Origin of the sequence: Sphingobium indicum BiD32 (genome assembly GCF_000382885.1) — a bacterium.
Lineage (GTDB): Bacteria > Pseudomonadota > Alphaproteobacteria > Sphingomonadales > Sphingomonadaceae > Sphingobium > Sphingobium japonicum_C.
Genome location: NZ_CAVK010000123.1, coordinates 1 through 57,671 on the forward strand (window position 1 = coordinate 1; position 57,671 = coordinate 57,671).

At 63.3% G+C, this 57,671-nt stretch carries 50 protein-coding genes (1 of these 50 running past the window's edge); 32 read left to right on the plus strand and 18 right to left on the minus strand.

Features of this window, described 5'->3' with window-relative positions:
* From EBBID32_RS12095 to EBBID32_RS12120, 6 genes are all read left to right on the plus strand, one after another.
* Nucleotides 1–407, plus strand: a 407-nt coding sequence (locus EBBID32_RS12095; protein ID WP_196805646.1) for a fumarate hydratase C-terminal domain-containing protein, incomplete at its 5' end; no start/stop codon positions are given.
* 122 nt (nt 408–529) lie between these two features.
* The gene (locus tag EBBID32_RS12100) at nt 530–763 is read left to right on the plus strand and encodes a hypothetical protein (RefSeq protein ID WP_006957651.1); all 234 of its coding nucleotides are present in this window, start codon (nt 530–532) and stop codon (nt 761–763) included.
* 51 nt (nt 764–814) lie between these two features.
* Nucleotides 815–1,870, plus strand: a complete 1,056-nt coding sequence (locus EBBID32_RS12105; protein ID WP_006957652.1) for a DUF3667 domain-containing protein — start codon at nt 815–817, stop codon at nt 1,868–1,870.
* 30 nt (nt 1,871–1,900) lie between these two features.
* Nucleotides 1,901–2,818, plus strand: coding sequence for a DMT family transporter (locus tag EBBID32_RS12110; protein ID WP_006957653.1), 918 nt, complete (start codon nt 1,901–1,903; stop codon nt 2,816–2,818).
* 88 nt (nt 2,819–2,906) lie between these two features.
* Nucleotides 2,907–4,268, plus strand: a complete 1,362-nt coding sequence (locus EBBID32_RS12115) for a methyl-accepting chemotaxis protein (protein WP_006957655.1) — start codon at nt 2,907–2,909, stop codon at nt 4,266–4,268.
* 212 nt (nt 4,269–4,480) lie between these two features.
* Nucleotides 4,481–5,047: a glycine zipper 2TM domain-containing protein gene (locus tag EBBID32_RS12120; protein WP_006957656.1), complete on the plus strand. Its 567-nt coding sequence runs from the start codon at nt 4,481–4,483 to the stop codon at nt 5,045–5,047.
* A gap of 37 nt (nt 5,048–5,084) precedes the next feature.
* Here the strand turns inward: EBBID32_RS12120 and EBBID32_RS12125 are convergent, their stop codons facing one another.
* The gene (locus EBBID32_RS12125; protein ID WP_006957658.1) at nt 5,085–5,627 is read right to left on the minus strand and encodes a thermonuclease family protein; all 543 of its coding nucleotides are present in this window, start codon (nt 5,625–5,627) and stop codon (nt 5,085–5,087) included.
* Between the two features lie 130 nt (nt 5,628–5,757).
* Between EBBID32_RS12125 and EBBID32_RS12130 the strand changes: the two genes are divergently transcribed.
* A complete protein-coding gene (locus EBBID32_RS12130; RefSeq protein ID WP_006957660.1) occupies nt 5,758–6,171 on the plus strand; it encodes a globin domain-containing protein in 414 nt (137 codons plus the stop codon).
* 9 nt (nt 6,172–6,180) lie between these two features.
* Here the strand turns inward: EBBID32_RS12130 and EBBID32_RS12135 are convergent, their stop codons facing one another.
* The gene (locus EBBID32_RS12135) at nt 6,181–6,468 is read right to left on the minus strand and encodes a hypothetical protein (RefSeq protein WP_006957663.1); all 288 of its coding nucleotides are present in this window, start codon (nt 6,466–6,468) and stop codon (nt 6,181–6,183) included.
* Between the two features lie 146 nt (nt 6,469–6,614).
* On the opposite strand from EBBID32_RS12135, the gene EBBID32_RS12140 reads away from it, so the two are divergent.
* Genes EBBID32_RS12140 through EBBID32_RS12160 form a run of 5 tightly spaced genes read left to right on the plus strand, consistent with a single transcriptional unit; the run spans nt 6,615 to nt 9,591 of the window.
* Entirely contained in the window at nt 6,615–6,995 is a 381-nt protein-coding gene (locus tag EBBID32_RS12140) for a RidA family protein (protein ID WP_006957665.1), read from the plus strand.
* Between the two features lie 6 nt (nt 6,996–7,001).
* On the plus strand, nt 7,002–7,358 hold the full coding sequence (locus EBBID32_RS12145) for an ArsC family reductase (protein WP_037490448.1): 357 nt from the start codon (nt 7,002–7,004) through the stop codon (nt 7,356–7,358).
* A complete protein-coding gene (locus tag EBBID32_RS12150) occupies nt 7,355–8,398 on the plus strand; it encodes a glycerophosphodiester phosphodiesterase (protein WP_006957669.1) in 1,044 nt (347 codons plus the stop codon). Before EBBID32_RS12145 ends, EBBID32_RS12150 begins: the two co-directional genes overlap by 4 nt.
* Before the next feature lie 36 nt (nt 8,399–8,434).
* Nucleotides 8,435–8,863 (plus strand): RrF2 family transcriptional regulator, encoded by a 429-nt coding sequence (locus EBBID32_RS12155; protein WP_006957671.1) that lies wholly within the window; start codon nt 8,435–8,437, stop codon nt 8,861–8,863.
* A gap of 59 nt (nt 8,864–8,922) precedes the next feature.
* A complete protein-coding gene (locus EBBID32_RS12160; RefSeq protein WP_006957673.1) occupies nt 8,923–9,591 on the plus strand; it encodes an MBL fold metallo-hydrolase in 669 nt (222 codons plus the stop codon).
* A gap of 104 nt (nt 9,592–9,695) precedes the next feature.
* Here the strand turns inward: EBBID32_RS12160 and EBBID32_RS12165 are convergent, their stop codons facing one another.
* Entirely contained in the window at nt 9,696–10,127 is a 432-nt protein-coding gene (locus tag EBBID32_RS12165) for an MAPEG family protein (protein ID WP_006957675.1), read from the minus strand.
* Nucleotides 10,128–10,335: 208 nt separating this feature from the next.
* Here EBBID32_RS12165 and rpmF point away from each other — a divergent pair, with 208 nt between their 5' ends.
* The 6 genes from rpmF (at nt 10,336) to EBBID32_RS12195 (ending at nt 15,459) form a co-directional block, all read left to right on the plus strand.
* The gene (gene rpmF / locus EBBID32_RS12170) at nt 10,336–10,515 is read left to right on the plus strand and encodes a 50S ribosomal protein L32 (RefSeq protein ID WP_006957677.1); all 180 of its coding nucleotides are present in this window, start codon (nt 10,336–10,338) and stop codon (nt 10,513–10,515) included.
* Between the two features lie 67 nt (nt 10,516–10,582).
* Nucleotides 10,583–11,605: a phosphate acyltransferase PlsX gene (plsX, locus tag EBBID32_RS12175; protein WP_037490456.1), complete on the plus strand. Its 1,023-nt coding sequence runs from the start codon at nt 10,583–10,585 to the stop codon at nt 11,603–11,605.
* Nucleotides 11,602–12,585 carry a beta-ketoacyl-ACP synthase III gene (locus tag EBBID32_RS12180; protein ID WP_006957682.1) on the plus strand — a complete coding sequence of 328 codons (984 nt, stop codon included), beginning with the start codon at nt 11,602–11,604 and terminating at the stop codon, nt 12,583–12,585. Before plsX ends, EBBID32_RS12180 begins: the two co-directional genes overlap by 4 nt.
* Before the next feature lie 102 nt (nt 12,586–12,687).
* Complete coding sequence (gene ihfA / locus EBBID32_RS12185; protein ID WP_006957683.1) at nt 12,688–12,984, plus strand: integration host factor subunit alpha; 297 nt, start codon at nt 12,688–12,690, stop codon at nt 12,982–12,984.
* Between the two features lie 124 nt (nt 12,985–13,108).
* Complete coding sequence (locus EBBID32_RS12190; protein WP_156022548.1) at nt 13,109–14,398, plus strand: MFS transporter; 1,290 nt, start codon at nt 13,109–13,111, stop codon at nt 14,396–14,398.
* A gap of 47 nt (nt 14,399–14,445) precedes the next feature.
* Complete coding sequence (locus tag EBBID32_RS12195; RefSeq protein ID WP_006957688.1) at nt 14,446–15,459, plus strand: LacI family DNA-binding transcriptional regulator; 1,014 nt, start codon at nt 14,446–14,448, stop codon at nt 15,457–15,459.
* On the opposite strand, the gene EBBID32_RS12200 is transcribed toward EBBID32_RS12195, so the two are convergent.
* Together EBBID32_RS12200 and EBBID32_RS12205 are read right to left on the minus strand one after the other, a co-directional pair.
* Nucleotides 15,440–15,913: a low molecular weight protein-tyrosine-phosphatase gene (locus EBBID32_RS12200; RefSeq protein WP_006957690.1), complete on the minus strand. Its 474-nt coding sequence runs from the start codon at nt 15,911–15,913 to the stop codon at nt 15,440–15,442. The genes EBBID32_RS12195 and EBBID32_RS12200 overlap by 20 nt on opposite strands.
* The gene (locus EBBID32_RS12205; protein ID WP_006957692.1) at nt 15,913–17,364 is read right to left on the minus strand and encodes an ATP-binding protein; all 1,452 of its coding nucleotides are present in this window, start codon (nt 17,362–17,364) and stop codon (nt 15,913–15,915) included. Before EBBID32_RS12205 ends, EBBID32_RS12200 begins: the two co-directional genes overlap by 1 nt.
* A gap of 119 nt (nt 17,365–17,483) precedes the next feature.
* Here EBBID32_RS12205 and EBBID32_RS12210 point away from each other — a divergent pair, with 119 nt between their 5' ends.
* Both EBBID32_RS12210 and ppc read left to right on the plus strand, forming a co-directional pair.
* A complete protein-coding gene (locus EBBID32_RS12210) occupies nt 17,484–19,352 on the plus strand; it encodes a methyl-accepting chemotaxis protein (protein WP_006957694.1) in 1,869 nt (622 codons plus the stop codon).
* Between the two features lie 63 nt (nt 19,353–19,415).
* On the plus strand, nt 19,416–22,118 hold the full coding sequence (gene ppc / locus EBBID32_RS12215) for a phosphoenolpyruvate carboxylase (protein ID WP_006957697.1): 2,703 nt from the start codon (nt 19,416–19,418) through the stop codon (nt 22,116–22,118).
* Nucleotides 22,119–22,272: 154 nt separating this feature from the next.
* Here ppc and EBBID32_RS12220 read toward each other — a convergent pair whose 3' ends face one another.
* On the minus strand, nt 22,273–22,824 hold the full coding sequence (locus EBBID32_RS12220) for an outer membrane protein (protein WP_006957699.1): 552 nt from the start codon (nt 22,822–22,824) through the stop codon (nt 22,273–22,275).
* A 314-nt stretch (nt 22,825–23,138) separates the two neighbouring features.
* Here EBBID32_RS12220 and EBBID32_RS12225 point away from each other — a divergent pair, with 314 nt between their 5' ends.
* Together EBBID32_RS12225 and EBBID32_RS12230 are read left to right on the plus strand one after the other, a co-directional pair.
* Nucleotides 23,139–23,792: a hypothetical protein gene (locus tag EBBID32_RS12225; RefSeq protein ID WP_006957701.1), complete on the plus strand. Its 654-nt coding sequence runs from the start codon at nt 23,139–23,141 to the stop codon at nt 23,790–23,792.
* On the plus strand, nt 23,792–24,478 hold the full coding sequence (locus EBBID32_RS12230) for a hypothetical protein (RefSeq protein WP_006957702.1): 687 nt from the start codon (nt 23,792–23,794) through the stop codon (nt 24,476–24,478). The genes EBBID32_RS12225 and EBBID32_RS12230 overlap by 1 nt, the downstream gene beginning before the upstream one ends.
* A gap of 218 nt (nt 24,479–24,696) precedes the next feature.
* On the opposite strand, the gene EBBID32_RS12235 is transcribed toward EBBID32_RS12230, so the two are convergent.
* On the minus strand, nt 24,697–25,149 hold the full coding sequence (locus EBBID32_RS12235) for a peptidylprolyl isomerase (protein ID WP_006957704.1): 453 nt from the start codon (nt 25,147–25,149) through the stop codon (nt 24,697–24,699).
* 169 nt (nt 25,150–25,318) lie between these two features.
* Between EBBID32_RS12235 and mgtE the strand changes: the two genes are divergently transcribed.
* The gene (mgtE, locus tag EBBID32_RS12240) at nt 25,319–26,752 is read left to right on the plus strand and encodes a magnesium transporter (RefSeq protein ID WP_006957706.1); all 1,434 of its coding nucleotides are present in this window, start codon (nt 25,319–25,321) and stop codon (nt 26,750–26,752) included.
* A 31-nt stretch (nt 26,753–26,783) separates the two neighbouring features.
* Nucleotides 26,784–27,182, plus strand: coding sequence for a DUF1489 family protein (locus tag EBBID32_RS12245; RefSeq protein WP_006957708.1), 399 nt, complete (start codon nt 26,784–26,786; stop codon nt 27,180–27,182).
* A 185-nt stretch (nt 27,183–27,367) separates the two neighbouring features.
* On the opposite strand, the gene EBBID32_RS12250 is transcribed toward EBBID32_RS12245, so the two are convergent.
* The 3 genes from EBBID32_RS12250 to EBBID32_RS12260 are packed head-to-tail and all read right to left on the minus strand — an operon-like array spanning nt 27,368 to nt 30,315.
* Nucleotides 27,368–28,669 carry an MFS transporter gene (locus tag EBBID32_RS12250; protein WP_006957710.1) on the minus strand — a complete coding sequence of 434 codons (1,302 nt, stop codon included), beginning with the start codon at nt 28,667–28,669 and terminating at the stop codon, nt 27,368–27,370.
* A 46-nt stretch (nt 28,670–28,715) separates the two neighbouring features.
* The gene (locus tag EBBID32_RS12255; protein ID WP_051093338.1) at nt 28,716–29,735 is read right to left on the minus strand and encodes a FecR family protein; all 1,020 of its coding nucleotides are present in this window, start codon (nt 29,733–29,735) and stop codon (nt 28,716–28,718) included.
* Complete coding sequence (locus tag EBBID32_RS12260; protein ID WP_231382183.1) at nt 29,641–30,315, minus strand: RNA polymerase sigma factor; 675 nt, start codon at nt 30,313–30,315, stop codon at nt 29,641–29,643. The genes EBBID32_RS12255 and EBBID32_RS12260 overlap by 95 nt, the downstream gene beginning before the upstream one ends.
* A gap of 106 nt (nt 30,316–30,421) precedes the next feature.
* On the opposite strand from EBBID32_RS12260, the gene EBBID32_RS12265 reads away from it, so the two are divergent.
* The 4 genes from EBBID32_RS12265 (at nt 30,422) to EBBID32_RS12280 (ending at nt 38,204) form a co-directional block, all read left to right on the plus strand.
* The gene (locus EBBID32_RS12265) at nt 30,422–33,217 is read left to right on the plus strand and encodes a TonB-dependent receptor (protein ID WP_006957716.1); all 2,796 of its coding nucleotides are present in this window, start codon (nt 30,422–30,424) and stop codon (nt 33,215–33,217) included.
* 58 nt (nt 33,218–33,275) lie between these two features.
* A complete protein-coding gene (locus tag EBBID32_RS12270) occupies nt 33,276–35,399 on the plus strand; it encodes an acylase (RefSeq protein ID WP_006957717.1) in 2,124 nt (707 codons plus the stop codon).
* Nucleotides 35,374–36,648 (plus strand): dipeptidase, encoded by a 1,275-nt coding sequence (locus EBBID32_RS12275; RefSeq protein ID WP_231382184.1) that lies wholly within the window; start codon nt 35,374–35,376, stop codon nt 36,646–36,648. Before EBBID32_RS12270 ends, EBBID32_RS12275 begins: the two co-directional genes overlap by 26 nt.
* 74 nt (nt 36,649–36,722) lie before the next feature.
* On the plus strand, nt 36,723–38,204 hold the full coding sequence (locus tag EBBID32_RS12280) for a CRTAC1 family protein (RefSeq protein ID WP_156022547.1): 1,482 nt from the start codon (nt 36,723–36,725) through the stop codon (nt 38,202–38,204).
* A gap of 102 nt (nt 38,205–38,306) precedes the next feature.
* Here the strand turns inward: EBBID32_RS12280 and EBBID32_RS12285 are convergent, their stop codons facing one another.
* The gene (locus EBBID32_RS12285) at nt 38,307–39,713 is read right to left on the minus strand and encodes an amidohydrolase family protein (protein WP_006957723.1); all 1,407 of its coding nucleotides are present in this window, start codon (nt 39,711–39,713) and stop codon (nt 38,307–38,309) included.
* Nucleotides 39,714–40,032: 319 nt separating this feature from the next.
* On the opposite strand from EBBID32_RS12285, the gene EBBID32_RS12290 reads away from it, so the two are divergent.
* The 3 genes from EBBID32_RS12290 to EBBID32_RS12300 all read left to right on the plus strand — a co-directional run bounded on the left by EBBID32_RS12290 (nt 40,033) and on the right by EBBID32_RS12300 (nt 44,193).
* Nucleotides 40,033–42,498 carry a TonB-dependent receptor domain-containing protein gene (locus EBBID32_RS12290; protein ID WP_037490452.1) on the plus strand — a complete coding sequence of 822 codons (2,466 nt, stop codon included), beginning with the start codon at nt 40,033–40,035 and terminating at the stop codon, nt 42,496–42,498.
* An 81-nt stretch (nt 42,499–42,579) separates the two neighbouring features.
* Entirely contained in the window at nt 42,580–43,113 is a 534-nt protein-coding gene (locus tag EBBID32_RS12295; protein WP_006957727.1) for an RNA polymerase sigma factor, read from the plus strand.
* An 18-nt stretch (nt 43,114–43,131) separates the two neighbouring features.
* A complete protein-coding gene (locus EBBID32_RS12300) occupies nt 43,132–44,193 on the plus strand; it encodes a FecR family protein (RefSeq protein WP_006957729.1) in 1,062 nt (353 codons plus the stop codon).
* A gap of 59 nt (nt 44,194–44,252) precedes the next feature.
* Here the strand turns inward: EBBID32_RS12300 and EBBID32_RS12305 are convergent, their stop codons facing one another.
* From EBBID32_RS12305 to EBBID32_RS12335, 7 genes are all read right to left on the minus strand, one after another.
* Entirely contained in the window at nt 44,253–47,006 is a 2,754-nt protein-coding gene (locus EBBID32_RS12305) for a M14 family metallopeptidase (protein ID WP_006957731.1), read from the minus strand.
* Between the two features lie 58 nt (nt 47,007–47,064).
* Nucleotides 47,065–48,852 (minus strand): amidohydrolase family protein, encoded by a 1,788-nt coding sequence (locus tag EBBID32_RS12310; RefSeq protein WP_006957733.1) that lies wholly within the window; start codon nt 48,850–48,852, stop codon nt 47,065–47,067.
* A gap of 137 nt (nt 48,853–48,989) precedes the next feature.
* On the minus strand, nt 48,990–50,855 hold the full coding sequence (locus EBBID32_RS12315; RefSeq protein ID WP_006957735.1) for a gamma-glutamyltransferase family protein: 1,866 nt from the start codon (nt 50,853–50,855) through the stop codon (nt 48,990–48,992).
* A 102-nt stretch (nt 50,856–50,957) separates the two neighbouring features.
* The gene (locus EBBID32_RS12320) at nt 50,958–54,044 is read right to left on the minus strand and encodes a TonB-dependent receptor domain-containing protein (RefSeq protein WP_006957737.1); all 3,087 of its coding nucleotides are present in this window, start codon (nt 54,042–54,044) and stop codon (nt 50,958–50,960) included.
* A gap of 196 nt (nt 54,045–54,240) precedes the next feature.
* Nucleotides 54,241–55,992 (minus strand): gamma-glutamyltransferase, encoded by a 1,752-nt coding sequence (ggt, locus tag EBBID32_RS12325; RefSeq protein WP_231382185.1) that lies wholly within the window; start codon nt 55,990–55,992, stop codon nt 54,241–54,243.
* Nucleotides 55,993–56,363: 371 nt separating this feature from the next.
* Nucleotides 56,364–56,828 carry a hemerythrin domain-containing protein gene (locus EBBID32_RS12330; RefSeq protein WP_006957742.1) on the minus strand — a complete coding sequence of 155 codons (465 nt, stop codon included), beginning with the start codon at nt 56,826–56,828 and terminating at the stop codon, nt 56,364–56,366.
* Nucleotides 56,829–56,886: 58 nt separating this feature from the next.
* Nucleotides 56,887–57,234, minus strand: coding sequence for a hypothetical protein (locus EBBID32_RS12335; RefSeq protein ID WP_006957745.1), 348 nt, complete (start codon nt 57,232–57,234; stop codon nt 56,887–56,889).
* Between the two features lie 153 nt (nt 57,235–57,387).
* On the opposite strand from EBBID32_RS12335, the gene EBBID32_RS12340 reads away from it, so the two are divergent.
* Nucleotides 57,388–57,671 carry the 5' end (the start) of a hydantoinase B/oxoprolinase family protein gene (locus EBBID32_RS12340; protein ID WP_006957748.1) on the plus strand. The gene runs 3,304 nt beyond the window's last position, so only the first 284 of its 3,588 coding nucleotides appear in the window; its start codon is at nt 57,388–57,390; the stop codon falls past the right edge of the window.

Sequence of the window (57,671 nt, forward strand, 5' to 3'; positions counted from 1 at the left end):
TCTATTATGTCGGCCCGGTCGATCCGGTCGGCGACGAAGTGGTCGGCCCCGCCGGTCCCACCACCGCGACCCGCATGGACAGCTTCATGGACATGATGCTGGAACAGGGTCTGCTCGGCTGCGTCGGCAAGGCCGAACGCGGGGTCGCCGCGACGAAAGCCATCGCCAAGCATAAGAGCGCCTATTTGATGGCGGTCGGCGGCGCGGCCTATCTTGTCGCCCGTGCGATCAAGGGTGCCAAGGTCGTGGGCTTTGAGGATCTGGGCATGGAAGCGATCTACGAGTTCGATGTGCAGGACATGCCGGTGACCGTCGCGGTCGATAGCGAAGGCCAGAATGTCCACTACCTCGCCCCACTGGTCTGGCAGGAAAAGATCAAGCGCGAAGGACTGCTGGAGGGCGTGTGAGTTTCCGATCCTCCCCAGGCTTGCCTGGGGAGGATTTTGTAATCGCACCAACCTGCGTTAATCGCCCGGAACCCCGGCTCCTGCCCGGCATTGTCTCGGCACCTTTTGCCGGAGCATCGCCCATGTCATTTACCCAACTCGATCCACCCCTTCCCGTCCATATCGAGGGCAAGGGGAAGGGTTATGCTCTGGCCGTCATAGATTATGGGCAGGAACATAATCTGATCTGGGTGACGGGCCTGTCCGACAGTGGCGAAATCTGGTGCGCGCCCAATCCGCTGGTGCGGCTGGAGGCGAACTGGACGATGGGACGCGACTGGGCGCGCCATGGGCTGCCCGGTATCAAACCCAGCTAAGCGCAAACAACTGTCTGGCAAGCGTCATACACCGCTGTTATCCTGTTCCCCATGACGGGGGAAATCGACGCGGCGGGGGACGCTATCACCGGAGGCATGATCGCACGCGCGGTCGAACCGGGCCATGGCGAATCTCAGCATGAAGGCCACGGCACCTGCCTCAATTGCGGCGCACCGCTGGCGGGTGCCTATTGCGCGCAATGCGGGCAGGCGGCGCATGTCCATCGCAGTTTCGGTGCGATCGGCCACGATCTGGCCCATGGCGTGCTCCATTTTGAAGGCAAGATATTCAGGACATTGCCCGAACTTGCGTTGCGGCCGGGCAGGCTGACGCGACGCTATATCCATGGTGAGCGCGCGAAATTCGTGTCGCCCTTTGCCCTGTTCCTGTTCACCGCCTTCCTGATGTACGCCATCTTCTCGCTGACCAGCGGCCATGGTGCCAGTGCGGGCAAGATGGTGCAGATGGATGATGGCGCGATCGCCGAGCTGCGCGCCGAAGAGGCGAAGGCGGACGCGCAGATCGCTAAGATAGAGACGCAGTTGAACGCGCCCGGCCTGACTCCGGCGCAGCGCGCGACGCTGAACGAGGATCTGGGCGAGGCGCGCGAGGAGCGAAAGGGCATTTCGCTCGCCGCCAACATGACCGAGACTCTGCGCGGTGAGGGCATGAATGGCGGGGTCGCCGCCACGGTGGGCGAGGTCGTCAGCGCCGCAGCGAAAGACCCGGAACTGGCCTATTACAAGCTCAAGGCCAATGCCTATAAATTCTCCTGGGCGTTGATCCTGTTTTCGATGCCGTTCGTGTGGCTGCTCTTTCCGTTCAGCCGCCGCTTCAAAATGTACGATCATGCGATCTATGTGACCTATTCGATCGCCTTCATGTCCTTGCTCTTTTCGCTGTCGATGCTCCTGTCAGCGCTGCATGTCACCGCCGGGCTGGTGACGACTGTGCTGCTGCTCTATGCGGCCTGGCACATGTACCGGCAGATGAAGGATGCCTACAGCCTGTCGCGCTTTGGTGCGCTGTGGCGGCTGCCCTTGCTCTATATGTTCGCCTGCCTCGCGCTGGCGCTGTTCTTCACCATGCTGGTGATGATGGGGTGACGCACGGCGGCAAGCGGCTATAGCGGCGCGATGATTACATCCCCGATCTGGCTGCCCGCAACGCTGATGGCTGGCGGCGTGCAGGCGTGGCGCACCGCCGTCCAGCGGCGGGTAAGCCACAGCCTGTCGCTCAACGCCGCGGGACTGGTGCGCTATCTTTACGGGCTTCCCTTCGCGCTGCTGCTGCTGGGCGGATACCGGCTGGCCTTTCCCGCCGCCCTTCCCTCCGTCGGCCCGTTGTTCCTGCTCTTCTGCATTGGTGGCGGGCTGGCGCAGATCATCGCCACCAACCTGTTGATCCTGGCGTTCGGGCATCGCAATTTCGTCGTCGGCACGGCCTATTCCAAGACCGAAGCGGTGCAGGGCGCGCTCCTGTCCTTCCTCTTGATGGGGGAGCGATTGTCGCCGTTCGCCTGGGCCGGTATCGGCTGCGGCGTGGTTGGCGTGATGCTGCTGTCGACCGGGGGCAAGCGTATGGGCGTGATGGATTTTGTCCGCGCGCTGGGCCAGCCCGCCGCACTGTGCGGCATCGCGTCGGGCTTTTTCTTTGCGCTGACCGCGATCGGAATCCGTCGCGCGACGCAACAGGTGGAAACGGGCGATCCGATCCTGGCGGCGCTGATCGTGCTGGCGGTTACGGTCGCGCTCCAGACCGTGATGCAGGGCGGCTGGCTGCTGGCACGCGAACCGGGGGAGATGCGGCGCGTGTTCGCAACCTGGCGGGTATCGGGACAGGTCGGGATGCTATCGGCCCTTGGGTCGGCTTGCTGGTTCACCGGCTTTGCCACCGCGCCGGTAGCGCTAGTGCGGATCGTTGGCCAGATTGAGGTCGCCTTCACCATGGGTTTTGCGCATTTTTACCTCAAGGAACAGATACAAGGCAGTGAGGCGATCGGGCTGCTGCTGGTCGTGACCGGCGTGGTGCTGGCGCTGGCCGGATCGCTCTGAGGCGTCGCTAATCTTTCCTTTACCATGTTGGATTAGCCCTCGATCCGTGGGTAGCGAAGCAAAATCCGAGACCGTCGCACGAGCGGTGATGAAAGTGGCCAAATTGTCGGGCGACTTGGGCATTCGCACGCTCGATTTGCAGGCAGACATTAGCGAACTGGCCGACCGCGTGACGCAGCAGGCGCGCACGATCGAGGCGATCAGCGGCGCCGCGTCGCAACTGTCGCGCGATGGCGAAAGCGTGGCGAATGCCGGGCAGGACGCGCGTGCCAAGGCGATTGCCGCCCGCGCCATTATCGACGATTCGGGGCGGCAATTGTCCGCCGCCAACCATGTGTTCGTCGACCTGATCGATCAGGTCAGCCGCATCCATGATCGGCTGGACGGCTTTGGCGAGGCGCTCAGGACCGTCGCGCATGTCACCAACATGATCAGCGGCATTGCCCGCCAGACCAATTTGCTCGCGCTCAACGCCACGATCGAGGCGGCACGGGCGGGTGACGCCGGGCGCGGCTTTGCCGTGGTCGCGGCGGAAGTGAAGAAGCTGGCGCAGGAAACTGGCGCGGCAACGCACACGATCGAACAGTCGATCGCGGCGCTGACCGGCGAGGCGGGCGGGATGCTGGACAGCATCAACCGCGGCGCGCAGACGGCGCGCACCGCGCAATCGGACACGCGCAACATCGAAACGCTGGTCGAGCGGCTCGGCACGCTGATGCTGGACCTGTCGAGCAACAGCGAAGGCGTGGCGGAACGGATCGCGTCGATCGTAGGATCGGCAGGCGAAATTCGCACCGGGCTTGGCGCGCTGGCCAGTACGTCGGCAGACAATGCGGGCGGATTGCAGCGTCTGTCGGGCCGCGTATCGACCGCCAGCGAAGATACCAACATGCTGCTGCAATATCTGGCCGAAAGCGGGGTCGCCATCCCCGATTCGCCCTATATCAGTTTCAGCCTGGAATCGGCCGAGATCGTCAGCCGCGCGATCGAGGAAGCGATCGACCGGGGGCAGGTCAGCGAGGCCGCGATCTTCAGCGACCATCCGGTGCCGATCGCCGGCACCAATCCGCCACAATATCGCCATGCCGTACAGGATGTGATGCTGCCTGCCGCGCGTGCGCAGCAGGACAAGGCGCGCGCCTTTACGGGATTGTTCGGCATGACCTTTACCGACCGCAACGCCTTTGGCGCGATCGCCATGCCCGAACGCGCCCATCCGCAGCGGCCCGGCGACGACAAATGGAATGCGGAATATTCGCGCCAGGGGCTGATCTTCGATTTCCCCGACACACGCGAACAATGCCGCATCACCCAGCCCTTCTGCATCAAGGCCTATCGCCGCCTGACGGCCGCTGGTGACGTGATCCTGCTCAAACAGGTGATCGCGTCGATCCATGTTAAGGGTCGGCACTGGGGCATACTCCAGATGGCCTATCAGGATCAGGGCTGATGAGCCGACTATAGGGTCGTGCGCCCGATATGATCTGTTTCCAACAACAGCATCCTTTGACCGAAAAGCTCCGTTTTGTGGCGATCCCGCCGCCATGCGCCCCGTTTCATCCTGCTCCACGATGAACGGGCGGTTTTGTATCGTTCATGCAACATCCTTTATCGTCGGTGGTTCTGATATTTAAGATTGCACCCAAGCGAAGGATCCCGCCCATGACGTTCACTTTCAGACAGGCCATCGCCGCCCTGTCGCTCGGCGCGATGACGCTGACCGGGCTTGCGGCCACCCCCGCCTTTGCACAGCCGGGACGCGACAATCGCGAACGGCGCGATGATCGCCAGGATCGACGTGCAGACCGCCGCGATGATCGGCAGGAGCGTCGCGCCGACCGTCGGGATGATCGCCGCGACTGGCGCCAGGATCGCCGGGTCGACCGCCGCGTCACTTACCGCCAGCCCGGCCGCCCGGTGTACAGCTATGACTGGAACCGCCCCGATCCGCGCTATGGCCGCAGCTATCGGCCCGACCGCTATTATCGCAGCGGGTATCAGCCGATCCGCGTCGATCGCCGCACTCGCATCTATCGCGGTTATGACGACCGCTATTATTGCCGCCGTTCGGACGGCACCACTGGCCTGATCGTCGGCGCTGCGCTGGGCGGCCTGCTCGGAAGCCAGATCGACCGTGGCCAGTCCAATGTCGCGGGTATCTTGATCGGCGGCGGCGCAGGCGCGTTGCTGGGCCGTGAAATCGACCGCGGCAGCCTGAACTGCCGCTAGGATAAATGAAGGGGCGGGCGGTTAGCGTCCGCCCCTTTCAGCACCAACTCCGTCTGGCACCGTCCCATTCGCGCGCCAGCCCCTCGGCCACCAGCATCCCGCCGATCGATTCGCCCCCGCGTGTCACCACCCGCAGCGCCCGGCCATAGCGGTCGGTGTCACGGTCGCCGCTCTCCAGCGAAAAGGCGCCCTCATTCATCAATACCTGCAACCGCTCCGTCGCCCGCGCGCCCAGTGCGCCCTCGGCGGCGCAGCGCGGCCCGTGGGTTTCGGGCGTGTCGATATCGGCAATCCGGTATTTTTCGCCGCTGAACCAGAATGTATCGCCATCCACGACGCAATTGACCCCGCCGCCGCTATGGCAAAAACCAAATTGCGCCGATAGCGTATCGGCAGGCACGCTCTGCCGCGGCATCTCCATCGGCGGCCATGCCCCCCGCTCCATCCACACCGGCCCATACCAGCCGAGCAGCAGCCCCAGGCACAGCGCATAGATGAGCGCCGGGCCACCAAAGCCCGCACTGCGCCGTTGTGCTCGTCCATATCTCTGTCTCGCCATGCCGCCAGGATAGGCAGCCATTGGCAAACGGCGCGTTAAAGCCGGTCCATCGTCTCCCCGATCCGGCGCAGCTTCAATTTGACAGGTATCAATGACGCGCCCGGCCCATGTGCCATGCTGACCTTGCCCTCATCCGAAACGGAGCCAGTCGATGAACGCCGCTGCGCCGCCCAGTCCCTATGCCCGCATCGGCGGCGAACCGGTCGTCGCGGCGATCGTCAACCGCTTCTACGACCTGATCGAACAGGACAGCCTTTACGCTGATCTGCGCGCGCTCCATGCTGCCGATCTGGGACCGGTGCGCCATGGCCTGACGCTGTTCCTGACCGGCTGGCTCGGTGGCCCGCGCGACTGGTTCGGGCGTGGCCAGTGCGTCATGTCGCTCCACCGGGCCTTCCCGATCACGCCCGCACTGGCCGATAACTGGGCGCTGGCGATGGCCTGCGCGATAGCGGGCCAGCAGGATATGGACCCTGCGATCGGTGATGCGATGGCACAGGCGCTGGGGCATATGGCGCGCGGCATGATCAATTTCGCGCTGGACGGCAGCAGCGCGGCGGCCTGATCGACCGGATCAGTCCTCGGCGCGCTCCGCGCCGTCCTCATCATCCATCGACGGTTCCCCGACATAGGCGTCCATGTCGATCCGGCCGGACCGGTTCATGGCATGCATCGTGTCAACAAGGTCCGGCACGTCATCGGGGATGATCTGCGCCGGATTGCTGTGTCCGCCATGTTCGCTTTCCTCGCTCAGGTCCGTGCTGCGCGCCCGTGCAGAGTCCGCCACGTCCTGCGCCTGCGTTCCCGCCTCGTTCTGTTCGCTATTGTCGTCGATATCATCATCGGGGATGGGGTGGGCCATGGTCGTTCTCCTGTACAGCAGTGATCCCTCTCCAACGATCCGCATAGCCCGCTGTTCCTTGTCCTGCGCGCCGAAACCACTGGACAGCATCGGGCCAAGGGGGCAAGGGCGGGCACGATCCTTTCGCACTGCAGCAGGAATCCGTCATGCCCCGCCAGCTTATTTCTTCCGGCTCGCCCTTTGAGGCGCAGGTCGGCTATTCCCGTGCCGTCGTCCAGGGCGACTGGTGCTTCGTCGCTGGCACCACCGGCACCGATCCCGAAACCAAGACCATGCCCGACAGCGTTGCCGATCAGGCCACCAACGCACTCAAGGTGATTGGCGGGGCGCTGGACGAGGCGGGCTTTTCCTTCGCCGACGTTGTGCGTGTCACTTATTATATCACTGACCCCGCCTATTGGGACGAACTGGGTCAGGCGACCGCGCCGGTGTTCGGCACGATCCGCCCTGCCGCCAGTTGCGTCGTGGCAGGGCTGATCAAGCCGAACATGAAAATCGAAATCGAAGTCACCGCTTTCAAAGGGTAAGTCGCCATGATCACGATGTACGGCATTAAAAATTGCGACACGATCAAGAAGGCGCGCAATTTCCTCGATAATGAGCGCGTGTCCTACAGCTTCCACGACTATAAGGTGTCGGGCGTGGACAAGGCCAAGCTGGAGGAATGGGTGATGGAGCATGGCTGGGAAACCATCCTCAACCGTTCCGGCACCACCTTCAAGGCGCTCGACGCCGGGGACAAGGCGCATATCGACGCGGACAAGGCGATCCTGCTGATGATGACCAACCCGTCGATGATCAAGCGGCCGATTCTGGACACGGGCAAGCAGACCATCATAGGTTTCAAGGCAACGACCTATGAGAATGCGCTGGCAGGTGCCATAGCATGAGCGGGCGGCGCCTGATCCGCGCCTGCCTGACGCTTCTGTTCCTCCTTTTGCCGGTAGAGATCGCCATGGCCGAACCCTTGTTGATCGCCCATCGCGGGGCCAGCGGCGAGCGGCCCGAACATATACTGGCCTCCTACGAACGCGCGATCGACGCGGGCGCGGATTTTATCGAGCCGGATCTGGTCCTGACCAGGGACGGCGTGCTGGTCGCCCGGCACGAAAATGAAATCAGCGGCACGACCGACATTGCCGATCATCCCGAATTTGCCGATCGCAAGACGAGCAAGACGATCGACGGTCAGGCGGTGACCGGCTGGTTCACCGAAGATTTTACCCTGGCCGAACTGCGCACCCTGCGCGCGCGCGAACGGCTGCCCTTGCTGCGCCCCGCCAATACCCGCTTCAACAATCTCTACCTCATCCCGACATTCGAGGAGATATTGAAGCTGGTTCGCGCCAAGGAGGCCGAAGCCGGTCGCCGCATCGGCATCTATCCCGAAACCAAACATCCCGGCTATTTCGCCGGGATCGGGCTTCCGCATCAGGCACCGATGCTCGCTCTGCTGGAACAATATGGTTATCTGACGGAGGTCGACCCGGTCTATATCCAGTCGTTCGAGGTCGGTAATCTTCAGGCGTTGCGCGCCGCCACCCGGTTGCGGCTGATCCAGTTGATCGACAGCACCGGCGGACCCGCCGACCGGCCGGACCTGACCTATGACGCGATGATGAGCGTGGAGGGGCTGCGCGCGATCGCCGACTATGCCGACGGCATCGGTCCTTCGACCAGCCGGGTGCTGGCGGACGATGGTGCCACCGCGCTGGTGGGGCAGGCGCATGATGCCGGGCTACAGGTGCATATCTGGACGCTGCGAATGGAAAATTTCTTCCTGCCCGCCCAATATCAGCGCCCCGACGACGCGCAGGGCCGGGGCGACTTTGCGGGCTATGTCCGGGCGGTGGCCGCGACCGGGGTGGATGCGGTCTTTACCGATTTCCCTGCCCAGGCACGCACCGCGCTGGAGAAAGCCGCGCCTTGACTTGTCAAACGCATCACCTGAGCGAATAACGCTAATATGCTGTCCCAAAAGACCCGTTATGCCATCCGCGCGCTCCAGCATCTCGCCGACCGCTATCGTCAGGGACCGGTGCCACTGAACGAGATTGCCACGCGCCAGAATATTCCAGGCAAATTCCTGACGGTGATCCTGTCCGAACTGTCGCGCGAAGGGCTGGTGGCGACGCAGCGGGGAAGGGACGGGGGCTATTGGCTGGCGCTCGCCCCGGTCGACATCAGCTATGGCGACATTGTCCGCCTGACCCGCGGATCGCTCGCGCTCACCCCCTGCGCCAGCCGCTTCGCGCATGAAAGCTGTACCAACTGCCTGCCCGAATCGGAATGTCGCCTGCACCGGGTGATGCTGCGCGTGCGCGACGAAACGGCGCGGGTGCTGGACGGCATCAGCCTGGCGGAACCCTTCGCGGCGCTGGACGAGGCAAACTAACCAGGCAGGGAGGTTCGCTTCCCCTTGCGTCCGTCCCGCCGCTTCGCCACATCGGGCGCATGACGACATCCCCGCAAGACCGTCCGCTCAAAGCCACGCTGATCCCGGTCACTCCGCTCCAGCAGAACTGCACCCTCTTCTGGTGTACCGCCACCATGCGCGGGGCGTTCGTCGATCCGGGCGGTGACTTGCCGGTATTGAAAAAGGCAGCGGCGCAGCATGGCGTGACTATCGAAAAGCTGCTCGTCACCCACGGCCATATCGACCATTGCGGTCAGGCCGGCGTGCTGGCCCGCGACCTGGGCGTCCCCATCGAGGGGCCGCATGAGGATGACCGTTTCTGGATCGACAAGCTGGCGCAGGATGGCGCGCGCTGGGGCGTGCCGGGCGAGAGTTTCGAGCCGGATCGCTGGCTGGTCGATGGCGATCAGGTGCATGTGGGCAACCTCACCCTCGACGTTCTCCATTGCCCCGGCCATACGCCCGGCCATGTCGTTTTCCACCATGCGCCGAGCAAGCTCGCGATCGTCGGCGATGTGCTGTTCCAAGGATCGATCGGCCGCACCGACTTTCCGCGCGGCAATCACCAACAGCTGATCGACGCCATCACCGGCAAGCTGTGGCCATTGGGCGGCGATACCGCTTTCGTCCCCGGCCATGGCCAGATGAGCAATTTCGCCCACGAACGCCGCACCAACCCCTTCGTCGCCGATTCGGTGTTGGGTTAATCCTCGTCTGGCACCCCCTCCGTTCACCCTGAGCTTGTCGAAGGGTCGCTCTTCCTGAAGTAAAGGGCAGGGCTTCGACAGGCTCAGCCCGAACGGATATGGGGTTACACCTGCGCCGACAGCGCCGGTGGTGCGGGCACTTCGCGCGTGGCGGTATAGGCGATCGTCAGCGCCGTAATTGCCATGGCGATCATGACGATCCAGGTCAGCATCGCTCCGCCGCCGCGCAACAGGGTGGGCGCATCCGCATCCATGCCGAACGCATGGGCCACGCGCGCCGCGACATAGACGAGCGCACCGATCCACAGCCACAGCGAAGCGCCCACGGCCAGCTCGACGAGCAGGAACAGGATCAGCACGATTGGCGTATATTCGATATAATTGGCATGTGCCCGCATCCGCCGCGCCAGCAGCGCATTGCCGGCATCGCCATGCAGCACCTTGTCCGCGATCCGAATCCGCGCGCATCGCGTCGCGATCCACAGGTTGAGCAGTGCGCAGGCGGCAGCGAAGGTCAGTGTGATTGGCAATAGCATCGGTTTTCCCCTCATTTCTGTGGCCTGTACCCTAGCCGCCCCGACCGCGCGGGCAAGGAAGGACTTGCACCCCGATCAAAAAGCGCTATAGGCGCAGGGCTTCGCGATCACCCAGGGCCGCATGGGTCTGCGGCGCTTTTGGCGTCCGCTTTCATGTCGGATCTGGCCGTTCGCACAACCTGATAGATTTACGGAACAAGGTGCCGACATGGCTGTCCCCAAAAGGAAAACGTCCCCCTCCAAGCGCGGTATGCGCCGCAGCCACGATTCGCTGCGCGTCGAAGCATTCCAGGAATGCTCCAACTGCGGTGAACTCAAGCGCCCCCACAATCTGTGCGGCGCCTGTGGCCATTATAATGGCCGCGAAATCGTCGCCGTCGGGGCGTAACGACTTTTCGATCTCCGCAAAGGGGTGATCTAGGGTGTCCAGCCAACCGCGAATCGCCATAGACGCGATGGGCGGGGATGAAGGCGTGCGCGTGATGATGGCGGGTGTGGCGCTCGCCCGTCACCGCCACGACGGGCTGCGCTTCACCCTGTTCGGTGACGAAACCCGCATAAAGGCGGCGCTCGATAACCATCCCAATTTGCGCGCGGCGTCGGACGTCGTCCATGCCGATACCGTCGTCGATGGTGCCGACAAGCCCAGCGTTGCGATTCGCAAAAAAAGCAGCTCGATGAGCATGGCCATAGCGGCCGTGAAATCGGGCCAGGCCGGTGCCGCCGTGTCGGCGGGCAATACCGGCGCGCTGATGGCCATGGCCAAGCTGGCGCTGCGCACCATGCCCGGCATTGATCGGCCCGCTCTGGCCGCGCTGCTGCCGACGCTCGGTGACAATGACGTTGTCATGCTCGATCTGGGCGCAAACACCGAATGTGACGCCCGCAACCTCGTCCAGTTCGCGGTGATGGGGGCGGCCTATGCCCGCATCGCTTTCGACCTCGAACGGCCCCGCGTGCGCCTGCTCAACATCGGCACCGAGGATCTAAAGGGCACGGATGAAATCCGCGACGCTGCGGCCATCCTGCGCGCCGCGCATGCCCTGCCCATGAGCTTTGACGGTTTTATCGAAGGCGACAAGATCAGCCGGGGCGACACCGATGTCATCGTGTGCGACGGCTTTTCCGGCAATGTCGCGCTCAAGACGATCGAGGGTACGGCCCGCTTCGTCACCGACGTGCTGCGCAAAGCCTTTACCAGTTCGATCCGCTCGAAGATCGGCTTTCTGATCTCCAAGCCCGCGATGCACCTGCTCAAGCATCATCTTGATCCCAACAATCATAATGGCGCGGTGTTTCTGGGCCTCAACGGCGTGGTCGTCAAAAGCCATGGCAGCGCGGATGCCAAGGGTATCGCCAATGCGGTTCATGTCGCCGCCCGCCTGCTCGAAGAGGACATCACCCGCCGCATCGCCGCCGACATGGCCGCCGTGCAGGCGCTCACCGCCTCGTCAAAGCTGGAGCAGCCCGTCAAGTGATCCGTCGTGCGATTCTTCTTGGGACCGGATCGGCCTTGCCTGTTCGCGCGGTCAGCAACGCTGAACTGGCGCAGACCGTCGACACCAGCGACGAATGGATTGTCGAGCGTACCGGTATTCGCAATCGCTATATTGCGGGCGACGATGAAACCACCGCCTCGCTGGCCACGGACGCGGCCCGCGCCGCGCTCGACGCCGCCGGTATCGCCGCGCAGGACATCGACCTCATCATCCTGGCGACGGCGACCCCGGACCAGACCTTCCCGGCTTCCGCCACCAAGGTGCAGGCAGCACTCGGTATCAATGATTGCGTCGCGTTCGACGTGGCGGCCGTCTGTTCGGGCTTCCTCTACGCCATAACCGTGGCCGACAGCATGATCCGGTCAGGCGCGGCCCAGCGCGCGCTGGTGATCGGCGCTGAAACCTTCAGCCGCATTCTCGACTGGGAGGATCGCACCACCTGCGTCCTGTTCGGCGATGGCGCGGGTGCTGTTGTTCTGGGGGCAGAGGAAAGCGCAGACGGTGCGAGTCCCGAAACGGTCCGGGGCATTCTGGCCAGCAAACTCCATGCTGATGGCCGTCACAACGGCCTTCTCTATGTCGATGGCGGGCCGTCCACGACGCAGACCGTGGGCAAGTTGCGGATGAAGGGCCAGGAAGTATTCCGCCACGCCGTTGTCAACCTCGCCGCAGTCCTTAACGAAGTCATGGCGGCAGCGGGCCTGTCCAGCAGCGACATTGACTGGCTGGTGCCGCATCAGGCCAATGCCCGCATCCTTGATGCCACAGCGCGCAAGCTCAAACTTTCGCCCGACCGCGTCGTCGTGACTGTGGATCGCCATGCGAACACCTCTGCCGCGTCGGTTCCGCTGGCGCTCGATTGCGCCATTCGCGATGGCCGGATCAAGCCGGGCGACCTGATCGTGCTGGAAGCGATGGGCGGAGGCTTCACCTGGGGTGCCTGCGTCCTGCGGGTCTGATCCCGCAACATCACGCAACCTTGCCAAAGCCCTGCAAATCCCGCACATTCCTGTAGAGGCCATCCGACCGTGATGGTCCATGGGGTGGAAATGGGGAATCCAATGACGGGGACAGGCACATTAACGCGCGCAGACCTTGCTGAAAGCGTCAACCGTCATGTCGGCCTGTCGCGGGCCGAAGCGGCAGCGCTGATCGAATCGATCCTGGATCATATGTCCGATGCGCTTGGACGCGGCGAAAATGTGAAGATTTCCAGCTTTGGCACTTTCGTTCTGCGCGACAAGACCCAACGCATGGGCCGCAATCCCAAGACCGGGGTGGAAGTGCCGATCGAACCGCGCCGCGTCCTGACCTTCCGTGCAAGTCAAACGATGCGGGATCGCGTTGCTGGCGACTGAAAATTTGATTTAAGCAAACGTTTGCAATCATCGCTGCTTCTGCTATTCCATCCCCTGGCGCTCGTCGGATGACAGGGCGCGGGAGAGGACCGGATCGATGGCCAGTGCGTTGAGCAAACCACGGATGCGTCTGTCACGCATTGTCGAGATGAACCTGGGGTTCCTCGGCATCCAATTCTCCTTCGGCCTGCAACAGGCCAATATGGGACCGATCTACCGCTATCTGGGCGCTGACGAGGCGACTATGCCCTTGCTGTGGCTGGCGGGCCCGGTCACCGGCCTGCTGGTGCAACCGATCGTGGGCGCGCTCAGCGACCGTACCGTCAGCAAATGGGGCCGCCGCACTCCCTATTTCCTGATCGGCGCGATATTGTGCAGCCTCGGCCTGCTGTTGATGCCCTACAGCCCCACGCTCTGGTTCGCCGCCAGCCTGCTCTGGATGCTGGATGCAGCCAACAATATCACGATGGAACCCTACCGCGCCTATGTCAGCGACCGGCTCGACGAAAGCCAGCGCCCGGTCGGCTTCCTGACCCAGAGCGCCTTTACCGGCCTCGCCCAGACGCTCTCCTATCTTGCCCCCTCGCTGCTGGTCTGGTGGGGTTTTGACGGTGACCTGATCGACGCCAACGGCATACCACAGGTCACCCGCATCGCTTTCGTTGCAGGGGCGGTCATCTCCATCTCCACCATCCTCTGGTCCGTGCTGCGCGTGCGCGAATTGCCGCTGCCGCCCGAAGATGTGGCGCGAATGCAGGCGCAGCCCCTTTCCCCTGCCACTGCGCTGCGCGACTTTGTCGCTGCCATCCGCGCCATGCCTACCGCTATGCGCCAGCTGGCCCTGTCTATGCTGTTCCAGTGGTTCGCCATGTTCGCCTATTGGCAGTTCATCGCCTTCGCGCTGGCCCGATCGCTGTTCGACACCGCCGATCCCGCCAGCAGCGGCTTTCGCCAGGCAGTGTTGCTCACGGGCCAGGCGGGGGCGTTCTACAATGCTATCGCCTGCCTCGCCGCCTTCGCCATGGTGCCGCTCAGCCGTCGCATCGGTGCGCAATATCTCCACGCCATCGCCGTCACCCTGTCGGGCCTTGCCATGCTCGCCATTCCGCAGGTGCGCGATACAGGCCACTTGTTCCTGCTGATGATCGGTATCGGCATTGGCTGGGCCAGCATGATGGGCAATCCCTATGTCTTGCTCGCCAATGCCATCCCGCCCGAACGGACTGGCGTCTATATGGGCATTTTCAACATGTTCATCGTCATCCCCATGTTGCTGGAAACGCTGATCGTGCCGCTGATCTACCAGCCTTTGCTGGGGAGTGATCCGCGTAACCTGTTGTTGATGACCGGGGTGATGATGGTCATGGCGGGTGCAGCGACATTGCTGGTGCGCACGCCCGCGCGCGTGGCCTGAACCACAGGCCGTTGTCGGCGGCGCGACTTTGCCCTAGTCTCAACGCGATGGACGACACAAAGCCCGAACAGGTCAAAAGCATTGCCGATCTGGCGCGGATCGGTGGGGTATCGGTCTCTACCGTATCGCGGGCGCTTACCGGCAAGGGCGCGCTCAACAAGGGCACGCGGGAACGGATTCAGGCGCTGGCCGACCGGCATGGTTTCAAGCTGAATGTCGCCGCGCAGAATCTCCGCCTTGGTCGCACGGGTGCCATCGCCGTGTTGCTGCCGTTGGGGCATGAACGGGGCCAGCATCTGTCCGATCCCTTCTTCATGGCGATGCTCGGCTTCCTCGCCGATGCGCTGACCGATCGGGGCTATGACCTGCTGCTCTCGCGGGTATTGCCGCAGGGCGACGACTGGCTCGACACTTTCATTCGCACCGGCCGCACCGACGGCGTCATCATCATTGGCCAGTCGAACCAGAGTGCGGTGCTGGATCGCACCGCCGCCCATTATGCGCCGATGGTGATCTGGGGCGAACAATCGTCCCGCAACGCCCATGTCACCGTGGGTACGGATAATCAGGCGGGCGGCGCGCTGGCCGCGCAGCATCTGGTCGCGCGGGGCCGTCGTCGCCTCGCCTTTTTCGGCAATGTCGCGGTGCCCGAATTTGCCGCCCGCTATCAGGGCTTTGTCGCCGCGCTGCCCGCCGATCTGCGCGATACCGTCGAACTGGTCCACACCCATATCACCCCCGAAGCCAGTCTGGAGGTCGCCACCGCCTGGTTCGCCGCCGGCAACCGCCCCGACGGCCTGTTCGCCGCATCGGACGTGGTGGCGATGAGCCTGCTGTCAGCCGCGACCGACCATGGCCTGTCCGTGCCGGGCGACCTGTCGATCATCGGCTTTGACGACATCCCCATGGCGCGCCTGGCCAATCCGCCGCTGACCACCGTGGCGCAGGACATAGAGGGCGGCGCGCGCCAGCTGGTCGACCTGCTGTTCCGTCGCCTTGCAGGAGAAGATGCCGGGTCGATCAGCATCGCCCCGCGCCTCGTCATCCGCGAATCGAGCTAAGCTCGGCAATGATGGCCCGCGCCGCGCTGGTCACATCGTCCCACGTCTGTGCAAATCCGGCTTCATCGCCATAATAGGGATCGGTCACGCCGTTTCCCTCGCGCCCCGGCACCTTGTCCATCAACAGCGCCAACGTCGCTGTCCCGTCCGAAGGCCGGATGCGCCGCAGATTTTTGAGATTCTCGCCATCCAGCGCAAAGACATGGGTGAAGCGATGGAAATCGGCCGCGCTCACCTGCCGCCCGCGATAGCCCGAAATGTCGATGCCATGGCGCAGTGCCTGCCGCACCGCGCGCGGATCGGGCGGACAATCCACATGCCAGTCGCCCGTGCCCGCCGAATCGACCAATATGTCCAGTCCGACCCGCTCTGCCTCCGCCCGCAAAGCCGCTTCGGCCAGCGGCGACCGGCAGATATTGCCCAGGCACACGAACAGGACGGATATCGCAGGCATCACCCCTCCGCCACTGCCGTCGACAGACCCAGCCCCGGCACGCCGATGGAGCGCTTGCCCGAAAAATCGGTTCGCGCGACGATGACGCCCAGTTTCTCCATATAGTCGATCAGCCGCCGCACCCGTCCCGGTGAGCTGGTGCCATAGGCCCGCGCCAGCGCCGTGTCGTCGGGGCAGGGGTGCCCCTGCATCGCGGCGCGCGCGATCAACAGGAACGGAGCGAGCATATCCTCCGGCAGCGGATCGGCGGCGCGCATCGCTGGTTCCCAGCGGACATCGGCGGCGTCCATCATCCCCGCCTGCGCCATGGCAAAACGCTTGCGAAAGGCGGGCAGGTCGAGCGGCGGTGTGCGCAGCCCCTTCATCCGGCAGCGCACACCGAAATCCTGATAGAGGGTCGATACGCTCGGTGCAGCATCGCCCAGATCGGCGACGATTTCCTCCAACACCGCCATCACCACCGGCTCATTCTGGCCGAAATCCAGTTCGGGCGCGGCGGGCTTGGCCGATGGCGAATCGGCCAGTGCGCGGATGATATCTTCGGCGGCGCGGGGCGGTGGGTCGGCGCGTGGCGGCGCGACCGGCGCTGCATCCGCTGCTTCGGGTGCGAACAATAATTCCTGAAAATCCTCGCAGCTGGTCACCGGCGGGGCCATCAGCTTGTGGGTGCCGCCGCGCGTGCTGGTCTTGACCGCGCCAATCTTCACCGCGACCGGACGGCGGCAGATCGCCGGACCCAGCGCCAGGAAGCGCCCGCGCTCCAGATCGCGAATCTGCTCCGCCTGTCGCCGCTCCATGCCCAGCAGGTCGGCGGCGCGCGCCATGTCGATGTCCAGAAAGGTGCGCCCCATCAGGAAGTTGGAGGCTTCGGCCGCGACATTCTTGGCCAGTTTCGCCAGCCGCTGCGTCGCGATGACGCCCGCCAAGCCGCGTTTGCGCCCCCGGCACATCAAATTGGTCATCGCCGCCAGCGATACCCGGCGCGCGTCGTCGGACACGTCGCCGGCGGCGGCGGGGGCGAACATCTGCGCTTCGTCCACCACCACAAGCGCGGGATACCAATGGTCGCGTGGGGCATCGAACAGGGCGTTCAGGAAAGACGCGGCGCATTTCATCTGCGCGTCGATCTCCAGCGCCTCCAGGCTCAGCACCACAGACGCACGATGTTCGCGAATCCGCGTCGCCATCTTGACGATCTCGCGCTCATTATAGTCGCCCGCGTCGATCACTACATGGCCATAATTATCGGCCAGCGTGACGAAATCTCCCTCCGGGTCGATCACCATCTGCTGGACCAGCGGCGCGCTCTCTTCCAGCAGGCGGCGCAGCAGATGCGACTTGCCCGACCCTGAATTGCCCTGGACGAGCAGCCGGGTGGCAAGCAATTCCTCCACGTCGACCAGCACGTCCTTGCCGTGGCTGTCGGTTCCTATGCTGATGCTGGCGGTCACGCTCGTCCTTTGGCCCAGTGAGCCGGGTCGGCGCAAGAAGCTTGCTCACCAATTTTCAACCTGTCTGCATTATCCGGGAGAAGATGGTAAAGAAGTCCCTCCTTTTTCAGGCACGACATATGATGCGCAGGCGCGCATTGCTGGCGGGCAACAACAATCTGGGGGACACGATGGTGCCGCTGGGCGGCGTCATCCTGCTTGCGATAATCGGTACCGCCATCCTCCTTGGCCTGCTCAGTGCCCAGATCGAACATAATGCCGACGCCTACCTCCATCGTGTCGTCAATGGCGCGTTGCTGCGTGAACGCGCTGCTCTGGGCGATTCGGTCATGGCGTCTGCGCGCTGGGACGATGCGGTCGACCATGTCTATGGCGAATTCGACCGGGAATGGGCCGAAACCAACCTGGCTACGGAACTGGCCGATGCCTATGTGCTCGACGCCAGCGGACGGACCGTCTGGATGGCGGCGGGCACCGACCTGCACCGGCGGGCCAGCCTCCAGCCGCTGGATCGGGCGATGGCCCTGCCAGTCTTGCATGAAATGATGGCGGCGCTGCCGGGCAGCCAGCGCGCCGCACTGGCCCAGCGCCAAGGGATCGTGCGTTTCGCCCGTTTGCAGGGGCAAGCGGTGATCCTGGCTGCCCGCGCGATCACCCCATGGAAGGACCGTAGCAGCCTGCCATCCGGGGATCTGCGCTATCTGCTGTTCGCCAAGCCGATCGACGCCAGCCTTCTGGCTGATATGAGCCGCACCAATCAATTGCCGCTGAAATGGAATGTCGGCACCACCGGGGACACGGAAAACGGTATTCGGATCAAGGATGTTACCGGTCAGGTGCTGGGGCAGGTAGAATGGCGCCGGTCATCTGCCGGGGCCAAGGCATTGCGCGAGATCATCCCCGCCATGGCCTCCATCATCCTGACATTCCTCGCCATGTCGGGCTGGCTGGCATGGCGGCTCGTGGCAGCACATGGCGCCTTGCGCACGCAGGTCCGGCATTCGCGCGATGCGGAGAGTGAAGCGCGCACCGCCGCTGAACAGGCACGCGACGCGCTGGTGCAGGCTGAAGCCGCCCGGCAGGCATTGGCCGCCAGCGCCGATCGGGTCGCGACCGAGGAACGGCGGCATCAGGAGGAATTGCGGCGCAACGGGCGGGTGATAGCAGACGCGCTGGAACGGTCCATGGCCGTGCTGGTGGCCCAGTTGTTTGAAACGGCCGCTGCGCTTGAACATAGCGCCGACGATACGATGCGCACGATCGACGAGCAGCAACGTCATGTCGACACAGTAACCGCGCGTGCGCGCGATACCGCCGGATCGGCCCAGGCGATCACGGCGACCATCGACGAACTGACCGCATCGATCGGTGCCATTACCGACACCGCCTATGATATCCGCGAATCGGCCGCGACCGCCAGCGGTCAGTCGGCCGCCGCGCACCACGCCAATGATAATCTGCGTCGCCATGTCGGCAGCGTCAACGAAGCCACCAACCTGATCGCGGAGATTACCGGCCAGACCAATCTTCTGGCGCTCAACGCCACGATCGAAGCGGCACGCGCCGGGGAAGCGGGGCGCGGCTTCGTAGTTGTCGCCAATGAAGTCAAGGCGCTGGCTGCCCAGACGGCGCAGACCACACGCGAAATCCAGGCGCGCGCGGAAGGAATCGAGCAGGCGGCGGAGCAGACTTTTGCGCTGGTCGGGTCGGTCGATACCGTTCTGGCCAGTCTGGTCGAGGCGATCGGGCTGGCTGCTGCCTCTGCCCAGCAACAGCTTGCCTCGGTAGAGGATATTCAGCGCGTTTCCCGTTCGGTCGCGCTTGATGCTGGTGCGACCAACCAGGCGGTCGATGCGATTTCCCATGCCCTGCGTCATTCGGCACAGGCCGCCGCCACGACCCGTGCACAGGGCGCGGCCGTGCGACAGGGGGTCGAACAGGTGCAGGCGGAGTTCGGGCGCCTGATCGAGGCGCTCAAGGCGGCCTGAACGCAACGGCACAGCGGTGGGAATTTCTTGACCCTCAACTTGTTGCGGTGCAGCATCGTTACCATGGCGACTCTCTCCTCCACGACATCCGCTCCTGCGATCACGCAGAACCCCGACATCCGCTATCTGGGGCGCCTGCTGGGCGACGTGATCCGGGCCTATGGCGGGGAAAGCCTCTATCGCCAGACCGAATATATCCGCTCCGCCTCGGTCGATCGGGCGCGGGGGATTCAGGGGGCGGACTTTGTCGATACCGGGCTGGACGCGCTCAGCCTGGACGACACGCTCAATTTCGTGCGCGGTTTCATGCTCTTTTCCATGCTCGCCAATCTGGCAGAGGACCGGCAGGGGGTTGCAGCCGAACCGGGGGCCGATGTCGCATCAGCCATCGCCCGGCTGGATTCGCATGGGATCGGTCGCGACGCGGTGCTGGGGCTGCTGGCGCACTCGCTGATCGTCCCCGTCCTCACCGCCCACCCGACCGAAGTGCGGCGCAAGAGCATGATCGATCACAAGAACCGCATCGCCGACCTGATGCTGCTCAAGGATGCGGGTCGCGAAGAGACCGACGATGGCGAAAATCTGGACGAGGCGATTTTCCGCCAGATCGCCTTGCTGTGGCAGACCCGCCCGCTGCGCCGCGAAAAATTGTTCGTCGCGGATGAGATCGACAATGTCCTTGCCTATTTCCGCGACACATTCCTGCCGGTCCTGCCCGCGCTCTATGCCCGGTGGGAGCGGGTGCTGGGCGCGCGTCCGCAAAGTTTCCTGCGGGTCGGCAGCTGGATTGGCGGCGACCGCGACGGCAATCCCTTCGTGCAGGCGCCCCAGCTTGAATTCGCGCTGAAACGCGGGGCGCAGGCAGCGCTGGCCTATTATCTCGACGCGCTCCATGCGCTGGGCGCGGAACTGTCGCTCTCGACCGAACTGGCCCATGTGCCCCAGGCGGTGCTGGACATTGCCGACGCCAGCGGCGACACGTCGCCCAGCCGTCAGGACGAACCCTATCGCCGCGCCATTTCAGGCATCTACGCCCGTCTGGTCGCCACCTATGCGACGCTGACTGGCGGCCAGCCACCACGCCCGTCCAGCCTGAAAGGGCAGGCCTATGCCAGCCCCGCCGATTTCCGCCGCGATCTCGTCACCGTGGCGCAAGGGCTGGCGAGCGAGGGCGATGGCGCGCTGTCGAGCGGCGGCGCATTGGGGCGCTTGATCCGCGCGGTCGAAACCTTCGGCTTCCATCTCGCCACGCTCGACATGCGCCAAAATAGCGATGTGCATCAGCGGGTGGTGGCCGAATTGCTCAAGGTCGCGGGGGTCGAGGCGGACTATGCCGCGCTCGACGAATATGCCCGCATCGCTCTGCTGCGTCGCGAACTGGCCAACAATCGCCCATTGGGATCGCGCTTCGCCGATTATTCGGAGGAAACCGCGTCCGAACTGGCGATCGTCCACGCTGCCGCCGAAGCGCACCGCATCTACGGCCCGCCCTGCATCACCCATTATATCATTTCCAAGGCGGAAAGCGTGTCGGACCTGCTGGAGGTCAACATCCTGCTCAAGGAAGCAGGGCTGTGGCGCGCAGGTGTCGATGGCGCGCCGCCGCAGGCGTCGATCATGTCGATCCCCTTGTTTGAAACCATCGCCGATCTGGAGGCCGCGCCACAGATCATGTCCGCCTATTTCGGACTGCCCGAAATTGCCGGGGTGGTGAAGCAGCGCGGGCATCAGGAAGTGATGATCGGCTATTCGGACAGCAACAAGGATGGCGGCTACATCACGTCGACCTGGAGCCTGTTCAAGGCGAGCAAGGCGCTGGAGCCGGTCTTTGCCGATGCAGGCGCGGCGATGCAGCTGTTCCACGGGCGCGGCGGGGCGGTGGGGCGCGGCGGCGGTTCCGCCTTCGCCGCGATCCAGGCGCAGCCGCGCGGTACGGTGCAGGGCCGCATCCGCATCACCGAACAGGGCGAGATGATCGCCGCCAAATTCGGATCGCGCGATGTTGCCATGACCAATTTGGAAGCGATGACGAGCGCGACCCTGCTCGCCAGCCTGGAGCCGGAGGGGATTTCGGACAAGGACGCCGCGCGTTTTGCAGGCGCCATGGACGAGCTGTCGCAAAATGCCTTCAACGCCTATCGCGATCTGGTTTACGGCACGGAGGGGTTCAAGGAATTTTTCCGCGAGCTGACCCCGATTCAGGAGATTTCGGGCCTGAAGATCGGGTCGCGGCCCGCCAGCCGCACCAAAAGCACCGCGATCGAGGATTTGCGCGCAATTCCCTGGGTGTTCAGCTGGGCGCAGGCGCGCGTCATGCTGCCCGGCTGGTATGGCGTGGGCCATGCGATTGCCGCGTTCGAGGACAAGGCGCTGCTGGCCGACATGGCGCAAAGCTGGTCCTTCCTGAAATCCGCGATGGGCAATCTGGAAATGGTGCTGGCCAAATCGGACCTGGGCATCGCGGCCCATTATCTGCCGCTGGTCGACGATCAGGCACTGGCCGAACGGCTTTTCGGCCGCATTCGGGAGGGCTGGGCGCAGACCCATGACGGGCTGCTCGCCGCGACCGGGCAGAGCCGTTTGCTGGAAAAGAACCCGACGCTGGAAACCTCGATCCGGCTGCGTCTCCCCTATATCGAGCCGCTCAACCTGCTCCAGGTCGAATTGCTGAAACGGCACCGCGCGGGCGAGGATGATCCGCGCATCAAGGAAGGCATCGAACTGTCGATCAATGCGATCGCGACGGCGCTGCGCAATAGCGGCTAAACCAAAAATCCTCCCCCAGCGGGGGAGGATCCGATCTGGGGGAATCCGGGACGGCGGCAGTCCAATGCGCCGTCCCGGACCCCAGTCCCTGATCAGGGCGGACCCTGATCGGGGATTGGCCGGTGGGGCGGGCCGCTACAGCCCGCCAAACCTTTTAAAATTTCGCGACGACGCCCGCCATTGGGCGGATCGAGCGGAAATTGCCCATCGTATCGGCCTGCACCCGGAAACGGATGTTGCTGCTGGCAGCTGAACCGCCCATGTCTGCAGCCGATAATTCGACGCCCGCGCCATAGGTGGTGCCGTGATAGTCCGGGCTATCGGGGCCGAGTGCGTCGAAATTGACCCATTTGTAACCGACCTTGCCGAAGATCAGGCTGTCCTTGCCCGCCTTCACGCCCACCCGGCCGGCCGCGCCATATTCCCAGTCAATGTCGCCCGACACGCCCTTCGATGCGGTGCCTTCGACGCCGACGACCAGCGGGCCTGCGACATTATAATTCACGCCCGCGACGCCTTCGACCATGCGGCCTTTATAGCCGACCGGAGGAATACCCTCCTTGCCGGTCTCACTGTCGAAATTATGCACGCCGCCCATCACGCCGACATAAGGCTCGATGCGGCTGGGCGCACCAGCCTCATCCTGCGCCATAGCGGCAGGAACGAAGGACGCGGCAGCAACTGCCGTCAAAAGCAGTGTCTTCATAGGGGTGACCCTTTATCTGTTGTGGTTTGATGCGACGGTGTGGACCCGCCGGGTCGCACGGATGAGCGCTGCAAGCGGCTCAGGCGACGGGAGATAAATGGCTGGCCCTGCCCGAAGGTTTCCTGAACAGAAGATAAAAGCCGCCAAAAATGCGATTATGTGACGGAAAAAACACGGTTTCTGTCGTCCCGATGAACGAAACCCGACTTATCTGAACCTGCGATAAACACTGGACGTGGCAGGCCAAATCCATTCACAACCAATTCAACCGCCGGACGTTACGTCAGGATCAGATGGAGAAGAGGAGAAAGACGATGACGGGTTTCCGACATCGGATTCTGGCCGTGATGGGACTGGCAGGCGCACTTGCTTTGGGCGGCTGCGCCTATGACGACGGCTATGGTTATGGCGGCGTGAGCGTCGGCACCGGTTACTATGGCGGTGGCGGCTATTATGGCGACGGTTATTATGGCCCGACCGGCTATTATCAGCCCGGCCTCTATAATGGCTGGTACGACAATTATTATTATCCCGGCACGGGCTATTATGTCTACGATCGCGCCGGTCGCCGCCAGCGCTGGAATGACGGCCAGCGCCGCTATTGGGAAGGCCGCCGTGCCGAACGCCGCGATGACCGGCGGGACGACCGTGGCAATGGCCAATGGCGCGGCCGCGATCGCGATGGCCGCGACAATCGCTGGCAGGGCCGTGATGGCCAGCCCGGCAATGGCAACTGGACGAACCGCCCCCGCTCGCCGCAAGGGACGGACACCCCCCGCGGTCGCGGCAACTGGCGCGGCAATGACGCGGTGCGCCCCGCGCCCCAGCCGGGGCTGCGTCAGCCGCAGACACGTCCGCAAACAAGCCAGCCGCGCCCGCAGCGTGACTGGAGCGCCCGTCCTGCTCCGTCAGAACGCGCCGTCCGATCGCGCGCGCCCGGTGCCTCGCGGCAGGAACGTCCCGACTGATGCGGGGTCCGGTACAGGCCGCCGCCTTGCTTTCCCTCCTGCTCGTCGTGGCCTGCGACGGGCGGGAGGAGAGCGCGATCGACAATCTCGCCAACGGTGCCAATGCGGTGCAGGTCGAAAATAACGTCCGCGCCGAAGCGATGGCGGTGATGGAACCGCTGACCCCGCCGGAGCCGGGGACACCGGGCGGCCTGCCCGACGATCGCACCCCGATCGAAGAAGGCGTGATCGACCCTGACAGCGCGCAGGGCGCGGCGCAGGTGGTGCAGGGCTATTTCGGCCTGCTGGAGGAAAAACGCTTCGAGGATGCGCAGGATCTCTGGAATCCTACCGGTGCGATCGGCCAGCAGGACGACGCCCATTTCGCCGCCCGCTTCCGGGGATTCAGCGAAATCCATGCCAATATCGGCGCGCCGACGCAGCCGGATGGCGCGGCCGGATCGGTCTATGTCAGCGTACCGGTACAGATTTACGGAAGGCTCGCGGCCAATGGCAAGCCTTGGTACGCGCTACGGCAAGTGATGCTGCGCCGCGTCAACGAAGTGCCCGGATCAACAGCGGAACAGCGCCGCTGGCATATCGAGAGGATCGGGCCTTACACGCCGCCGGTTGTCGATCCGGCGGATAATGGCGCGGAGGCGGCGCAGGCCGTTTCTGCGACGGATGGCATGGCGGGCAGGCGTTAAGGGCGTTGCCTTGCGGTTACCAACCTCCGTTCGTGCTGAGTAGAGACGGAGCTTGTCGAAGGCTCGTATCGAAGCATCTTGCGCGATCCTTCGATACGCCGCTTCGACTTCGCTCAGCGGCTACTCAGGACGAACGGGGGTAGGTAATGGCATCGCCCGAACAAAAAAGCCCGCCTCCATGCTCTGGAGGCGGGCCTTTTATTCAGCCGTTCAGCCGTTCAGCCGACGGTCGCCTTGACGATCTTGCCCGGCGTGCGCGGCGGCTCGCCCTTGGGCAGGGCATCGACATGCTCCATGCCCGACGTCACTTCGCCCCAGACGGTGTACTGGCCGTCGAGGAAGGTGGCATCGTCGAAGCAGATGAAGAACTGGCTGTTCGCGCTGTTCGGGTTGGACGAGCGGGCCATCGAGCAGACGCCACGGATATGCTTTTCGCGGCTGAATTCGGCCTTGATGTCGGGCAGCTTCGATCCGCCCATGCCGGTGCCGGTCGGGTCGCCGCCCTGCGCCATGAAGCCGGGGATGACGCGGTGGAACACGACGCCGTCGTAGAAACCGTCCTTGGCCAGCGTGGTGATGCGCTCGACATGGCCGGGGGCCAGGTCGGCACGCAGCTTGATGACGACGTCGCCGCCACTGTCGAGGCTAAGGGTCAGGGTATCGTCAGCCATGAAAAATCCTCTCTTGTCGGGGATGGGGTAGTGCTGGCCCCCATATAGAGGTTGGAGGTCGCGATGGAAGCCCGTGTTTTGGGCTTTGGCTGCCTCTGCGCCATTGCAATTATATTGTGCATGGGCGAAAGCATCGCAATGCAACAGGAACCGGACAGTAGGGGGCGCCATGAGCGAGCGCGGCGACACAGCCGAACCCCTGTTGAAGGGGGATGACGCAGATGAAGCGATCGCTGCCGCGGCAGAATCGCGCCATGACGAGGATGACCGGCTAAAGCCCGAATTCGTCTCCGCCGTGCTGGATGCGGTGGAGGAGGGTGACGCCGAACGCGCGCGCGACCTTGTCTCGCCGCTCCATCCCGCCGACATTGCCGATCTTCTGGAACTCACCCCTGCCGACCGGCGTGGCGAAGTGGCGGCCGCGCTGGGCGATCTGGTCGGCGCGGAAGTGCTGTCCGAACTCAATGATTATGTCCGCGACGACCTGATCGGCGATCTGGCGCCCGAACAGGTCGCCGAATTCGCGTCCGAACTCGATACTGACGACGCCGTCGCGATGATCGAGGATATGGAGGAGGCCGACCAGCAGGCCGTCCTCGACGCGCTCGACCCCGAAGATCGCGCCGCGATCGAAAGCGCGCTGTCCTACCCGGAAGAATCCGCCGGCCGCCTGATGCAGCGTGATCTGGTCGCGGTGCCCGAACATATGACCGTGGGTCAGGTGATCGACTATCTGCGCGACAATGGCGACCTGACCCGCGATTTCTGGGAAATCTATGTCGTCGATGCCAAGCATCGACCGATCGGCTATTGCCAGCTCAGCTGGATTCTCACCTGCCCCCGCGCCATCGCCATGGCCGACCTGATGAAGCGCGAACAGACGCTGATCCCGGTCGATATGGATCAGGAGGAAGTCGCGCTGCGCTTCCAGAAATATGCGCTCATCTCCGCCGCCGTGGTCGATGGCGGCGGGCGGCTGGTCGGCATGATCACGGTCGATGACGTCGTCCACATCATTTCCGAAGAAGCGGGTGAGGATATTCTCCGCCTGTCGGGCGCGGGTGAGGGCGACATCAACGAACCGATCCTGATGACGGTGCGCGCGCGCCTGATCTGGCTGGTCGTCAACCTTGGCACAGCCATGCTCGCCGCGTCAGTCGTCGGCCTGTTTGAAGGGACGATCGAACGCTTCGCCATGCTGGCCGCTTTGATGGGCATCGTGTCGGGCATGGGCGGCAATGCGGGGACGCAGACGCTGGCCGTGGTCGTGCGTGCGCTCGCCACCAATCAGCTCACCAGTTCCAACACGGCGCGGATGATCGGCCGCGAATTCCGCATCGCCGCCACCAATGGCGCGACGCTGGGGACGCTGATCGGCATCGGCTCCTACATCATCTACGGGCGGATCGACCTGTCGCTGGTGTTCGGCGCGGCGATCGTGACCAATAATCTGGTCGCGGGGCTGGCGGGTGTGCTGGTGCCGATCACGCTGGAACGCAATAATGTCGATCCTGCCGTGTCCTCCGCCGTATTCGTGACGATGATGACCGATTCGCTCGGCTTTTTCAGCTTCCTGGGGCTGGCCACCCTGTTCCTGCGTTGAACCGCAGGCCGCGCGTCCCCAGATCGCCGCCATGCCGCTGCACATCACCAAGATCGCCTTCCAGAGCGAAAGCCCCGCGACGCTCAAGGCCTGGCTGGAAAGCCATGCCGGTGAAGCGCGCTTGACCACCCGCTATCTGCCCAAGCGGGTCGAGGAGATGGCGGGCGGATCGCTCTACTGGATCCACGACCACCGCATCGTCGGCCGCAGCCCGATATTGGGCTTTGGTGAAACCGGGCAGGGCCGCTACTGGATCCGGCTGGAACCCCGCCTCATCCCCGTCCACCCCATGCCAAAGCGCGCCCATCAGGGCTGGCGTTATCTGGCGCAAGAGGATGCCCCGCACGATCTGGCCGAGGGGGAAGAGGATGCCACCGCCGCCATGCCCGCCGCGATGCTGGGGGAATTGGCGAAGCTGGGATTGGTGTAGGGGAATACCACTTCTCCCCCGTCGATACGCCGGAAGGCGTCCCTGAACTTGTCGCTCCGCATAGCCGCCAGCCATGGAAAGCGCCGGATGATTTCACGCGGCCAGCCTACAAGAAGGGTGACGGCAAAAGCGGTTCGCGCACCGACCATTCGGCATCGCAATAAAATTAGTTTCGGTTCAGGCTCTCAGATCCTGCTGGTGTCGCGCGTGTCCGGCATTCGCAGATAGACGATCAGCGAGACGCCGATCATGGCGGTGACGTACCAATAGAAGCCCGATTCCATGCCGCTTTGCTTCATCCACAGCGCGGCATATTCGGCGGTGCCGCCAAACAGGGTGTTTGCGAGCGCATAGGGTAGTGCAACGCCCAGTGCGCGGATGTTGGCCGGGAAAAGCTCAGCCTTCACGATGGCGTTGATCGAGGTGTAGCCGGTCACGATCGTCAGTCCCGCGAGTACCAGCAGAAATGCGCTGAAGGATGACGTGACGCTCTCCAGGGCCGTGAAGATCAGCGTGGTAAAACAGACGCCCGACACACCAAAGGCAATCAGCAGTGGCTTGCGGCCGATCCGGTCCGACAGCAACCCCGCCATCGGTTGCATCAGCATGTAGACGAAGAGGGCCGAGGCCATGATCGCTGTTGCGGTCTGGCGGCCAAATCCCGCGCTGTTGACGAGGAATTTCTGCATATAGGTGCTGAAGGCGTAAAAGGCGAGGGTGCCACCGGCGGTCAGCGCCATGACCAGAATGACCTCCCGTGGGTGACGGCGGAACAGGTTCCAGCCACTCGACTGCGGCTGTTCGGTCACCTGCGCACTGTCAGTAAAAGCATCGGTTTCGCGCAGGCCGCGGCGCAGGCGATAGACGCCAATTGCCATCAGGCCGCCCATGACGAACGGTATGCGCCAGCCCCAGCTTTCCAGCTGATGTTCGGTCAAAATCAGTTGAAGCAGCAGCAGGACACAGAGCGCCAGCAATTGCCCGGCGATCAGTGTGACATATTGAAAGCTGGAGAAGAAGCCACGCCTGTCATGCTGCGCCATTTCCGAAAGATAGGTCGCGCTGGCCCCATATTCCCCACCGACCGACAGGCCTTGCATCAGCCGTGCAACGAGCAGGAGGGCAGGCGCGGCAACGCCGATGACGGCGTAGCTAGGGATAAGCGCGATCATCAGCGACCCCCCGCCCATCATCATGACCGACAGTGTGAGGCCAGCCTTTCGACCATTTCGGTCGGCATAGATCCCCATCATCCATGCACCGATAGGCCGCATCAGAAATCCAACGGCAAAGATCGCGGCGGCATTCAATAATTGCGCTGTGCTGTCGTCGGTCGGAAAGAATATCGGCGCGAAATAGAGGGTGAAGGCGGAATATACGTACCAGTCATACCATTCAATGAGATTGCCGATCGATCCCCCCAAAATGGAGCGGATCCGTTCCTCGCGCGTGATGTCAGCCCGATCGAAAGATGTTTTTTGTTCCATCCACCCGGTTACGGATGGTGCAGGCCATTCTGCTATCGGTGGTCGGTCATTCGGCTGCGACGAGCAGGATGGAATCGTCGTTCCCGGCGGTCGCGCGGATACCAAAGCTGCTTTCAAGGGCCGTGACGAAATCCTGCGAACGATCGATATGAAACGTCCCGCCAACGCGCAAGCTTGCGAGCGACGGATCGCCGATCACAATGGGTTGCGCCCGATAGCGATTAAACTCCTCAACCGCCTGGGCAAGCGTGTCTCCATCGAACTGCAGCATGCCATCCTGCCAGGCGACCCGCTGTTTGAGCTTCGCGGGATCAAGCTTGTTGACGGCGATGCGCCCCCCCCGGACGGCGGCGCTCCGCCCACTGCCGATCTGCCGGACAGGCGATCCGCGATTCTCGACGGCCACGATCCCCTCGATCACCGTCAACTCGGTCAAGTCAGGCCGCAATCGGATATTGAATATGGTGCCTACGGCGCGGACATGGGTGCCATCTGCATCCACGATGAAGGGGCGATGCTTGTCATGCGCGACATCGAACCGCGCTTCCCCTTGGAGGAGCTTGATGGTTCGCACATCGTCCCTCAGCGCGACTTCGACCGAGCTTGCGGTATTGAGGTGAATGATCGATCCGTCAGCCAGTCGGATCGCACGGGTTTCGCCCAGCGCCGTGCGATAATGATCGACGGTGCCGTAATATCTGAGGCCGACGGTCCCGGCCACACCGGCGAAAGCGGCGGCAGCGCCCCATTTGAGCGCCGTGCGCCGGTCGAAAACGATGCCGCGCGACGGGCGGCCATTTCCGTCACCCGTGGTTGCGGGAGCGATGGAAGGCGAAATGACGGCGTCGTCGATTTGCCCTGTCGGCAGTTCAGCAAGCCGTTCGGACAGTTCCCAGCCAGCCTCTGCCTTGGCAAAGGCGAAGCCATGGGCAGGGTCGAGCGCGACCCACGCATAGGCCTCCGACCAATCTTCAGCGGCGTCGCTGGCCCGCGCCTTGAGGAACAGCCGAACCGCTTCGGCCTCGATCGCCTCCGTCTGCTCCGCGCTTTTGTAGCGACCAACCAAATCCAGACCCCTCAAACTGTCCGATAGCATGCATTATCTTGATGGCCGCGCGCGTCAAATGCTTGTCCACGGTGAATACGGAGAGCTCCATCTCTTCTGCTATCTCCTTGACCGATTTGCCTTGAACGCGCCGCAGGACGAAGGCGCGGCGACATTGCGGCGGCAATGAATCAAGGATGGCCTGAAGATGTCGCAGTTCGTCGCGGGCATGAAGCGCCTCCTCGGTCGAACGGTCAACCTGGAGCATGTCCAGTTCGGCCATCAATTCAAACGATACGATCTTTTCGCGGCGGGCCTCGTCGGCGAGCAGGTTGCGCGCGATCTGGAACAGGAATGCCTTGCCCGTATTGGCCCGGCTTATATCTCCCCCTGCGTAAGCGCGTGTCATGCACTCTGCCACGATATCGTCGACGTCGCAGGCTCGCGACATGACGCGGCGCAGGCGGGCGCGAAGCATTCCCTCGAACGGCAGTATCGATGCCTTGAACCAATCCAGCCTTGCTCTGACAGATGCGTTGTCCATCGGTTTCCCTTGTGACGATCCTACTTCATTCTCGCGGCAGGTCGGCGGATTCTTCATGGTCTGATGCACCGCAATAAAAATGAGATAATTTGAAGCCTCGCTAGCAGAGACGTGTGCGCGCCCCGTTACCACAATCGAGGAACAAAAATTTCACGGGGGTTTCATGACGCGGAACTATTTTCATCTCGCCGGCTATGCCGCAGCAACAATGATTGTTGCGGGCGTCCAGCCTGCCGCCGCCGCCGACGCGGTCACATTCAAGATCCCGGCACAGTCGATGCAGTCGGCTCTGGCGCTGTTCGCCAAACAGTCGGGCGTGCAACTGCTTTTCCCTTATGATCAGGTTGCCGGGATGCATGCCCAGTCGGTCAACGGAAAGCTGACGCCCGACGCGGCGCTCGCCCGTCTGATCACCGGCACCAGCCTGAAGGTGACGCTTTCCAACAGCAATGTGATCGCCCTGGCTGTTTCGGGCCGAACCAATCGCGCCCGCCCCGTCGAAGTCGCCAGCCTCGGCGTGACGGGCCTGGCCCTGGCGATGCAGGGCGCGGCGTCGGCTACCGCCGCGCCGCCGCAGGAAGCGGACGTGGGACCGGCGCAGACGATCGTGGTGACCGGATCGCGCGGCCTCTCCCGCACGGTGGAGGACAGCCCGACCCCCATCGACGTCATCAAGGCCGAGGAACTGACCAAGACCGGCAAGCCGGGCCTGCTCTCGGCTCTCAATACACTCGTGCCATCGTTCAACGTGCCAGCACGCGCGGGCGGCGGCACCTCGACGGTCATCTCGACGGGCGGTCTGCGCGGCCTCAACCCCGATCAGACGCTGATCCTGGTCAACGGCAAGCGTCGCCACAAGACCTCGCTCATCAATGCGGTGTCGTCGCTCTATAATGGCTCGGTCCCTGTCGATCTCGACATGATCCCAACCTCTGCCGTCGACCATATCGAAGTTCTGCGCGACGGTGCCGCCGCACAATATGGATCGGACGCCATCGCTGGCGTCATCAACATCATCCTCAAAGATGATAGCCATGGCGGCACCGCCAGCTTTTCCGCAGGTCAGAACATGGACCGTAGCGATGGCGAAACCTTCGTCGCCGATGCCAGCATCGGCACCAGGCTTGGCGAGGATGGTTTTGCCGATTTCTTTGTGAGCGCCAAGAAGCAGTCGGCGTCAAACCGTGCGACCGAAATTGGCGAGTGCACGATGACGACCCGCGCCAACTGTCTCTACACGCCCATTAATGGCCAGATCGATCCGCGTGACTTCACCGCCGACCGTCTCGTGACCAAGAATTACGGTGCGTTTCCCGCCGAAGCCATCAGCCTGGGCTATAATGCCGGCTATGATCTGGGCACGGTCAAGATCTACTCGTTCGGGACGTTCGGTCAGCGCGATTCCACGCTTGATTACACGTTCCGCCGTCCATCGGCACCGGAATCCCTGCCGGAAGTCTATCCCAACGGCTTTCGTCCGCGCCGCAACATCCGCGAGCAGGATCTTGAATTGCTGCTCGGCGTCAAGGGTGAGCTATCCGGCTGGGACTGGGATCTGAGCAGCGGCTACGGCAAGAACCGCTCGCGCCAGGAGGGGTCGAACACCATCAATTCATCGCTTGGTCCGACAAGCCCGACTGAATTCTATATTGGTTCGCTTATCTCGACCGAGTGGAATACCAGCCTCGACGTCACCAGGGGTTATGACGTGGGCGGCGGCAATCTTCAGTTGTCCGCTGGCGTCCAGCACCGTCGCGAAACCTATGAAGTGGCGGAAGGCGACGAAGCCAGTTCCGCGCTTGGAACCTATTCCTACGTCAACGCCAACGGCGTGCGGGTGACGCCCGAAACCGGCGGCCAGGCGGCCAACGGCTTTACGGCAGAGGATGCGGGCAAGCTGTCGCGCAACAATCTGGCGGCCTATGTCGATGTGGCCTATGATCCGACCCGCGACATCACGATCGGCGGCGCCGTGCGCTTCGAGCATTTCGACGACTCATCGGGTGACACGCTGATTGCCAAGCTGAACGGTCGCTATGCCGTCACGCCCTGGCTTTCCCTGCGCGGCGCGGTGAGCACTGGCTTCCGCGCTCCAGGCCTTGCCCAGCAAATTTATGCGACCACGACTGGCCAGTTCCGCATCGTCAATGGTGAACAGGTTCGTTTGCAGATCAAGACGTTGCCAGTCGCCTCCGAAGCCGCCATCGCATTGGGTTCGCAGCCGTTGACGCCGGAAAAGTCGACGAACCTGAGCGCCGGTTTTGTGTTGAAGCCCTTGCGCAACTTCACACTCTCGGTCGATGCCTACCAGATCAAGGTGAAGGATCGGATCGCGATTACCAGCACGCTGACAGGCAGTGCCGTGACCGCCATTCTCGTCGCCAACGGCCTCTCGCCTTATCTGAGCGCCCAATATTACACCAATGCGATCGACACCCGCACGCGCGGAATCGACGTGGTTGCCACTTACAACCATGAAATTGGCAGTATTGCCAAGATGGATTGGAATGTCGGATATAATTACAACAAGAATATCATCACCGGCATCATCGACAATCCTCCTGAACTCAGCGCCATCAACTTCGCGCTGTTCGACCGCGTTTCGCAGGCAAACCTGACGGAAAATCTGCCCAAGACCAAATTCTATATCGGCAATGTCCTGACCATGGGCGACTTCTCGCTGAGCACCCGCGTGATCCGCTACGGGAAAGTGGCCACGCTTCAGAATGACAGCACGCGCGATCGCTTCTTCGGCGCGAAGTGGATGACCGATGCGGAACTGACCTGGAAGGTCAACGACACGCTGGGCGTCAGCGTGGGCGCGAACAACCTGTTCAACGTCTATCCCGATGCGAATGGCATCGCGAGCGCCGCCAACGGTTCGGGCTTCTATCCCACGACGATCCCCTACGGCTTTACCGGCGGCTATTATTACGGACGCCTGACCCTTTCCTACTGAGGGAAAGGCTGGTTTCCGCGTCAATTGAAATGAACTTGATCTAAAAGAAGGATTGCACATGCGTTCGGTAGCAGCGGGTCTAACGCTGGCGCTGGCTATGCTGGCCGTTGGGACGACCATCCCATCGGCCAGCCAAGCCCAGGCCCAATCGACTGCCCAGAATCGATATGGCAGCGGCGAAATCCTTTGGGACAGTTTCGGTGTTCCCCATGTCTATGCCAAGACAGAGGCAGGCGCATTCTACGGCTTTGGTTTTGCCCAGGCGCAAAATCATGGCGACATTTTGCTGCGCATGTATGGCGAATCCCGCGCCAGGGCGGCGGAATATTGGGGTGAAAAATTCGCCAAGCAGGACGAATGGCTGATCGGCAACGATGTGCCGGAGCGAGGCCGGGCCTGGTACAAGCTGCAAACTCCGCAGATGCGGGCCAATCTGGATGCCTTCGCCGCAGGCGTTAATGCCTATGCGAAAGCCAATCCCGACAAGCTCGACCCGCAAGTGCGCCAGGTGTTGCCGCTGACTGGCATCGACATCATCACCCATGCGCACAAGCTGATGAACTTCCAGTATATCGCGTCGGATCGCCGCGTTCTGGCCAATCCCGACACCAACGAAGCGGGCGGCTCCAATGCCTGGGCCGTGGCACCCTCACGCTCCGCCAGCGGCAACGCGATGCTGCTCGCCAACCCGCATCTCCCCTGGGAGCCGGGTCCGCTCACCTATATGGAAGCGCATATCAATGCGCCGGGCATAGCCATCTATGGCGCAACGCAGGTCGGCCTGCCGGTGATGCGCTTCGGTTTCAACAATGACCTGGGCTTCACCAACACCGTGAACACGATGCTGGGCTATACCAGCTATGCGCTGACCCTGGCCGAGGGCGGCTATATGTTCGACGGCAAGACGATGCCGTTCAAGACCGCGCAGAAAAGCTATAAGGTCAAACAGGCCGACGGTTCGTTCAAGACTGTAAGCTTCACCCAGCGTTACGCGGTTCAGGGTCCGGTATTCGACCTGCCCGGCGGCAAGACGACGGTTGCCGTCAAGGTGGCTGGCCTCGACCGTCCGGGCGTGCTCCAGCAATATCTGGACATGGGCAAGGCGCATGACTGGGCGGGGTTCGAGAAGGCACTGCGCCAGATGCAGGTGCCGATGTTCAACATCGTCTATGCCGATCGCGGCGGCCATATCCTCTATCTGGATAACGGTATCCTGCCCAAACATGCCGATGGCGACATCAAATATTGGTCGAGGCCGGTGCCGGGCGACACCTCCAGGACGCTGTGGACTGACGTCCATAGCTATGACGAGATGCCCAAGGTGCTCGATCCCGCGTCGGGCTTTGTCCAGAACGCCAATGATCCGCCATGGCTCTCGACCTGGCCTCGCACGCTCGATCCCAAGGCTTACCCGGCCTATGTCGCCAATGTCGGGCCGGTCAGTCAGCGTGCCCAGATGTCGATCAGGATGCTGAGCGAAGGACCAAAATTCTCCTTCGAGGAATTTGTCGCGAAGAAGCACGAAACCCGATCCCTGATGGCCGACCGGATGATTCCGGTCCTCGTCCAGGCAGCGCAGGGCAATAATGATGCGGACGTCCGACAGGCTATCGACCTGCTCAAGGCCTGGGATCATCGCGACACGGCCGACAGCCGGGCTGCGTTGCTGTTCGAGACCTGGGCCGCGATCTTTTCGCCCAATAATTTCACCGATCAGCGCAACTATGCCGTGAAATGGACGATCGACGATCCGCTTCAGACCCCGCGTGGCCTGAAGGATCCTGTCGCTGCCATCGGGATGCTCAAGCAGGCGGTGGCCAAGACCAAGGAACTTTATGGCGCGGTCGACCGCCCCTATGGCGAAGTGTCGCGCTTCCGCGTCGGCGACGTCAGCCTTCCTGGCAATGGCGGCTTTGGCAATACCGGCATCTTCCGGACCATTACCTGGGAACCGATGAAGAATGGCGAACGCAAGCCGCGTGCGGGCGAAACCTGGGTTTCGATGATCGAGTTTGGCACGCCGATGAAGGCGATGGGCCTGATGAGCTACGGCAGTTCCAGCCAGCCCCACTCCAGGCACCGCACCGACCAGCTGCAATATCTGTCGGAAGGCAAGCTGCGGACGCTGTGGATCGACCGCAAGGATGTCGAAGCCCATGTCGAAGAAACGACCCGGTTCTGAAGGGCTGACGATGATCCGAAAGGCAATCCTCTCGGCCTGCGTCGCACTGGTGGCGGGCACCTCCATGCCCGCCTCCGGTGCAACCGATGCCCGGCAGAGCCACGAGGCCATGATCGTCCTCGATACCCATTTCGACACGCCGGCCAATCTGGGGCGGCCCGGATGGAGCATCATGGATCGCCATGTCGAAGCCATCGACGGTGATCAGGTGGATGTGCCGCGGATGGCCGATGGCGGTGTGGATGGCGGCTTCTTCGCCATATTCACGGCATCCGGGCCGCGTACCGAGGAAGGAGATCGCGCCGCGCGCGACTTCGCCCTGCGACGCGGCGTTCAGATACGGGAGATGATCGCGCGTCATCCCGAAACATTTGCCCTGGCAATCACCGCCGACGACGCGGAAGCTGCCGTGCAGCAGGGCAAGCGGTTCGTTTTCCTCAGCATGGAAAATGGCTATCCGTTCGAGCGCGACATCAGCCTCATGTCGGCCTTCCGCAGCCTTGGCGTCACGATGATGAGTCCCGTGCACACCAGGAACAATGATCTGGCTGACAGTTCCACCGACACGCCTGAATGGAACGGGCTGTCGCCTGTCGGCAAGGCGTTCGTGGCGGAGGCTAACCGGCTCGGTATCCTGATCGACCTGTCCCACGCTTCCGATGCGGTCGTGCGTCAGGCCGTGGCCCTGTCGAAGGCACCGATCATTCTTTCCCATTCTGGCATGCGCGGCGTTTTCGACCATCCGCGCAACATCCCGGACGCCGAAGCGAAGCTGATTGCGCAGAAGGGCGGCGTCATCCAGATCAATGCTTTCAACGCCTATATGATCGCCACGCCGTCGATACCGGAGCGGGAGGCCGCGCTCAAGGAACTGATGGCGGGATTCGCGTCGGGGAGGGCGCTCTCCAGCGAGCAGCGTCGCGCGCTCATCGCCAAGCGCAAGGCGATCGACACGCAATGGCCGGTGCCCAAGGCCGATTTCGACGATCTGATGGCGCATATCCTGCATGCCATCAAACTTGTCGGGATCGACCATATCGGCATCAGCGGCGATTTCGATGGCGGCGGCGGGGTCGAAGGATTTCGCGACATCACCGATTTCCCCAAAGTGACCGCCGCCTTGCTGAAAGCGGGCTACAAGGCTGACGATATCGCCAAATTATGGGGCGGCAACGCCCTGCGCGTCCTGCGTGCGGCGCAGGCTGCCGGAGACCCCGGCGTCAGTCCCGCGATCCCGACCACAAACTGATACCCAAGCGGCTCCGATCCGCCCCATCATGAAAAGGAACCGCCGTGAAGAATTCGAGCAAGATACGCGCGAAAATGGCCATGCTTCTCCTGTCGAGCGCCACTTTGACAGCCCGCCCCGCGATTGCCGACGCGCCTGAAGGGCAGGGCTTTGTCGCAATCCAGCGCGACCTGTTCGACGAAGCGGGATCGCTCTCCAACGCATGGGCCGATTTCGACAAGGACGGCGATCTGGATTTTGCGGTTACGATGAAAAGCGGTGCGATCCACCTCTATCGCAACGACAGCGGGACTTTCGTTGCCGTGGGTGAGGCGATGGGGCTTCCCGTTGCGGGCGGCGAATTCCGCGCAATCAGCTGGGGCGACTATGACGGCGATGGCTGGCTTGATCTGTTTGCAGGCTCCTCGCTTCCCGCCAAGCCGAGCGCGCTCTTTCGCAATGTCGGCGGCCAGCGCTTCGAGAATGTGGCGGAGCAGGTCGGGCTGACCGTTCCGGACCGTGCTTCACGACAGAATAACTGGATTGATCTGGATGGCGATGGCGACCTGGATCTCTATGCGACGGATCGCATCGGTAAGAACCGGCTGTTTCGCAACGATGGCGGGCATTTTGTCCAGATCCTGGCTGACGCCGCGCCGACCATCTTCAAATCGACCGTTGGCGCATGCTGGCTCGACTATGATGAGGATGGCGACATCGACCTGTTCCTGGCGAACCAGTCGGGCAAAACAGACTCGCTGTTCCGCAACGATGGCGACGCTTTCACGGATGTCGCACCGCAGCTTGGAATGGACCTGCCCGGCCGTGCCAAGGAAGATGGCAGCGTCGGTTGTGCCGTTGGCGATTATGACAATGACGGCCATCTCGATATCTTCGTGCCCAATTATGGCAAGAATGTCCTGTGGCGCAACGATGGCAAGGGCGGCTTTACCAATGCCGCGCCTGCATTGGGGCTGGACGTGGAAAATCATGCCGTCGGCGCTTCATGGGGCGACTATGACAATGACGGCTTCCTCGACCTTTACGTCACCTCCTATCATGGCAAGACCCCGAACCAGACGCCTGCTGACGCGCTGTTCCACAATGAGGGCGGCAAGCGTTTCGTGAACGTCATCGACCAGCATCCGATCGTCAATGACGGCGATCACGGGGTCGAATGGGTGGATTATGATGGCGATGGTGCGATCGATCTGTCGGTGACGCACGGCTATAGTGCTGTTGGCGGCCATTTCCTGTTCCGTAACATGATGCCCAAGAGCCAGGCCCAGCGCAGCCTGAACGTCATGGTGCTCGATGCGGCGGGGCGTGCCATGCCGGGCACCGAAGTCAGGCTATATGACAGCCGCAGGAAAATTCTGGGCACGCGGCAGGTTTCGACAGGCGGCGGCTATGGTGCCCAGAGTGTGACGCCGCTGCATTTTGGTCTGCCATCGATGCAGAAACTGTCGATCGCCGTTACCTATGCCGGGGGAGGCAAGCGCAAGGTCCAATGGCTGCGCAATATCGATCCGGCGCAGTATGAAGGCAAAGCCGTCCTGATCAGGGAGCGGCGCTGAAGGCCGACCGCTCGCATTGCGGTCCGCAATTTCTCGATAGCATGACCTGGGATCGCTCCGGCTGCATTGCGCGGCCAGGGCGATCCTCTTGGCAATTTGCGATTATTTCAGTGCTTCTGGTGGTGACGGCTTGGGCAGGGGGTTGGGGACGTGGCGCGGCATGAAGATGCGCCCGTCCTGCACCACGATATTGCCGTTACGGATGACCATGTCGACCTTGGCCAGATCGTCCAGATTCTGGTCGGGGTTGCCCGCCACCACGATCACGTCGGCAAGCTTCCCGGCCTCCAGCGTGCCCAGCTTGTCACCCATGTCCATGATCTGCGCGTTGACCCGCGTTGCGGCTATCAGTGCCTTGGCCGGAGTATAGCCCGCCTTCTGCAGGAATTTGAGGTCGGCAATATAGATATTGGGGGTGCTGGCGAAGGCACCGCCGATATTATCGGTGCCAACGCCGATCGTCACCCCGGCCGCGATCATCTTCTTGAGCACGTCGTAATTGGTCTGCGATGCCATCGAGAAGCGGCGCGACGCCGTGCCGGCATAATCGCCGCGCGTATCGAACCCGCCCTGATAGACCTGCATCGTCGGAATGGAGGCGATCCCCTTCTGCGCCATCATCCGGATCGTCGCGTCGGTGCGCGGCAGCGGATGCTCGATGGAATCGACACCCGCCTCGACCGCCATGGTGGTATAGATGGTCTCGCAATCGCATGTGACCTTGAGGCCAAGGCGATGCGCTTCCTCTACTGCCGCTTTCACCTCGTCGGGGGCAAAGTGGCTGGCGATCTTGATGTGACTTGCCCCCATCTTGAAGGTTTCGCGTACCGCCTTGCGCCAATCATCCGCGCCGTCCGCCTCGCGGGTATAGGCGGCCGAATGGATCGGTGTCAGCGGCCGGTCGGCGGCGTGGCCGCCGGTGCCGGTGATGATGTGGCCAGCGGCAAAGACGCGCGGGCCGGGCGCCATGTCCTTTTCCAGCCATTCGCTGATGACATAGGGCGCGGCGAGCGGCCCGCTCATGTCGCGCACGGAGGTGATGCCATTCTCCAGCAGCATCTGTAGGCTGCGCAGCGCCCGCAGCGTCGCATGACCCTCGTTCACCGTCATGTCGGCGGGCGTCTCCGGCGTCGGATAGGTCGAATGGACATGCATGTCGATAAGGCCGGGCATCACCGTCTTGCCGCTAATGTCCACGATCGTCGCTTCGGCGGGCCAACTCGTCGATCCCGCTGGCAGGATCGACACGATCTTGTTCTGCTGGATGACGACCGACCCGGCATAGGCCTGGCTCTTCACCGCATCGAACACCCGGCCGCCGGTCAGCACCAGCGTACCCTTGAAGCCCTGCTCGCGCGCCTTGGCGGGGGTGCGCTGCGGGTTGTCGGCCGTCACCTGCGTAGGGAATTGCACGGTACGGCGATCATGGAACTCCTGCGCCAGGGCGGTGCCGCCCAACAGCCCCCCGATCAACAGGGCACGGGCGAGATGGCGAGTGGAGTGGATCATGACGAAGGTCTCCTCGGGATCAGGGCAGGGTGTCGCGAAAGGGACGGCGGATGGCCCCTCAACATGCAGCCTGGGCCATCCCCCTGTCGCGACGACCCGCCTTCCAAGACGCAGCCTGGCGTGAAATCCTCCCGGTAAAAGGGCGGGTGAGGAAATTCCGCGTTTCTATGGCTTTGGCTGTACCGGAATAATGAGGGTCGTTCGTATTGATAAGCGTAGGGATCGGACCGTTTCGGCAAGGCGCGCGATCCCGGACAACGCGGCACGGGAGTACGGACGGGGCGGGTTCATCTTGGGAATGCGGACAGCTTTTGAACATATGTTCGCGCGAACGGGGATTACCGCCGCGTCAGCCATGCTGTGCCTGCCAACCATTGCCGAAGCCCGAACCGAAATCGCTGTGCCCCGGCAGCGCCTCGAAAAGGCGATCCAGCAGCTTGCCTTGCAAAGTAGGCGGCAGGTCATTTTCTTCCCGTCCTCCCTGACGCAACAGATGTCGCGGCCGGTTGCGGGCCGCCTCTCCTTCGAGGATGCGCTGCGCCGCCTGCTCGCCGGGACCGGCCTCACCTTCCGGCAGGGGCGGGGCGGCGTCACCTCGATCGAGCCAGCACCCCAGGACGTCGCGCCCGGCGACGGCGGCGCACTTTCAGAGGACCTGCCATCCCGTTCCGTCGACCTCGTCGTCATCGGCTTCCAGCCGACCGATCTGGTCGCTCTCGAAAGCGATGTGCAAGTGCGCCCAACCCGCTTGTCGCTGGATGGCGTGATGGAGGGCAGCGCTGCGACCAACGCCCAGCCTGGCAGTTCGGGGCAGCAAGGCATAGTCGTGCGCGGCATCGGCACGGCGGGCGAAGCCACCACGGTTGTCTATTTCGGCGACGTTCCCATTTCCGGGCCATCAGGCACCGGCAGCGACAGCGCGCGCTCCACCATGGACCTGGCGATGGTCGATATCGCTCGCGTCCAGATTTCGCGCACGTCGCGGGGTACGGAACATGGCATGGGTGCGCTGGCGGGAGAGGTCGAGGTCGAACCCGAAGCGCCCCGGCTTGGCACATGGCAGGCGACCAGCACGGCTGGCCTTTCCCTGCTGCGCGGTGGCGATCCGGGCTATCAATTGTCCGGCACGATCAATGCACCGATCGGGGCCAGTGCGGCGATCCGGCTGACGGGTTATGCCCACCGCGCAGGCGGCTATGTCGACAATGTCCGCACGGGGGGACGCAACCTCAATGACGACGCTCTGCAAGGTGTCCGCCTCATCGCGCGCGCCAGGCCACTCGGCGATCTCGACATGTCCGCCATGCTGGTATGGCAGCACCGACGGATCGACGATGGCGCGATGTGGTCTCGCGCGCTTGGCCGGTATAATACGGACCGGCACTTTGCAGCGCCGACCACCCATGATTTTCTGCTGGGCCGGTTCAAGGTGGAAAAGGGACTGGGCGGTGCCCGACTGACAGGCATCTCCTCCTTCTATCGCTGGCGCCTCGACCGCAATTATGACCGCACCAATCCTACGCTGCTCCAGGCGCAGGATCCTGCGGCTTGCCAGCGTTTCTTCGATCTGGCCGACACGGCATGCGACACAGGGCAGGTCGGCGCATTTGCCGACCATGTCGAAAGCCTGACCCCCTCGCTCCTGCACATTCCCATCACCCTGCGCCGTCTTTCACAGGAGGTACGGATCGAAAGCATCGGCGATCAGGGGCTGGGCTGGAAGGCTGGCGCGCTGATCGACCATAGATCGGAACGGTTCACCAGCGGCCTGTCCATCTATGATGGCGACGACACGACACCCCCCGACTATTTCGGCCTGCGGCAGCTTTCGATCGGTCGGCTGCAAACCTCGGCCTTCGGCGACATTGGTTATCGCGAAGGCGGCTGGCAGGCCTCGCTTGGCCTGCGCTACGACCGGCACCGGGTCTCCTCGCGCAACGACGTGCTGGTGCCCAACATCATCAGCGGATCGATCGACAGCTGGCCGCGAACCGTGAAAAGGTCGCAAGGCGTACATGCCAGGGCGCATCTCGACATACCCATCAGCGCGCGCGCGACCTTTCACGCTCAGGTAACGCGCAGCTTCCGACCGGCGGGGGTCAATATCGCCTCGGTCCTGCTGGAGGATCGCCGGACCTTTGAAGGCGATTCGCTATGGGGGGTCGAGGTCGGCGCCAAGCTGCGCTGGTCGCCTGGGCTTTCGCTGACGCTGATCGGCTATATGAACACCTGGCACGACATGCAGTATCGCGCACTGTCGGAAAATCGGTCCCACGCCTATATCGTCAATGTCGGCACGGTGGCGATCCGGGGGGCGGAACTGGAAATGATCGCCCGCCCGTCCGACGGCGCGACGATCAAGCTGGCGAGCAGTTTCATCTATAGCCGGCTGGAGAGCGTGAGCGATGCCGGCCCGCTGGTTGGGGGTGCGGCGACGGGCGAGTCCATCCCCTTCGTATCATCGCATCGATCGACCCTGTCGGTCAGCCAGCGGTGGCCGCTGGGCGGGGACCGGAGCTTCTCCACGAACGCGAATGTGCAATATCAATCGGGATATTGGTCCACCTTCAACCGGCGCGATCCCGATTTCCTGGCAACCAAGGGCTTTGTCCTCATGGGCGTGGAGGGTGTTTATCGCGCGGACCAGTCGTCGGTAACGGCCTCGATCCGAAATCTTTTCAACGATCGCGCGGATTTGCGCGCTTTGAATAATGGGTTTGGGATCGGTCAAACGTTAAGTGCAAGAGCACGGGAAATAGTGATTGCCTGGACAAGGCAGTGGTGACGATGCCGACGGGCGGCAGCATGCAGGGACGATTAAGGGGCCGGAGAGGGCATCGCTATCAATCGGGGGGCAGCAGCAGCCATGGACCGTTCAAGCAGTTCGCAACCAAAGGCGGCGCCCCCCGCATCCGGGCTGACGCATGATTTGATCGCCTTCACGCCCGCGCTGCGCACCTATTTCGCGCGCAAGACCCGCAATATGAACATCGTCGATGATCTGGTGCAGGACGTCATGGTGCGCGTCCTGGCGCGCCGCACCCAGGACGAGATTGAAAATCCGCAAGCCTATCTGTTCCGCACCGCCGCCAATGTCCTGCGCGACAAGGCGCGCCGCGACATGGTACGAAAAGTCGAACAGCAAAAAAGTCTCACCGAATTTGATCATCCTGTTGAGGAATGTTCGCCCGATCGCGTCATATTTGCCAGGGAAGAGATAGCGCGTCTGATCGCGGTGCTGCAGGAACTACCCGAACGGACCCGCGACATCTTTCTGATGAAGCGGTTCGACGGATTGTCTCACGCCGAAATTTCGGCGCGCGTGGGATTGTCGGTCAGTGGTATTGAAAAGCAGATCGCAAAGGCCGTATCGCATCTCGCCCGGCGAATGGCCAAGTGAAAGGGTAAGAGCGCTCCCATGCCTGATCGGTTCGACGTTGCCGCGTCCTATCTTGCGCGCATCCAGTCGGGGACGGATAGCGTCTCTGCGCGCCGGGAACTGGATGCCTGGCGGAACGCCGCGCCCGAAAATCGGGACGCAGCGGACAGCGTGTTCGCGGCATGGGATGCGGCCGGATCGGCGGAGACATCGCCTGAAATGCAGCAGATGCTGGCCGACATGCGCGCACGCTACGACCAGCCCGGACAGGATCGGGGCGGCGCCTGGAAGGGCTGGGCGATCGCGGCGGGGCTGGCGGCGATGCTGTCCGTCCCCGCGACGCTGTGGATGATCGATCACCGCCGCACCGCCGATACCGTGCAGCGCCCGGTGCAGTCCGCCGCGATCGCCGACGCGACGCGCATTGCGAACACCGATGGCGGCCGCCGCACCGTCCGGCTTGACGACGGATCGCGGATCACCCTCGACGTCGGCAGCGCGGTGCGTGTCGCCTATTCGACAGGGCATCGCGCGGTCACGCTGGAAAAGGGGCGCGCCCATTTCGTCGTGCATAAGGACAAGCAGCGCCCCTTTGTCGTGACGGCAGGGCGGTTGACGGCGACGGCGGTAGGCACCGCCTTCGACGTGCGGCTGTCCACCGGCGGTGAAGAGGTGATGACGTCCGAAGGTGTGGTCCGCGTCGTCACCCGGTTTCCCGCGGGTACAGGCGGCCATGCAACCTTGCTCAACGCTGGCATGAAACTGACGCAGAATGCAGCTTCGGTCGCGGTTGCGTCGATCGATGTCCTGCACGAAACCGCCTGGACCGACGGCAAGATCATCTTCTCGGGTCATTGCCTGTCGGATGTCGCTCGTCAGATGAACCCTTATGGTCGGTCGAGCCTCGTCGTTGGCGGCGACGCTGCCAATATCGCGATCAGCGGGGTATTCGACCTCGACAATGCCGACGGGTTGGCCGAGGCGCTGGAAAATCAGGGGCTGGCCACTGTTCGCCACGATGGCAGCCATATATTCCTTTCCCGCGCTGGTGCCACCGCCCCGGTCTCCTGCCGGACGAAGGCCTCAAGCACCCGATCATAACCGCATGGCGCAAAAGGCCGGACGGTCGCCCGCCCGGCCTTTTGCATCAACGATGCTGGTCAGGGCCGCTGCGCCGGTCCGTAAAGCAATGCGTTGAACAGGAATTTGAAGGTGCCATAGGATTGGGCGCGCTGCGCCACTTCGGGGGCCATTACGAACAGCTTGCCCTTGCCGACGTCGATATCGGCGACGGCGATTGTCCCGGCCAGCTTCTCCTGCCCCACGGCCCAGCCGCTGCGCAGCAGGTCGCGCCCGTCGAACCAGGACACATTGGTGTAGCCCGCAGCGCCCGGCGTCGGTGTGAAGGTCTGCGCCTGGTTGAAGAACATATCGACTTCGCTCGGCAGGCCGAAAGCCAGCGGCTGGCGATTGTCCACCCGCGCGCGCAGGATGGAGCCGGGAATATAGAAGCTCTTGGTGTCGAGCATCTTCGCCTCGCCATCCACCGCGCGCGTCAGCGCGGGTTTGAGCGGCGTCTGCATCAGTTCGATGAACCGCGCCGAACTGCCGATCGCGACCACGCTGCCGCCGCCCTTGACGAAGGCGGCAATGGCGGGCGCGGTCCTGGCATCGGTCGCCGCGCCCAGCATCGCCTTATATTCGGTCGGCGTATCCTTGGGATCGGGCTGACGGCTGGGTCGATCAGGCCCCCATGCGCCGGTGGGCGGCATGGCGTCGTCGGCGAACAGCAGGACGTCGAAATCCTTGGCCAGGTTGCCTGCGTCCAGCCGTTGCGGATAAACCTGCTCGAAGGAGAACTCGAACTTCTCCAGCAGCCAGCGGGTCCAGCCCGCCGGCATCAGCCCGCCATAACGATCGATCAGGCCGACGCGGACAGGCTTGAGCGCGATGGTCTCGCCCGTCGGCGGGGCATCCACGGCCTGTGCCGTGATGCCCAATTCCGCGCTCCCCCTCGTCACTATGTCGCGCGCCTGCGCGGAAGCGGGAATCCAGATCGCGCCGGGCTGCATCGTCTTGCCGTTTACCGTGACCGCCTGCCTGACCCATGCCGGCCTGATGCCCGCACCGAGCAGCCGGTTGGTCAGGATGAAACTGTTGTTGGTTTCATGCCCCACGACCCAACCGGCCGATCCTGTGCCCTCGATCCGGCCGGGCGGTGGTGCCATCACATCGGGCACGGCGGTAAAATTGTCGGGCAGCGGGTCGAGGATGCGATCGAAGGCAACCCCCATCTGATAGGCGAGCGTATAGCCTGCCACGTCATAGGGTGCCTTGGGTGGTCCGCCGGGAAAATCGGTATCGTGCGGGTGATCCTGCGGCTCGAACATGTCGAGAATGTGCGGGCGGTATGCCTGGGCCGTGCGCACGACATAAGACCCCGCCGGATAGGTCTTGCCATTCGCCTGAAAGGCGGCGTCCGCCCGTTCGACGTCCACGCCATTCTTGATGAGCGCGTTAAGGAAGGTGACGGCAGTTGGCAGATCGCTCTGGTCGGCAGGGATGATATAGGCGCGGGCATCGCGCTCGCCCGGCGCCTCGATCAGTGTCTTGTAGAGCGCAGGGTCGATCTTCTTGGGGCCGCTCCCCATCGGTCGGTTATATTCATCCTTGCCGACGACCTTGAGCGGTGCGGCGTCCAGCAGCCGGTCGACCTTTGCCGGCGTCACGGTCCAGCTGTCCTTGCTGCCCTTTTCGATGCTGTTCTGACCCATCCGCCAGATGTTGAAGAGCAGCCGTTCCCGGTTCCGCGACGCATAGTCCAGCACGGCGCGGTTCAGCGTCCACTGATAGTCGAGCGAATCCTGCAGGTGCCAGTCGCGCGGCGCGATCGGCATCATCTCGTCGCCGCGCGGCAACTGGGTCGAGGGGACGAGAGGGATTTTGGCGGGCGTCGGACCACCGATGATCTCGGTCAGCAGGCCGATGCTGTTGTGGAAATAGGCGACCGATCGTTCCATGCCGTTGTGCCAGGTCGAATAGCGTGCGGCGCTGCGCGTGCCCGATCCGGCCTTGCCCTCCGAAATCAGCCGCGAATGCATCGAAAAGCCGACCTCGTTGAGCTGCGACATGACGATCGGATCATAGTTGAAGTTAAAAGGGTCGCGGAACGGCGGGACGAACACCACCATGCCCTCCGGCCCGGTCTGGTGCTGGTTGTAGATGATCTGCGGATACCAGGTGCGAAACAGCTGCCGGTTGACATTTTCCGTCTCCGGCATCGCCATCATATAGCTGTCGCGGTTGTTATCGTGGCCGATATATTTCTGGTAAAGGCGCGGCAGGGTCGCGAACTCGCGTGCCTTGGGATCGGCTTTGCGCATATACCAGTTGGACACCAGTTCCATCCCGTCGGGATTGTCGTGCGCGAACAGAATGATGCAATCGTCGAGCATCCGCATCGTTTCGGCGTCGCTCTGGGTCAGCATCCGATGCAGAACCTGGATCTGCCCCTGGCTCGTCACTGTCTCGGTCGCGTGCATCCCCGCGTCGATCCACACGATCGCCTTGCCCCTGGCGGCCAGTTGCAACGCTTCCGCCTCGCTCACGCCCTTGGCCCGAGCCAGCTTTTGCGCGATCGCGCGATAATCGTCGAGCCTGGCGAGATTGGCCGGTGACGACACGATCGCCATCCATTGCGATCGCCCTTCCGCCGTCTTGCCGATATCGACCAGTTTCATCCGGTCGCTCTCGCCTGCCAGCTTTTTGAGATAGGCCTCATATTCACTGTAGTTGGCGAGATAATAGTCGGTGCCCGGCTTCTGCTTGAAGAAGGCTTCGGGCGCGGTCTGCGCCATCAGGGGTGCGGACTGCGCCAGCAGCGCGGTCGTAAGCAACAGCCAGTGCGGTTTCATGCAAATCTCTTTCGATGGAAGGTCCGGTTCGGGCGGCGCAGGGGTGCACCGCCCTTGTTCAATAGAAGCGGATATTGTCGATGCTCAGCCACAGATATTGTCCCGCCGGGCGGGTGCCGCCAATCTCGACCTGGGTTATGCCATCGGGCGTGAAGGCAGCGCCGGTCGCGCCCCGGCCGGTGATCGGCGTGAAGGCGGTGAAGGGCAGTTGCGCCGTGGTCCAGGCATCGGTCCCGCTCACACGCGCTTCCCATGCCCCCTCCAGCCCGTTGATCCGCACGATGAAGTCGCCAGCGCCCTTGATGTCGAACGTCACCCCCTTGTACATCGCGATCTTGACCGGCGTCACCGATCCGCGCGTCAGCGGCACGATGACACCCGCATAGGCATTGTTCTTGATCGACATCTTCGCCGAGAGCGACAGCATCTTGCCGCCCTCGTCGCGTGGTACGATCTGCGTGATTTCCACCGTCCGGTCGAGCCCGCCGTCGGGATTTTCCAGGCGCACCGTGTCGAGCGTGGACCGCTTGTCGGGTCGCTCGAAATCGTCGATCAGCGCGGGCACCGTGACGGAGGGGAGATATTTGGCGGCGTTGCCGACCGGCAGCGGCGGCGCGCCCGGCCCACTCATCAGCTTGCCGTCGATCAGAACCTGCGCGGTCTTGTACAGATCGGTGATGGTCGTCCAGGGCGTCCCGTCGATCAGGACGATATCGGCGCGCTTGCCGACAGCGATTGTGCCTCTGTCGCCGTCGATGCGCAGCACCTTGGCGCTGTTCCGGGTGCCTGCGACCAGCGCCTCGCTCGGCGTCATGCCCGCTTTCACCAGCAATTCCATCTCGTGCAGCGTGGAACGCCCATGCGGGGTGCCGGGCATGCCCGCATCTGTGCCCACGGCAATCATCACGCCCGCATCGTGCAGCGCCTTCACATTGCCCAGCGCATAGCCGAAATTGACGAGCGACCGCTTGTATCGGGGATCGTCCGTGGTGACGGGTGTATCGCGCGGCTTGTAGGGATCATAGACCGCCAGCGTCGGTGCCATCGCCATGCCCGTCGCCTTGATCGCGGCGACTTCCTCTGCCGTGATCGGGCGATCCTGCATCCCGTGGGCCAGCGAATCCACCCCGCCGCGCGCTGCAACCAGGCCGCGTTCCACCGTCACCGTATGGGTCACGACCGGCCAGTTGCGCTTGTGCGCCTCGTCCGAAATGGCGCGCAGCGTCCACTGGTCCATGCTGGTGTTGTCGGGCGAACTGCCATAGCGCCAGCCGTCGGCAAAGGCCTTGATAAGATCGGGTTGATAGGCGTCGAGCGACTTGATCGCCGTGGCCCCGCCTTCGGCGGTGCTGACGCGGATCGTGGTGTTCGCGTCGCCCCAGTCGGCACCATGGCCGCCCGGCGTACTCAGCCGCGCGGCGAACGCCACATGGGGCGTCGCCAGCGTCTTGAGCCACGCACGGCGGGGCGCATAGGCTTCGGGCTGCTGGTGGAAATCGGTCACGGTCGTCACGCCCGACTGCACATAGGCCGTCGCGATCTGCGGCGTGGTGGCGGGGAAGCCGCCGGGTGTCCAATGGACATGCACGTCGATGAAACCCGGCAGGACCGCCTTGCCCCTGGCGTTGATGACCTTCGCCCCCCGGGGTACGGCCACATCCTTGCCCACCGCAACGATGCGGTCGCCCTCGATCAGGATCGTGGCGGGCATCGGTGCCGCGCCGGTGCCGTCGAACAGCATGCCGCCCACGATCGCAGTCATGGTGCCGCCCGTCTGCGCGGGAACCGAGCCGAGCGGCAGCGTGAGCGCTGACAACAGCAGCGCCGCGAGGAAATGTTTGCGCATGAAGAAGATGCCCCCTTTGTCCCTATGGCCGGACGGAACAGTCCCCAGGCCTTGTCATCTTCTAGAGACGCAGCAACCGCCAACTCCCTCCCAACAAAGGCCGATCCATCACGCAGCGATCCATTTCGGACAAATCCTCAATAGCCCACGCCATAGCCCATGCGCCGGGGGTCGGACCCACCCATGCGCGCGCCCGACGGATCGGCCAATATCCCCTGGATGCTGCCGATCGCATAGGGACCGACCCGCTCGATTCTGTGGCCCATGCCGCTCAGCGCGCCAATCATAGCATCGGAATAGCGCCCTTCCATCTGCACTGTAATCGCAGCGCCGGGCTTGTAGAAATTGGGATCGGCCTCGACCGCAAAGCGCGGTGCCTCGATCGCCGCCTGGATCGGCATGCCACGGTCGATCACGTTCACCAGGAACTGGAACTGGGTCTGGCCGATGGTTTCGCCGCCCGGCGAACCGAACACCATCCTGAACCGTCCCTTGTCGAGGATGATCGTGGGACCGTTGCCCAGCAGCGCCTTCTTGCCCGGCGCGATCCTGTTGGGATGGCCAACATAGGGTGCTGACGATCCCAGCCGCAGGCCGTTATTGCAAAGCAGGCCCGTGTCCCCCATCACGACGAAAGTGCCGAAGCCGCCGCCCACGGTGGTCGTCACCGCGATCGCGTTGCCATCCTCGTCCACCACCGACAGGCTGGTCGTATCGCCGCCGCGCGTATGATCGTCGCCGCGCATCGCGAACATTGGGGGCTGACGATCGAACATCCCTGCCTGGAACCGCGTCGCATCGCCAGCTGTCGGATAGGCCATCGCCCGCGCCCGGTCGATCAGCTTGCGCCGCTCGGCCGCGAACCGCTTGGATAGCAGACCTTCGACCGGCACCTGGGCGAAGGACGGGTCGGCGGCATAGTGATAGACATCGGCCTTGGCGACCTTGAACGTCTCGATCAGCAGATGAGTCAGGTCCGGGCCGTCGGCGGGCAGGGTGGATATGTCCCATCCCTCCAGCAGGTTGAGCGCCTCGCACAATTCCAGTCCCGTGCGCGACGTCAGCGGGCTGGAATAGACGTCCAGCCCGCGATAGTTGGTGCTGACGGGCTTGTCCCATTGCGGCTTGTACGCCTTCATGTCCGCCAGCCGCAGCCAGCCGCCGGTTGCCTCCGAAAAGCGCGCAAACTCCTGCGCCACCGGGCCGGTGTAGAACCAGTCATAGGCCGCATCCAGCGCCTTGCCATGGTCCGCGCCGCCCTTGCGCGCCTTCGTGTCGGCATCGGCCAGCGCCTGCAGGGTGCGGCCCAGCGGTTCGTTCATGAAGATGGAGCGCGGCGCGGGCGGCTGGCCGCCAGGCAGGAAGATCGCCGCGCTGGTGGGATAGAGCCGTAACGTCTTTTGCGCGCGGGTGATGAACATTGCGATCGACGGATCGAGCGGGTGGCCATCGCGCGCATAGCCGATCGCAGGTTCCAGCAGCGTCGCGAGCGGCAACCGCCCGAACCGCTTGGCAAGCGCGATCCAGCCACCAAAGGCACCGGGCACCGCCACCGCCCTGGGGCCATGGTCCAGATCCTTGGGATCGCCGTCGGGATCAAGCAGCATGGGCGCGCCGCCGGTGAAGGCGAGCGAGGATATCTCTCCGCTCCGCTTGTGGAAACAGGTGGCAAAGCCGTTGCCCGCCGCGCTCGACGCCCAGGGTTCGACCACGTTCATGACCGCCATTGCCGCCACCGCCGCGTCGGCCGCGCTGCCGCCCTGCATCAGCATCCGCACCCCCGCCATCGACGCGAGCGGATGCCCCGCCGCCACGCCGCCATGCGGCATCGGCACCTCGATCCGGTGCGCGGGTACGGTCGCCAGGCCGGACCGTGGCGCATCGGGCGCTGCCTTGCCGGACTGCGCAATCGCGCCGAGGGGCAGGGTGGACAGTGCCGCGCCTGCAAGCCCTGCGGCGATGACCTCACGCCGGCCCAGCCCCTGGGAAATAGTCTCGCTCATGGGTCCGCTCCCTCACACCCGGTAAAATAATTACCCCGGCAGGCGACGAGGGTTGCTCCCGTCACCGGCCGGGGCGTTACCCCTTTTCGGGGCGTGCGACCGTCAGAAGGACTTCTTGGCGCCGACATACCAGTAGCGCGCCTGCGGTGCGAACAGGGCGGACTGGTAACCGTTGTTGGAGAAGGGCGGGTTCTTGTCGAAAGCGTTACGAACGCCCAGCGTCAGGCTCGATCCCTTGAGCATGCCTTCGTTCTGGAAATTATAGGTCGCGTAGAAATTGACCGTGGTCAGCCCATCCACGACGAACCGATCGCCTTCCGTGTTGATGACATTGTTCATGTACGTGTCGCTGATGAACTGGGTGAAGGCACCAAGCTCGACCGGCCCGGACGAGAAGTTGAGGCTTCCCGAAATGCGCCAGCGCGGTTGGCCTTCGCGGCGAAGGACGCTGCCGCCACCCTGGACCGCAACCAGCGGATTGATCGTCCCGTCGCCGCGGGCATCGATGATCGCCTGGGTGCTCGCGGCGGCGAGCACGTCATATTTGATGAGGCGGGCGGCGTTCAGGTTGAGCGAGAATCTGCCGATGCCCGTGCTCACCCGATATTCCAGGTTGAAGTCGATACCGTCGACCTGCACCGGCAACAGATTCTCGAACGGTGCGACGACATATTGCAGCTCGCCCACCGCGGCGAGGCCGGTGCCCGCGACCAGCGCTTCGTCGGCGGCGGTCGGGGCCGCGCGCACCACGCCGGGGTTGCTGCTGCCCTGGGTGCGCAACAGATAGTCGAGCGTCATCGAGTTCTGGAAATCGACCAGGCCGATCACATTCTTCTGCTTGATCCGCCAGCGATCGACGGTCAGCGTCACGTTGCCGAAGCCTTCGGGCAGCGGCGGGGAAAATACCGCGCCGAAGTTCCAGCTGGTCGATTCCTCCGGCTTGAGGTTCGGGTTGCCGCCACTCTGGCGCTGAACCGACAGGCTGCGGTTACAGGTTGCAAAGCTGGTTATGCGACCGGCTCGCAGATCGGCCTCGCACAACACATAGTCGGTGCCGGTGCCCACGCGCACCAGCGTGTCGGTATTCACCACCTCCAGGTTCGGCGCGCGGAATCCCTGCGACCAGGAGCCGCGCAGACGGATGCCGTCCAGCAAGTCCCATGCGACTGCGACCTTGGGCTTCGCCACGCTACCGACATCGCTATATTTCTCGTAGCGGCCGGCGACCTGCACGTCGACCGACCGGAACATCGGAATGTTCATGTCGGGTGTGAAGAGCGGGATGGCGAGTTCGGCATAGGCCGAATAGACGTTGCGTTTGCCACGCACGTCGGGGCTGACCGACGCACCGGCCAGATTGCTGTCATAGACGATGCCGGTGATGCTGTCGGTATATTTGGTCGATCCGTCCTGGTTCGTATCGCGATTATCATGATAGGTTTCGCGACGGATTTCCACGCCAGCCGCGACGCCGACATTGCCGCCGCCCCACAGGCCGATCAGTTCGGCATTGGAGAGCTTGAAGTCCCACAGGGCGAGCGATGTCCGGTTCTTGCGGACGCTGGTGATCCGCATGCTGTCCATGGTCGCCGGGTTGTTGACCGTGCAGTCGCCAAGCGAGGGGGTATCAACGCACCCGCCGTTGAACGGGTTGTAGGCATCGGACGTCGTCCGGTTGATCGCGGCCTGGATCAGGTTGCTGGAAATGCTCTGCATGCTGTCGCGCACGGTCGCCCAATTGTAGAGCGCGGCCGTGTCATAGTTCCAGGACCCGAAATTGCCCTTCAGGCCACCCAGGAAGCGATACTGGTAATTGACCACGTCCACGGGACGCGGGCCAACATCGACGAAGCTCAGCGCGCTGATCGTCACCGGCACGCCAGCGTCGGAGATGTTGAGGCCGGGCAGGCGGTTGGGCGATCCGACCGCGCCCAACGGGTTCCAATAGGCACTGGCCGCCACGGTGATCGGCGTGGTGTTGAGCGATCCGCCCGGCCCGGTCAACGCATGGGTTTCACCCCGGTAGAAACCGGCCTCGCCATAGAGGGTCAGCGTATCATTGATGTCGAAATGAGCGGTGCTGAACAGGTTGATGCGGTTGATCGACGGTGTGGCTGTCAGCGACTTGTCCGACAGTGGCGTATTGTAGCGCAGGTTGGAATCGACAGTGGCCATCTCGGTCGTACCGTTGCCATCGTCGATACACACGCCGGCCGTGCTGGTCGCGACCCGGCAGCCGCTATTGCCGTCGGGCTGGACGTGGAACTGGCGCGATGCATTGGTGATCGGCGTGCCGTTGCTGGTGATGATGCCGCTGCCCGATGCGCGGAACGTGCCCCAGGGCGTGCTGTTGCTGGTGCCGTTGAAGGCGGCGACGCCCTCGAACGGCGTGCCGATCACTTCGGCGCGGCGATCGACGTCCGCAGTAAAATCCTGGTCGCTGAGATATAGTTTCGTCTTGCGCGCATAGCCTGCGAAGAAGGTGATGTTGCCGCGATCCTCGGCAAAGTTGGCGCCCACAAAGCCGTTGGCCGAGAATTCGCGCAGGTTCGTGCCTTCCGCGCCGCCATATTGCATGTCGAACTTCGCGCCCGTGAAGTCCGATTTGAGAACATTGTTGATTACGCCTGCGACCGCATCCGATCCATAGAGCGCCGCCGCGCCATCGCGCAGCACCTCGACCCGCTCGATCGATCCCACCGGGATGGCGTTGGCGTTGTAGCTGAAGATCGGCACGCCCGAATCGATAGCGCCTGAGATCGACTGCGACGTCGGGTGCAGCACGGTGCGGCGGCCGTTGATGAGCAACAGGGTATTGCCCTGGCCCATGCCACGCAGGCTGATCGACGACACGTCGCCGCGCGCGGCATTGGGGCTGCCGCCGCCGATCGCCTGCTCGTTGAAGGCAGAGCCGCCCAATTGCGGGATGGAGCGGAACAGGTCGGCGCCCGACACGGCGGCCACGCCCCTGATCGTCTCTTCGCCTACGGTATTGACGGGGATGGCGCCGCTTGCCTTCAGCCCCTTGATCTGGCTTCCGATCACGACGATTTCGGCCTGTGCCTCGTCGCCGGCCGCGTCCGCCAACGGCGGTTCCTGCGCCATGGCTGATGGAATCCCGGCCATCATCGCCAGGCTGATCGCCAGAATGCTGGCCGTTGCGCGCGTCTCGAACCGTACGGATTTCATGGATATGTCCCCTGTGTGCAGCGCCCCCGGCTGATGCCGTGGGGCCGATCTGCCTTCCCTCCTCTCCGTCTGATGCGTGTCAGCCTTCTTCACTGCTATTGACGTGGGCTGCGGCATTCCCCTCCGAAAAAAATGACAAATTCCTTTCAGTCAGGGGAATGCGGCGCCGGTCGTGCGGGACCGGCGCCGTTCCTGCTCATTCCACGCCCTTGGCCAGCGCGTCGGGCCGCCGCGTGTCGGCCGCGCCCAGGAATTTTTCGCCCTCGACCATGATCGACTGGGTGCTGCCCATCGTGTCGGACAGCCGCACCTTGTGCCCCTTGGCTTCCAGCAGCGGCTTGAGGTCGGGCGAGAAGCCTTCTTCCAGCTCCAGAGGATCGTCCGCGCTCGACTGGTGGATACGCGGCCGCTCGGCGGCTTCGGCGATGTTGAGGCCATGGTCGATCGTGTTGACCAGCACCTGGGTCATCGCCGAGATGATGTAGCCGCCGCCCGGCGACCCCGTCACCAGCCACGGCTTCTTGTCCTTGAACACGATCAGCGGGGTAATGGTCGATCCCAGCCGCTTGCCCGGCGCGGGCCAGTTCGCTTCTCTGCCCTTCTCCCGACCCCAGTTGAAGTTGCCCAGCGAATTGTTGAGCAGCACGCCCGTGCCTTGCGGCACGACATGCGCGCCGTAGGATGCGGTCAGCGTATAGGTGTTGCTCACCGCATTGCCATATTTGTCGGCGACCGAATAATGGGTCGTGTCCGGGCTTTCGTGGGGATAGGGATTGCCGTCGGGCAGGTTGGCGCCATTGAGCGAGGCGGTGGGCGAAATCAGCTTCACCCGTTCGTCCGCATAGGCTTTGCTGGCGATGCCCTTGGCTGGTGTTTTCCAGTCGGGCAGGCCGCCGATCAGCCGCCGGTCGGACCCGGCAACCTTCATCGCTTCCGACATGATGTGCAGACCCTGCACGCTGCCCCAGCCATAATCCTTCATCGGAAAATGTTCGAGCAGGTTCATGATCTCCGCCAGCGTCGCGCCCGACGATGTCGGCGGCATGAAGGCGATGTCGTGGCCGCGATAGCTGCCCCAGATCGGCTCCAATATCTCGACCTTGAAGTCGGCCAGGTCCTGCTCGTCGACGATGCCGCCGCCGCTGCGGATGCCCGCGACCATTTTCTGGGCGAGGGGCCCCTTATAGAAGCCGTCGCGTCCGCGTGCCGCCACCTGCTTCAGGCTCCAGGCGAGATCGGGCTGCTTGAAGATGTCGCCGGGCTTGTAGGCGGAGCCGTCGCGCTTGAAAAAGGCCTTGGTCGCGCCTGGATCCTTCATCATCACTTCGCGTCGGCCAGCCGTGGCTTCCGCCTCGCCGTCGCTCAGCCGATAGCCCTGCGCCGCCAGCCGGATCGCCGGTTCGACCAGCTTCTTCCAGGGCAAGGAGCCGAACATGCGATGCGCTTCCCACATGCCCGCGACCGTGCCTGGCACCGCGACATTCTGGAAGGTCATGGATTTGGACCGGTCGAACTTGCCGTCTGGGCCGAGCAGCAGGCCGGGCGTGGTCGCGCGCGGCGCCGTGCCATAATAGTTGATGGTGATGGTCTTTGCAGGCTTGCCGTCCTTGGCCGCTATGTGGATCACCATATAGCCGCCGCCGCCGATATTGCCGGCGCGGGGCAGGGTGACGGCCTCGGCAAAGGCGACCGCGATCGTCGCATCGACGGCATTGCCGCCCTGGCGCAGGATTTCTACGCCGACATCGGTGGCGGGCGCGCTCTGGCTCGCCACCATGCCCTTGCGGCCGATGACGGGTCCATGAATCTGGCTGTAATTGACGATGTCACCGCCGCTGCCCCGCTCTTGCGGTGGTGCCACCGGCAACTGTGCCTGACCCATGGTCGCGCTGGCCATCAGGCTGACGATGACGGCATAGGAAATCATGTTGGATGGTCTGTAGTGCATCTCATTCCCCTGTTTCGCGGGAAGCCGGCACGATTCACATGCTTCCGCCACTCAAAGGTCAAAGACGCAGCACTCGCGGACAACCCCACCACAAAAAGACAAGGGCTGCACGCCAATCGTCGTCCGGTGCGGCAGAAGGGAGGATGCCCCACGCGCGAACGGAGGGCAGGCCATCGGTGAGGTCCGGAGCCTTCTCCACGCCGCACACCTTCTCGATCGCCAGCCGCGCGGGGTTGAAGATGGCGGCATGATTGCCCTTTCAAACCCGGCACCAAAATCCTCCCCTGCAAGGGGGGAGGATTGGCTTCATTCCCGAAACGCGAATATCAGGTTTGCAAACTATATTATCGCTTAATTTACAGGTCTTTACCCTAGCTGTCGGCCTCGGCGCGGGCCAGTTCGGCGGGCTTGCGCTTGGCGAACAGCGCGGCGAGATTTTTCTCCTCTTCCGCCGTCAATTCCTTCGCGGCGGTCGGGAACATCTCTTCCTCTTCCTCCTCGATATGGTGGAGGTAGCGCTTCTTCATCTCGGCGAACGTCTTGCGCCACGCCTCGCCGTCGAACTTCAGCCCGTCCAGCTCCTCCAGATAATCGTCGATTTCCTTATGCTCGGATACGCTATGCTGCGCATCCTCGCGCAGGTCGGGGCGCGACAACATGGTGGCGTAGAGGGTTTCCTCTTCGGCGGCGGCATGGGCGGTGACTTCGACCTTGAACTGGTCGAACAGTTTTTTCAGCTTGTCGGCGTCATCCTTTGCGTCCGCCATCTTGGTAAATAATTGGCGATGCGCGTCATGATCCTGTTTCAGACGGTCGAAAATCGTGGCGTCGGCCATGAACAATCCTCCTCTTGGTTTCGGGAGGAGAACGATGGGACCGGCAAATGGGTCCGTGTCAGCTAAACAGGAAGCGGAAGATGATCGCGACCGGTATCCACAGCATCGCGCCCAGCAGGCTGGCAACCCAAAGCTGGAGCAGGTCGCGACGGAACCGCAACGCCAGTCCGCTCTGCGACAGGTCGCTGCGCTCCAGCATGTGCCACCGCCGCTCCAGCCCGCGCGCCGCTACCGCAAAACCGCCGATCGCGACGATGATGCCCAGATGCAGGACCAGCGATCCGCCCATCTTGGCGACGATGAAAATCTGCAACAGGCAGAAAGTGACAAGCGCCGCCGCCAGATGCGTGCTGATGCGCTTTGCGAAGCCGGCATTGCGGCTGCCGATGGCATGACTGTCGAACATTGCCGCCAAGACCCTGACCCCCTTGGATGAGCTGATCCCAAGAGTTTCACGAACCATCCCCGCAATCAACTGGAAAATGCGTCTTTTTCATGAAAAAGGGTCGCGCCGTTCGCGCCCTTGCCATTGTGCCGCCGCCCCGCCATCACCCGCGCTATGGACTGGCAATTCTGGATCGATCGCGGCGGCACATTTACCGATGTGGTGGCGCGCGACCCTGACGGGCGGCTGCATACTGCCAAATTGCTGTCGAGCGACCCGGAACGCTATGCCGATGCGGCGGTGGAGGCGGTGCGGCGGCTGACCGGGGCGGGGCAGGGACCTATCCCGCCCTGCGGCCTGCGCATCGGCACCACCATCGCCACCAACGCGCTGCTGGAGCGCAAGGGCGAACCAACCCTGCTCGCGATCACGCGCGGATTTCGCGACGCGCTGCGCAT

Bases quoted from the DNA above. Each gene is read 5' to 3' on its own strand.
- EBBID32_RS12100 (WP_006957651.1), top strand. From the start codon at position 530: ATGTCATTTACCCAACTCGATCCACCCCTTCCCGTCCATATCGAGGGC.
- EBBID32_RS12105 (WP_006957652.1), top strand. From the start codon at position 815: ATGACGGGGGAAATCGACGCGGCGGGGGACGCTATCACCGGAGGCATG.
- EBBID32_RS12110 (WP_006957653.1), top strand. From the start codon at position 1,901: ATGATTACATCCCCGATCTGGCTGCCCGCAACGCTGATGGCTGGCGGC.
- EBBID32_RS12115 (WP_006957655.1), top strand. From the start codon at position 2,907: ATGAAAGTGGCCAAATTGTCGGGCGACTTGGGCATTCGCACGCTCGAT.
- EBBID32_RS12120 (WP_006957656.1), top strand. From the start codon at position 4,481: ATGACGTTCACTTTCAGACAGGCCATCGCCGCCCTGTCGCTCGGCGCG.
- EBBID32_RS12125 (WP_006957658.1), bottom strand. From the start codon at position 5,627: ATGGCTGCCTATCCTGGCGGCATGGCGAGACAGAGATATGGACGAGCA.
- EBBID32_RS12130 (WP_006957660.1), top strand. From the start codon at position 5,758: ATGAACGCCGCTGCGCCGCCCAGTCCCTATGCCCGCATCGGCGGCGAA.
- EBBID32_RS12135 (WP_006957663.1), bottom strand. From the start codon at position 6,468: ATGGCCCACCCCATCCCCGATGATGATATCGACGACAATAGCGAACAG.
- EBBID32_RS12140 (WP_006957665.1), top strand. From the start codon at position 6,615: ATGCCCCGCCAGCTTATTTCTTCCGGCTCGCCCTTTGAGGCGCAGGTC.
- EBBID32_RS12145 (WP_037490448.1), top strand. From the start codon at position 7,002: ATGATCACGATGTACGGCATTAAAAATTGCGACACGATCAAGAAGGCG.
- EBBID32_RS12150 (WP_006957669.1), top strand. From the start codon at position 7,355: ATGAGCGGGCGGCGCCTGATCCGCGCCTGCCTGACGCTTCTGTTCCTC.
- EBBID32_RS12155 (WP_006957671.1), top strand. From the start codon at position 8,435: ATGCTGTCCCAAAAGACCCGTTATGCCATCCGCGCGCTCCAGCATCTC.
- EBBID32_RS12160 (WP_006957673.1), top strand. From the start codon at position 8,923: ATGACGACATCCCCGCAAGACCGTCCGCTCAAAGCCACGCTGATCCCG.
- EBBID32_RS12165 (WP_006957675.1), bottom strand. From the start codon at position 10,127: ATGCTATTGCCAATCACACTGACCTTCGCTGCCGCCTGCGCACTGCTC.
- rpmF (WP_006957677.1), top strand. From the start codon at position 10,336: ATGGCTGTCCCCAAAAGGAAAACGTCCCCCTCCAAGCGCGGTATGCGC.
- plsX (WP_037490456.1), top strand. From the start codon at position 10,583: ATGGGCGGGGATGAAGGCGTGCGCGTGATGATGGCGGGTGTGGCGCTC.
- ihfA (WP_006957683.1), top strand. From the start codon at position 12,688: ATGACGGGGACAGGCACATTAACGCGCGCAGACCTTGCTGAAAGCGTC.
- EBBID32_RS12190 (WP_156022548.1), top strand. From the start codon at position 13,109: ATGCGTCTGTCACGCATTGTCGAGATGAACCTGGGGTTCCTCGGCATC.
- EBBID32_RS12195 (WP_006957688.1), top strand. From the start codon at position 14,446: ATGGACGACACAAAGCCCGAACAGGTCAAAAGCATTGCCGATCTGGCG.
- EBBID32_RS12200 (WP_006957690.1), bottom strand. From the start codon at position 15,913: ATGCCTGCGATATCCGTCCTGTTCGTGTGCCTGGGCAATATCTGCCGG.
- EBBID32_RS12210 (WP_006957694.1), top strand. From the start codon at position 17,484: ATGATGCGCAGGCGCGCATTGCTGGCGGGCAACAACAATCTGGGGGAC.
- ppc (WP_006957697.1), top strand. From the start codon at position 19,416: ATGGCGACTCTCTCCTCCACGACATCCGCTCCTGCGATCACGCAGAAC.
- EBBID32_RS12220 (WP_006957699.1), bottom strand. From the start codon at position 22,824: ATGAAGACACTGCTTTTGACGGCAGTTGCTGCCGCGTCCTTCGTTCCT.
- EBBID32_RS12225 (WP_006957701.1), top strand. From the start codon at position 23,139: ATGACGGGTTTCCGACATCGGATTCTGGCCGTGATGGGACTGGCAGGC.
- EBBID32_RS12230 (WP_006957702.1), top strand. From the start codon at position 23,792: ATGCGGGGTCCGGTACAGGCCGCCGCCTTGCTTTCCCTCCTGCTCGTC.
- EBBID32_RS12235 (WP_006957704.1), bottom strand. From the start codon at position 25,149: ATGGCTGACGATACCCTGACCCTTAGCCTCGACAGTGGCGGCGACGTC.
- mgtE (WP_006957706.1), top strand. From the start codon at position 25,319: ATGAGCGAGCGCGGCGACACAGCCGAACCCCTGTTGAAGGGGGATGAC.
- EBBID32_RS12245 (WP_006957708.1), top strand. From the start codon at position 26,784: ATGCCGCTGCACATCACCAAGATCGCCTTCCAGAGCGAAAGCCCCGCG.
- EBBID32_RS12250 (WP_006957710.1), bottom strand. From the start codon at position 28,669: ATGGAACAAAAAACATCTTTCGATCGGGCTGACATCACGCGCGAGGAA.
- EBBID32_RS12260 (WP_231382183.1), bottom strand. From the start codon at position 30,315: ATGAAGAATCCGCCGACCTGCCGCGAGAATGAAGTAGGATCGTCACAA.
- EBBID32_RS12265 (WP_006957716.1), top strand. From the start codon at position 30,422: ATGACGCGGAACTATTTTCATCTCGCCGGCTATGCCGCAGCAACAATG.
- EBBID32_RS12270 (WP_006957717.1), top strand. From the start codon at position 33,276: ATGCGTTCGGTAGCAGCGGGTCTAACGCTGGCGCTGGCTATGCTGGCC.
- EBBID32_RS12275 (WP_231382184.1), top strand. From the start codon at position 35,374: ATGTCGAAGAAACGACCCGGTTCTGAAGGGCTGACGATGATCCGAAAG.
- EBBID32_RS12280 (WP_156022547.1), top strand. From the start codon at position 36,723: ATGGCCATGCTTCTCCTGTCGAGCGCCACTTTGACAGCCCGCCCCGCG.
- EBBID32_RS12285 (WP_006957723.1), bottom strand. From the start codon at position 39,713: ATGATCCACTCCACTCGCCATCTCGCCCGTGCCCTGTTGATCGGGGGG.
- EBBID32_RS12290 (WP_037490452.1), top strand. From the start codon at position 40,033: ATGTTCGCGCGAACGGGGATTACCGCCGCGTCAGCCATGCTGTGCCTG.
- EBBID32_RS12295 (WP_006957727.1), top strand. From the start codon at position 42,580: ATGGACCGTTCAAGCAGTTCGCAACCAAAGGCGGCGCCCCCCGCATCC.
- EBBID32_RS12300 (WP_006957729.1), top strand. From the start codon at position 43,132: ATGCCTGATCGGTTCGACGTTGCCGCGTCCTATCTTGCGCGCATCCAG.
- EBBID32_RS12305 (WP_006957731.1), bottom strand. From the start codon at position 47,006: ATGAAACCGCACTGGCTGTTGCTTACGACCGCGCTGCTGGCGCAGTCC.
- EBBID32_RS12310 (WP_006957733.1), bottom strand. From the start codon at position 48,852: ATGCGCAAACATTTCCTCGCGGCGCTGCTGTTGTCAGCGCTCACGCTG.
- EBBID32_RS12315 (WP_006957735.1), bottom strand. From the start codon at position 50,855: ATGAGCGAGACTATTTCCCAGGGGCTGGGCCGGCGTGAGGTCATCGCC.
- EBBID32_RS12320 (WP_006957737.1), bottom strand. From the start codon at position 54,044: ATGAAATCCGTACGGTTCGAGACGCGCGCAACGGCCAGCATTCTGGCG.
- ggt (WP_231382185.1), bottom strand. From the start codon at position 55,992: ATGCACTACAGACCATCCAACATGATTTCCTATGCCGTCATCGTCAGC.
- EBBID32_RS12330 (WP_006957742.1), bottom strand. From the start codon at position 56,828: ATGGCCGACGCCACGATTTTCGACCGTCTGAAACAGGATCATGACGCG.
- EBBID32_RS12335 (WP_006957745.1), bottom strand. From the start codon at position 57,234: ATGTTCGACAGTCATGCCATCGGCAGCCGCAATGCCGGCTTCGCAAAG.